The sequence below is a fragment of the Rhodanobacter sp. OR87 genome, from assembly GCF_000473345.1.
Taxonomy (GTDB): domain Bacteria; phylum Pseudomonadota; class Gammaproteobacteria; order Xanthomonadales; family Rhodanobacteraceae; genus Rhodanobacter; species Rhodanobacter denitrificans.
Genome location: NZ_AXBJ01000009.1, coordinates 1 through 56,519 on the forward strand (window position 1 = coordinate 1; position 56,519 = coordinate 56,519).

General features: G+C 68.3%; 47 protein-coding genes and 1 pseudogene (1 of these 48 running past the window's edge). 16 read left to right on the forward strand and 32 right to left on the reverse strand.

From position 1 onward, the window contains the following. Positions 1–449 precede the first annotated feature (449 nt). A complete protein-coding gene (locus tag RHOOR87_RS0109745) occupies positions 450–941 on the reverse strand; it encodes a GNAT family N-acetyltransferase (protein ID WP_007514601.1) in 492 nt (163 codons plus the stop codon). A 314-nt stretch (positions 942–1,255) separates the two neighbouring features. Between RHOOR87_RS0109745 and RHOOR87_RS0109750 the strand changes: the two genes are divergently transcribed. From RHOOR87_RS0109750 to RHOOR87_RS0109760, 3 genes are all read left to right on the forward strand, one after another. Next, positions 1,256–1,804, forward strand: a complete 549-nt coding sequence (locus tag RHOOR87_RS0109750; protein WP_007514603.1) for an isochorismatase family protein — start codon at positions 1,256–1,258, stop codon at positions 1,802–1,804. Further along, positions 1,752–2,753 (forward strand): helix-turn-helix domain-containing protein, encoded by a 1,002-nt coding sequence (locus tag RHOOR87_RS0109755; RefSeq protein WP_027484908.1) that lies wholly within the window; start codon positions 1,752–1,754, stop codon positions 2,751–2,753. Before RHOOR87_RS0109750 ends, RHOOR87_RS0109755 begins: the two co-directional genes overlap by 53 nt. A gap of 164 nt (positions 2,754–2,917) precedes the next feature. Next, positions 2,918–3,865 (forward strand): alpha/beta hydrolase, encoded by a 948-nt coding sequence (locus RHOOR87_RS0109760; RefSeq protein ID WP_043292865.1) that lies wholly within the window; start codon positions 2,918–2,920, stop codon positions 3,863–3,865. Positions 3,866–3,977: 112 nt separating this feature from the next. On the opposite strand, the gene RHOOR87_RS0109765 is transcribed toward RHOOR87_RS0109760, so the two are convergent. Further along, positions 3,978–4,478 (reverse strand): PepSY domain-containing protein, encoded by a 501-nt coding sequence (locus RHOOR87_RS0109765; RefSeq protein WP_027484910.1) that lies wholly within the window; start codon positions 4,476–4,478, stop codon positions 3,978–3,980. 279 nt (positions 4,479–4,757) lie between these two features. On the opposite strand from RHOOR87_RS0109765, the gene RHOOR87_RS0109770 reads away from it, so the two are divergent. Together RHOOR87_RS0109770 and RHOOR87_RS19145 are read left to right on the forward strand one after the other, a co-directional pair. After that, complete coding sequence (locus RHOOR87_RS0109770) at positions 4,758–5,960, forward strand: serine hydrolase domain-containing protein (protein WP_027484911.1); 1,203 nt, start codon at positions 4,758–4,760, stop codon at positions 5,958–5,960. A 228-nt stretch (positions 5,961–6,188) separates the two neighbouring features. After that, positions 6,189–6,695 (forward strand): annotated as a pseudogene (locus tag RHOOR87_RS19145) (zinc-binding dehydrogenase); the annotation flags it as partial. 152 nt (positions 6,696–6,847) lie between these two features. Here RHOOR87_RS19145 and RHOOR87_RS0109780 read toward each other — a convergent pair. The 3 genes from RHOOR87_RS0109780 to RHOOR87_RS0109790 all read right to left on the reverse strand — a co-directional run bounded on the left by RHOOR87_RS0109780 (position 6,848) and on the right by RHOOR87_RS0109790 (position 9,568). Then, entirely contained in the window at positions 6,848–8,620 is a 1,773-nt protein-coding gene (locus tag RHOOR87_RS0109780) for an ABC transporter transmembrane domain-containing protein (protein WP_027484912.1), read from the reverse strand. 130 nt (positions 8,621–8,750) lie between these two features. Further along, the gene (locus RHOOR87_RS0109785) at positions 8,751–9,344 is read right to left on the reverse strand and encodes a YigZ family protein (protein WP_027484913.1); all 594 of its coding nucleotides are present in this window, start codon (positions 9,342–9,344) and stop codon (positions 8,751–8,753) included. Further along, complete coding sequence (locus tag RHOOR87_RS0109790; RefSeq protein WP_027484914.1) at positions 9,341–9,568, reverse strand: hypothetical protein; 228 nt, start codon at positions 9,566–9,568, stop codon at positions 9,341–9,343. Before RHOOR87_RS0109790 ends, RHOOR87_RS0109785 begins: the two co-directional genes overlap by 4 nt. Before the next feature lie 155 nt (positions 9,569–9,723). On the opposite strand from RHOOR87_RS0109790, the gene RHOOR87_RS0109795 reads away from it, so the two are divergent. Beyond that, the gene (locus RHOOR87_RS0109795) at positions 9,724–10,197 is read left to right on the forward strand and encodes a DUF1456 family protein (protein WP_015447973.1); all 474 of its coding nucleotides are present in this window, start codon (positions 9,724–9,726) and stop codon (positions 10,195–10,197) included. 104 nt (positions 10,198–10,301) lie between these two features. On the opposite strand, the gene RHOOR87_RS0109800 is transcribed toward RHOOR87_RS0109795, so the two are convergent. Then, positions 10,302–13,031 (reverse strand): Ig-like domain-containing protein, encoded by a 2,730-nt coding sequence (locus tag RHOOR87_RS0109800; protein WP_027484915.1) that lies wholly within the window; start codon positions 13,029–13,031, stop codon positions 10,302–10,304. 412 nt (positions 13,032–13,443) lie between these two features. On the opposite strand from RHOOR87_RS0109800, the gene RHOOR87_RS0109805 reads away from it, so the two are divergent. Then, on the forward strand, positions 13,444–14,325 hold the full coding sequence (locus RHOOR87_RS0109805) for an EamA family transporter (protein WP_015447971.1): 882 nt from the start codon (positions 13,444–13,446) through the stop codon (positions 14,323–14,325). A gap of 74 nt (positions 14,326–14,399) precedes the next feature. Here the strand turns inward: RHOOR87_RS0109805 and RHOOR87_RS19150 are convergent, their stop codons facing one another. From RHOOR87_RS19150 to RHOOR87_RS0109825, 4 genes are all read right to left on the reverse strand, one after another. Next, a complete protein-coding gene (locus tag RHOOR87_RS19150; RefSeq protein WP_051357952.1) occupies positions 14,400–14,921 on the reverse strand; it encodes a PaeR7I family type II restriction endonuclease in 522 nt (173 codons plus the stop codon). 259 nt (positions 14,922–15,180) lie between these two features. Then, the gene (locus tag RHOOR87_RS0109815; RefSeq protein WP_015447970.1) at positions 15,181–16,929 is read right to left on the reverse strand and encodes an Eco57I restriction-modification methylase domain-containing protein; all 1,749 of its coding nucleotides are present in this window, start codon (positions 16,927–16,929) and stop codon (positions 15,181–15,183) included. 102 nt (positions 16,930–17,031) lie between these two features. Beyond that, a complete protein-coding gene (locus tag RHOOR87_RS0109820) occupies positions 17,032–20,454 on the reverse strand; it encodes a glycosyltransferase (RefSeq protein WP_027484916.1) in 3,423 nt (1,140 codons plus the stop codon). A 159-nt stretch (positions 20,455–20,613) separates the two neighbouring features. Further along, the gene (locus RHOOR87_RS0109825; protein WP_007514633.1) at positions 20,614–22,053 is read right to left on the reverse strand and encodes a hypothetical protein; all 1,440 of its coding nucleotides are present in this window, start codon (positions 22,051–22,053) and stop codon (positions 20,614–20,616) included. 109 nt (positions 22,054–22,162) lie between these two features. Here RHOOR87_RS0109825 and RHOOR87_RS0109830 point away from each other — a divergent pair, with 109 nt between their 5' ends. Continuing rightward, on the forward strand, positions 22,163–22,924 hold the full coding sequence (locus RHOOR87_RS0109830) for a YdcF family protein (RefSeq protein ID WP_007514636.1): 762 nt from the start codon (positions 22,163–22,165) through the stop codon (positions 22,922–22,924). Between the two features lie 106 nt (positions 22,925–23,030). On the opposite strand, the gene RHOOR87_RS0109835 is transcribed toward RHOOR87_RS0109830, so the two are convergent. From RHOOR87_RS0109835 to RHOOR87_RS0109855, 5 genes are all read right to left on the reverse strand, one after another. Then, the gene (locus RHOOR87_RS0109835; protein WP_007514638.1) at positions 23,031–24,461 is read right to left on the reverse strand and encodes an aldehyde dehydrogenase family protein; all 1,431 of its coding nucleotides are present in this window, start codon (positions 24,459–24,461) and stop codon (positions 23,031–23,033) included. A gap of 119 nt (positions 24,462–24,580) precedes the next feature. Beyond that, positions 24,581–24,751, reverse strand: coding sequence for a type II toxin-antitoxin system RelE/ParE family toxin (locus tag RHOOR87_RS20750; RefSeq protein ID WP_007514640.1), 171 nt, complete (start codon positions 24,749–24,751; stop codon positions 24,581–24,583). Positions 24,752–24,875: 124 nt separating this feature from the next. Then, complete coding sequence (locus RHOOR87_RS20755; RefSeq protein ID WP_007514642.1) at positions 24,876–25,013, reverse strand: hypothetical protein; 138 nt, start codon at positions 25,011–25,013, stop codon at positions 24,876–24,878. Positions 25,014–25,317: 304 nt separating this feature from the next. Next, a complete protein-coding gene (gene xseA, locus RHOOR87_RS0109850; RefSeq protein WP_007514644.1) occupies positions 25,318–26,688 on the reverse strand; it encodes an exodeoxyribonuclease VII large subunit in 1,371 nt (456 codons plus the stop codon). Positions 26,689–26,784: 96 nt separating this feature from the next. Continuing rightward, positions 26,785–28,251 carry a phospholipase D-like domain-containing protein gene (locus RHOOR87_RS0109855; RefSeq protein ID WP_007514646.1) on the reverse strand — a complete coding sequence of 489 codons (1,467 nt, stop codon included), beginning with the start codon at positions 28,249–28,251 and terminating at the stop codon, positions 26,785–26,787. 54 nt (positions 28,252–28,305) lie between these two features. Here RHOOR87_RS0109855 and RHOOR87_RS0109860 point away from each other — a divergent pair, with 54 nt between their 5' ends. Beyond that, positions 28,306–30,261 (forward strand): acetyl-CoA hydrolase/transferase C-terminal domain-containing protein, encoded by a 1,956-nt coding sequence (locus RHOOR87_RS0109860; RefSeq protein ID WP_007514648.1) that lies wholly within the window; start codon positions 28,306–28,308, stop codon positions 30,259–30,261. Positions 30,262–30,279: 18 nt separating this feature from the next. Here the strand turns inward: RHOOR87_RS0109860 and ccoS are convergent, their stop codons facing one another. The 7 genes from ccoS to ccoN form a co-directional block, all read right to left on the reverse strand. Further along, positions 30,280–30,474, reverse strand: coding sequence for a cbb3-type cytochrome oxidase assembly protein CcoS (gene ccoS, locus RHOOR87_RS0109865; RefSeq protein WP_015447962.1), 195 nt, complete (start codon positions 30,472–30,474; stop codon positions 30,280–30,282). Continuing rightward, a complete protein-coding gene (locus RHOOR87_RS0109870; protein ID WP_027484918.1) occupies positions 30,471–32,732 on the reverse strand; it encodes a heavy metal translocating P-type ATPase in 2,262 nt (753 codons plus the stop codon). The genes ccoS and RHOOR87_RS0109870 overlap by 4 nt, the downstream gene beginning before the upstream one ends. Continuing rightward, on the reverse strand, positions 32,729–32,968 hold the full coding sequence (locus RHOOR87_RS0109875; RefSeq protein WP_027484919.1) for a hypothetical protein: 240 nt from the start codon (positions 32,966–32,968) through the stop codon (positions 32,729–32,731). The genes RHOOR87_RS0109870 and RHOOR87_RS0109875 overlap by 4 nt, the downstream gene beginning before the upstream one ends. Beyond that, on the reverse strand, positions 32,952–33,860 hold the full coding sequence (gene ccoP, locus RHOOR87_RS0109880) for a cytochrome-c oxidase, cbb3-type subunit III (protein WP_027484920.1): 909 nt from the start codon (positions 33,858–33,860) through the stop codon (positions 32,952–32,954). The genes RHOOR87_RS0109875 and ccoP overlap by 17 nt, the downstream gene beginning before the upstream one ends. Next, positions 33,857–34,039 carry a cbb3-type cytochrome c oxidase subunit 3 gene (locus RHOOR87_RS0109885; protein ID WP_007508068.1) on the reverse strand — a complete coding sequence of 61 codons (183 nt, stop codon included), beginning with the start codon at positions 34,037–34,039 and terminating at the stop codon, positions 33,857–33,859. Before RHOOR87_RS0109885 ends, ccoP begins: the two co-directional genes overlap by 4 nt. Beyond that, the gene (gene ccoO, locus RHOOR87_RS0109890; RefSeq protein WP_007508070.1) at positions 34,036–34,698 is read right to left on the reverse strand and encodes a cytochrome-c oxidase, cbb3-type subunit II; all 663 of its coding nucleotides are present in this window, start codon (positions 34,696–34,698) and stop codon (positions 34,036–34,038) included. Before ccoO ends, RHOOR87_RS0109885 begins: the two co-directional genes overlap by 4 nt. 127 nt (positions 34,699–34,825) lie before the next feature. Continuing rightward, positions 34,826–36,292, reverse strand: a complete 1,467-nt coding sequence (gene ccoN, locus RHOOR87_RS0109895) for a cytochrome-c oxidase, cbb3-type subunit I (protein ID WP_027484921.1) — start codon at positions 36,290–36,292, stop codon at positions 34,826–34,828. Positions 36,293–36,396: 104 nt separating this feature from the next. Between ccoN and RHOOR87_RS0109900 the strand changes: the two genes are divergently transcribed. The 3 genes from RHOOR87_RS0109900 (at position 36,397) to RHOOR87_RS0109910 (ending at position 38,897) form a co-directional block, all read left to right on the forward strand. Further along, entirely contained in the window at positions 36,397–36,585 is a 189-nt protein-coding gene (locus RHOOR87_RS0109900) for a hypothetical protein (RefSeq protein WP_027484922.1), read from the forward strand. Beyond that, positions 36,582–37,841 (forward strand): flavodoxin-dependent (E)-4-hydroxy-3-methylbut-2-enyl-diphosphate synthase, encoded by a 1,260-nt coding sequence (ispG, locus tag RHOOR87_RS0109905; protein WP_007508077.1) that lies wholly within the window; start codon positions 36,582–36,584, stop codon positions 37,839–37,841. Before RHOOR87_RS0109900 ends, ispG begins: the two co-directional genes overlap by 4 nt. A 255-nt stretch (positions 37,842–38,096) precedes the next feature. Further along, positions 38,097–38,897 (forward strand): HD domain-containing phosphohydrolase, encoded by an 801-nt coding sequence (locus RHOOR87_RS0109910; protein ID WP_027484923.1) that lies wholly within the window; start codon positions 38,097–38,099, stop codon positions 38,895–38,897. A 3-nt stretch (positions 38,898–38,900) separates the two neighbouring features. Here the strand turns inward: RHOOR87_RS0109910 and aat are convergent, their stop codons facing one another. The 3 genes from aat to trxB all read right to left on the reverse strand — a co-directional run bounded on the left by aat (position 38,901) and on the right by trxB (position 41,858). Continuing rightward, complete coding sequence (gene aat / locus RHOOR87_RS0109915; RefSeq protein ID WP_027484924.1) at positions 38,901–39,629, reverse strand: leucyl/phenylalanyl-tRNA--protein transferase; 729 nt, start codon at positions 39,627–39,629, stop codon at positions 38,901–38,903. Next, on the reverse strand, positions 39,626–40,768 hold the full coding sequence (locus RHOOR87_RS0109920; protein ID WP_027484925.1) for a peptidogalycan biosysnthesis protein: 1,143 nt from the start codon (positions 40,766–40,768) through the stop codon (positions 39,626–39,628). Before RHOOR87_RS0109920 ends, aat begins: the two co-directional genes overlap by 4 nt. A gap of 124 nt (positions 40,769–40,892) precedes the next feature. Then, complete coding sequence (gene trxB, locus RHOOR87_RS0109925) at positions 40,893–41,858, reverse strand: thioredoxin-disulfide reductase (protein WP_027484926.1); 966 nt, start codon at positions 41,856–41,858, stop codon at positions 40,893–40,895. Between the two features lie 213 nt (positions 41,859–42,071). On the opposite strand from trxB, the gene ald reads away from it, so the two are divergent. From ald to lolA, 3 genes are all read left to right on the forward strand, one after another. Next, positions 42,072–43,136 (forward strand): alanine dehydrogenase, encoded by a 1,065-nt coding sequence (gene ald, locus RHOOR87_RS0109930; protein WP_007508086.1) that lies wholly within the window; start codon positions 42,072–42,074, stop codon positions 43,134–43,136. 26 nt (positions 43,137–43,162) lie between these two features. Beyond that, entirely contained in the window at positions 43,163–45,487 is a 2,325-nt protein-coding gene (locus RHOOR87_RS0109935; RefSeq protein WP_027484927.1) for a DNA translocase FtsK, read from the forward strand. A 138-nt stretch (positions 45,488–45,625) separates the two neighbouring features. After that, positions 45,626–46,285: an outer membrane lipoprotein chaperone LolA gene (gene lolA, locus RHOOR87_RS0109940; RefSeq protein WP_007508089.1), complete on the forward strand. Its 660-nt coding sequence runs from the start codon at positions 45,626–45,628 to the stop codon at positions 46,283–46,285. Between the two features lie 119 nt (positions 46,286–46,404). On the opposite strand, the gene nuoB is transcribed toward lolA, so the two are convergent. From nuoB to hyfB, 6 genes are read right to left on the reverse strand one after another with little or no spacing between them, the layout of a single operon-like run. Beyond that, positions 46,405–46,917, reverse strand: a complete 513-nt coding sequence (nuoB, locus tag RHOOR87_RS0109950) for an NADH-quinone oxidoreductase subunit NuoB (protein WP_027484928.1) — start codon at positions 46,915–46,917, stop codon at positions 46,405–46,407. 6 nt (positions 46,918–46,923) lie between these two features. After that, on the reverse strand, positions 46,924–48,468 hold the full coding sequence (locus RHOOR87_RS0109955; RefSeq protein ID WP_231381760.1) for an NADH-quinone oxidoreductase subunit C: 1,545 nt from the start codon (positions 48,466–48,468) through the stop codon (positions 46,924–46,926). A gap of 5 nt (positions 48,469–48,473) precedes the next feature. Then, positions 48,474–49,925: a hydrogenase 4 subunit F gene (locus RHOOR87_RS0109960; RefSeq protein ID WP_015447952.1), complete on the reverse strand. Its 1,452-nt coding sequence runs from the start codon at positions 49,923–49,925 to the stop codon at positions 48,474–48,476. A gap of 1 nt (position 49,926) precedes the next feature. Next, a complete protein-coding gene (locus RHOOR87_RS0109965) occupies positions 49,927–50,595 on the reverse strand; it encodes a formate hydrogenlyase (protein ID WP_007508097.1) in 669 nt (222 codons plus the stop codon). Further along, complete coding sequence (locus RHOOR87_RS0109970; protein ID WP_027484930.1) at positions 50,596–51,549, reverse strand: NADH-quinone oxidoreductase subunit H; 954 nt, start codon at positions 51,547–51,549, stop codon at positions 50,596–50,598. It lies immediately after the preceding gene. Further along, positions 51,546–53,567: a hydrogenase 4 subunit B gene (gene hyfB, locus RHOOR87_RS0109975; protein WP_015447950.1), complete on the reverse strand. Its 2,022-nt coding sequence runs from the start codon at positions 53,565–53,567 to the stop codon at positions 51,546–51,548. The genes RHOOR87_RS0109970 and hyfB overlap by 4 nt, the downstream gene beginning before the upstream one ends. 118 nt (positions 53,568–53,685) lie before the next feature. Between hyfB and RHOOR87_RS0109980 the strand changes: the two genes are divergently transcribed. Next, the gene (locus RHOOR87_RS0109980; RefSeq protein ID WP_015447949.1) at positions 53,686–53,907 is read left to right on the forward strand and encodes a hypothetical protein; all 222 of its coding nucleotides are present in this window, start codon (positions 53,686–53,688) and stop codon (positions 53,905–53,907) included. A gap of 261 nt (positions 53,908–54,168) precedes the next feature. Here the strand turns inward: RHOOR87_RS0109980 and RHOOR87_RS0109985 are convergent, their stop codons facing one another. Then, a protein-coding gene (locus RHOOR87_RS0109985; protein WP_027484932.1) for a ligand-binding sensor domain-containing diguanylate cyclase crosses the window boundary here: on the reverse strand, positions 54,169–56,519 show its 3' portion. Its footprint extends 688 nt past the window's final position; only the last 2,351 of its 3,039 coding nucleotides appear in the window; the start codon falls outside the window, past its right edge; its stop codon occupies positions 54,169–54,171.

The following is a 56,519-nucleotide window of genomic DNA, read 5'->3' on the forward strand; positions in this document are numbered from 1 at the left end:
GTGCATGGCGACGCCCTCCCCGTGAGGTCGTCCAGGTTGAGGCCTGCATGGTTGAAATCGCTAACACCCCGGAGCTGTCATTTTTTAGCGCATGATCAATCGTTTACTGAGATCGCCGAGCAATTTCCCCGGACAGTACTGGGCTGAGGTGGAAAAAGGTGTCAGTGACAATGTAGTGGCGGCTGCGGTAGCGCTTGGATTGTCCCGGGCATCTTATTTTTATGACCGTCGCGAAGATCTTCCCGTCTGCGTACCGGGGTCGCTGGTCTCGGCGGGCCTGCTGCGCGACAGCCGCCTCCTGCCCGCGCAGCAGGGTTGAAGCGTTTTATGAGCGCAGGCGGGTCGGGTGGCGCGCTGTGCGGGTTTCAAGCCATGCGGCTTTTATCCGCGACAACAGCGCTCTCGACCCCGAGCGGCATGCGGGCCCGTGCTGAACGCCACGAGGTGGCTTACCGCAAGGCTTCCGCGTGGTAGCGCATGGCCACGTCGCACCTTTCATAGCGTGCGCCATAGCGGGCCATGATTTCGGCGTCGTGCCGGAAGCCAAGCTTCTCGTACAGATGAATGGCAGCGGCGCATCGGGTGTTGGTGAGCAGGTACAGCGGATCGGCGCCCAGCGAGTTTGCCCGCTCGATGATCGCGGCGAGCAGGAACTCCCCGGCCTTCATGCCGCGTGCCGACTCGCGCACACCCATCTTGGTGAGCTCGTAGCTGGCGGCCCCCGTCTTCTGCAGGGCGCATGCACCGACGATCCCAAGCCCGCTGGCCTCGACGAAGAGAATGACGCCACCCGCGTCGATGATCCGCGCTCGCGGGTTCTCCAGCACGTCCCGGTCGGTTGCTTCGAGGCGGAACATGGCGTTGATCCATTCCGCGTTGATGTCGCGGAAGTGCACGGCGAGTTCGTCGCTGAACTCGCGGATGGCAAGGGCGTCGCGCATGGTGCTCCCGGCTTTACAGGGTGGAAAGTATCGTAACTGCTGCCGGGGCGAAGGGCTCGGCAGGCAAGGCGCGAAACGAAAGGTCCGTGCCTTCGCGCACGCAGGAAGGTGCCGAAACCTGCCGCCATCGTTCGTCGGACGGGAAGCCGGTGTGACGATCGGTCCGCGGGGCACCGGTTGCGCGCGCCTGCGCAGGCGCGCCCTTGTCCTGCTGGCGGACTGGCCCGATCCGTCCGCTCGTGGTCCGCCATGGTGCTGGTTGACCGTTCGCGCGCTGCCTACAGTGGCGACTCCTTTATCGATGGAGTCGCCCCATGTCCCAGCTGCCTGCCGTGCTGGTCATCGATGTCCAGCAGTCGTTCCTGCACGCGCCGTACTGGCGCGAGGACGATGTCCCCGCTTTCCGCGAAAACCTGGTGAAGCTGCTCGATGCGGCGGCGACGCGTGGCTGGCCGGTCGTGCGGATCCTGCACATCGAAGACGACGGGCATTTCAGCGCGGCGTCCGGTCTGGTGCGGCCGATGGATTGGGTGCCCGGCGCGCATGACGTGGTGTTCCACAAGCATGTCCACAACGCCTTCACCGACACCGGCCTGCAGGCCTGGTTGACGGAGCGCGGCATCAAACGGGTCATCGTCAGCGGCATCCGCTCGGAACAGTGTTGCGAGACCACGGCGCGCGTGGCGTCGGATCTCGGCTTCGCCGTCGACTACGTGACCGAGGCGACGCTGACGTTTCCGATGATCCACGCCGGCAGCGGAACTCGCTACGATGCGCTGGACATCAAGCAGCGCACGGAACTGGTTCTGGATGGCCGTTTTGCCCGCATTCGCACCGTCGATGACGTCCTCGCCGATCACTGAGGTGTGCTTCGTGCTGCCGCCGGCGCTGATCCTGCTGGATCTCGCCGGCGCGGCCGATGCCTTCAGGATCGCCGCGTCGATGGGGCTGCCGGTGCGCCTGCGGATGGTGGCGCCCGTACGGCGCGGCGAGGCCGCCTCGACCGCGCTCGGCGTGGGCTTGGCCGGCGTCGAACCGCTGCCGACCCGGCTGGGCGAGCACACGCTGATCGTGGTTTGCGGCGCCACCGGCAGCGGCGAGGCGGTGTTGTCGTCGCCCGCCAGCCAGGCCCTGGTCGAATGGCTGCGGCAGCATGGCGGCAACGGCCGGTCGCTGGCCTGCGTCTGTTCCGGCGCCTTGCTGGCCGGCGCTGCCGGCTTGCTGGATGGCCGGCGCTGCACCACCCACCACAGCCTGCTCGATGCGCTGCGCCGACTGGTGCCCAGCGCCGAAGTCATGGACAGCCGCGTGTTCGTCGAGGATGGCGAGGTGTGCACCAGCGCCGGCATCACGGCGGGCATCGACCTGGCCTTGCACCTGATCGCCCGGCTCGGCTCGCCGTGGCTGGCCGCCGCCGTCGCGCGCGAGATGGCCGTCTATGTGCGGCGCGCGTCCGGCGATCCGGCGCTGTCGCCATGGCTGGAAGGGCGCAACCACATGAGCATGGCCATCCATCGCGTGCAGGATGCGCTGGCCAAGGCGCCCGACCAGGACTGGCCGCTGGCGCGCTTGGCCGACATCGGGCACATGAGCGTGCGCAGCCTCACCCGCCATTTTCGCGAGGCCAGCGGCATGTCGATCAACCGCTACCACGCCAGCCTGCGACTGGCACTCGCCCGCCAGGCACTGGCCAGCGGCGACAGCGTGGAACGTGCCGCCGAACGCGCCGGGCTGGGTTCGGCACGCCAGCTGCGTCGATTGTGGTCGGCGCACGCCGGCGACAGCCCCGCATCAGCGCGCCGGCGTAGCTGAAAGCCCCTGCGGCATGCCCGGCGCAAGAGCCGCGGACTGCCGCCGGCCTGCCCGAAAAAATCCATGGAAGCGGCCGCAGCAGGCCTGATGCGGCGTGCAGCATGCAGGGCCTGTTTGCTGCGTTGATCGCGCAGCGTTGGCGAGCGCTGGAACGGAGGATCGTCATGAAGCCTTGGGTCATTGCCGTGTGTCTGCTGGCTGCATGTGGTGGCGTGCATGCTGCGACAACAGTCTGGCAACCTGCTGCCGGACATGCACAGATACCGCTGTGGCCAGGCACGCCGCCGAATGCCAAGCCCATGCCGGGGGCCGAGTACACCACGACCAGCAAGAAGTTGATCGGCGGCAAGGCTGTGGTGTCGGTGGTCAATGTGTCGCAGCCAACGATGACGGTCTACGGCCCGATCGGGAAGAACACGGGAACCGCGGTGGTGGTGTTTCCCGGTGGTGGCTTCCAGGGGCTGGCCATGGATCTCGAAGGCACCGAGGTCTGCGACTGGCTGACGTCCAGGGGCATCACCTGCGTACTGCTGAAGTATCGCGTTCCGAGTATCCCTTATGTCTGGCAATGCGATTGCCGTCCGCACAATTTCGCCTTGTCGGTGCCGTCACTGGAGGACGCCCAGCGAACGATGCGGCTGGTGCGTGCCCACGCCGCGCCATGGCACATCGACCCACACAGGGTGGGCGTGCTCGGGTTTTCGGCGGGAGGCTTTCTGGTGGCGGAGATCAGCACGAACTTTGCGCGCCCCCTGTATGCGCCGGTGGACGCTGCCGACAGGGAAAGCGCCCGCCCGGATTTCGCCATGCCAATCTATCCGGGGCACCTGGCGACCGATGACGACACGTTCAATGCCAATGTCCCGGTCTCCCGCGACACGCCGCCGACGTTCCTGGTGCAGGCGGAAGACGACTACGTGGATGGCGTCAACCAGTCGCTGGCTTATTACATCGCGTTGAAGAACGCCAAAGTGCCGGCCGAGATGCACCTGTACGCCCATGGCGGGCATGCGTTCGGGCTGCGACCGACGTCGAACCCGATCACGCACTGGCCGGCCCTGGCCGAGACCTGGCTGCGTACGATCGGGATGCTTCCTGCGGCAGGCCGATAGGCCGGGGTTGGGGGAAAACTGCGGGCCGGGAGGGTTTGCTTTCGACGGCGCAATGATGAGAAGCCTGGTGCGCAACGCACCGGGCTTCCGCAATCATCGCAACCCCAGCGCATCAATCGTGCGACTTGGCCACTACGCTGCCATCGTCCGGATCGACCAGCAGCTCGACGTCAGCGCCGCCCCGGGTCCTGGCCTCGGCGCTCCACAGGCCGTGCTCGTACTCCACGTCATGGACGTTTTCGTAGCCGGCGGCGGCCAGTTTCGCCTTGACCTCGTCCTCGTTGAGTTTGGACGGCGCGCCGCTGACGTAGACCTTGCCGCTCACCGGCCCCACCGCAAGCTCGGCCCACTGCTTGTTGCCGCCGCGGGCCTTGCTGCGCCACACGCCGTCCTTGAACTTCAGGCCCTTGACCTCCTTGTAGCCGGCGTTGGCGATCGCGGCCTTGATGGCCTCCTCGCTCAACGCGCCGGTCGGCGGTTGGGAGGTCCAGGTGGAAATCGTAGTGGTCTGGGTAGTCGTTGTCGTCGACTGTGCAGCGGCAGGCAGATCCTGTGCGAAGGCCACACTGCAAAGCGACAGTCCGAGCAGTAGGGGAAGTACGCGCTTGATCATGGGGGACTCCTTCTGGTTGGACACGGCATGCGTCGCCAGAGCCGGCGTGACCCGGCGGCTGACACCCAACGCCGACTCGTGGGAAACCGATGGGACCACCGTGCCCGGGACGAAGGCGTGAAGGCGCGCGCCCGAACCCGAGACCCTGGCCGGAGCGCACTGAGTGCGCGCCGGCGTGCCCAGTCCCGGCCGCGCGCGAATCGCGCACTTCCTGCAGCGGTCGACGTTGGCACAAGTCGGTAAAATGGCGGTTTCGCTGCCGATTCGGTAAACACCGCCATGTGTCCAACTCTCTGCATCCGCCTGCTTACCACCCTGTGCTTGTTCATCGCGCTGCCATCGATAGCCAGCGAGCAGAGCACACAGACCATCGGCCAGCAACGCGAGGGCGTGCTGTTCTGGCCGCAGGCGCAGCGCGAGGCACAGTTCCGGCGGATGTACGAACGGTTTCCCAGCGACCGCGCCGCGCACGGCACGCAGGTTCACGCGCTGCCGCAGGGCAAGCCGCTGCTGCTGGGCGGGCAGGGTGCGTCGGGGCTGCTGGCCGGCTACATGGACCAGCACCACCTCGCCGGCGTGATGGTGCTGCAGCACGGCCGCGTGCGCCTGCAGCGCTACGCGCTGGGCTTCGGACTGGAGCAGCGCTGGACGTCGTTCTCGGTCGCCAAGTCGGTCACCTCCACCTTGCTCGGGGTCGCCCTGCAGCAGGGCTATATCCGCAGCATGGACGACACGCTGGGCAGCTACATCCCGGAGCTGCGCGGCAGCGCCTATGCGGAGGTCACCGTGCAGCAGTTGCTGACGATGACCTCCGGTGTGCACTGGAACGAGGACTATGCCGACGCGAAGTCGGACGTGGCGCAGATGTACATGCACGCCTGCATCGACGGCCAGGCGCACGTGCTGTCGTACCTGAAGAAACAGCCGCGGCAGTGGCCCGCCGGCACGCACTGGAACTACAACACTGCGGAAACCGACCTGCTCGGCATCCTGGTGCAGCGGGCCACGCACCGCTCGCTGGCCGCCTACCTGTCGCAGACGATCTGGCAGCCGTACGGCATGGCCGCCGATGCGTACTGGATCAAGGACGAATGCGATGGCAGCGACACCGGCGGCAGCGGCCTGTCGGCGACGCTGGGCGACTACGCGCGGCTGGGGCAGTTCATGCTCGACGGCGGCCGCATCGCGGGCACGCCGGTGATCGCCAAGGCGTGGCTCGACGGCGCGCTGCGTCGCCAGGAAAGCGTCGATGATCCGGACCGCGGCTACGGTTATCTGTGGTGGACGGATACCGACGGCAGCTATGCCGCGATCGGCATCTTCGGCCAGATGGTCTACGTCGATCCCGCGCGTCAGCTGGTGATCGCCCAGGTCGGCGCGTGGCCGCACGCGACGTCCGACGAGCTGGTCGCCGCGCGGCGCGCGTTCGTGGCCGCCGTCAAGCGGGCGGTGGATGCGGAGCGGAAGTCATCGACGCACTGAGTCGCGTTGCGCTGCGAACCGATATGTGAGTCAGGGCCAATGCCTGGCGTGCCGACATCAAATATCGGGCCCGTTTCGGCAGCGCCTCCACCAGCAGCGAAAACGCCGGCGACGGTTGCCGCCGGCCCGGGTAGTAGAGGTGGTAGCCGGGGAAGGGCGGGCACCAGTCGGCGGGCCGATCGGCACGGCGATCATGTCCCGGGCCACCTGCTCGCCGAGGCGGATGCCGGCATCGAAGCGCTCGGCCACATGGGCGTGAAGATCGCGCATGCGATGGGCGCGCACGTGGTGGCGTTCACCACCTGGGAAAGCAAGCGCCAGGACGCGCTGGACCTGGCCGCGGACGAGGTGGTGGTCTTGCGCAACGTCGGCGAGATGAAGGCGCACGCCGGCAGCTTCGACCTCATCCGCAACACCGTCGCCGCCAGCCACTCGCTGGATGCGTATACCGCGTTGCTCAAGCGCGACGGCACCTTGGTGCTGGTCGGCGTGCCGGAGCATCCGCACCCGTCGCCGAGCATCGCCAGCCTGATCTTCAAGCGCCGGGCCGTCGCCGGCTCGCTGATCGGCGGCATCGCCGAGACCCAGGAAATGCTGGATTTCTGCGCGGAGAAAGGCATCGTCGCCGACATCGAGACGATCCCGGCGCAGAAGATCGACGAGGCCTACGACCGCATGGTGAAGAGCGACGTGAAGTACCGCTTCGTGATCGACAACGCGACGCTGGCGGGTTGAGCCCACTTGCGGGGACAGAGCGGCTTCTCTCCCTCCCCTGCGCAGTAGGGGAGGGTTGGGGTGGGGTCGCTCTTCGTCAAACCAAGGCTGCCGTCAAAAGCTTCACCCCCTCCCAACCTCCCCCTGCAAGCAGGGGGAGGGGCAAGGCCGCCTCAGGCCACGAACTGCAGCCGCGCCAGCTCCGCATACAGCCCACCCTCGGCCAGCAGGCTCTCGTGCGTGCCCTGGGCCACGATGCGGCCGCCGTCCATTACCACGATGCGGTCGGCGCGCTGCACGGTGGCGAGGCGGTGGGCGATCACCAGGGTGGTGCGGCCCTGTTCCAGCCGCGCCAGCGCCTGCTGGATCGCCGCTTCCGATTGCGCATCGAGTGACGAGGTGGCTTCGTCCAGCAACAGCAGCGGCGCGTCGCGCAGGATCGCGCGGGCGATCGCGATGCGCTGGCGCTGGCCGCCGGACAGGCGCACGCCGCGCTCGCCCAGCTCGGCGTCGTAGCCGTGCTCCAGCGCACTGATGAACTCGTGCGCCTCGGCGGCGCGGGCAGCGTCGCGCACTTCGTCGTCGCCGGCGTCCTGGCGGCCGAAGCGGATGTTGTCGGCGGCGCTGCCGGCGAAGATCACGGTTTCCTGCGGCACCAGCGCGATCGCGCCGCGCAGGCCGGCCAGGGTGGTTTCGCGCAGGTCGATGCCGTCGATGCGGATGCTGCCGCTCTGCGGGTCGTAGAAGCGCAGCAGCAGGGCGAACACCGTGCTCTTGCCGGCGCCGGAGGGGCCGACCAGGGCCACCGTCTCGCCGGGGCGCACGGTCAGGGTGAAGTCGTGCAGCGCCGCCGTGTCGGGACGGGTGGGGTAGTGGAAGGTCACGCCGTCGAAGCGCAGCTCGCCGCGCATCGGTTGCGGCAGCACCTGCGGCTGCGCCGGGTCGACGATGTCGGCGCGTTCGGCCAGCAGTTCGCCGATGCGCTCCATCGCGCCGGCTGCACGCAGCACGTCGCCCCATACCTCGGACAGCCCGGCCACCGAGCCGGCGGCGAACACCGCGTACAGCACGAACTGGCCCAGCACGCCGGCGCCCAGCGTGCCGGCCAGCACGTGGCGTGCGCCGGCCCACAGCACCAGGGTGATCGCGCCGAACACCAGCACGATCACCGCCATGGTCAGCAGCGCGCGCATGCCGATGCGCCGGCGCGCGGTGGCCAGCGCGCGGGTGATCGCGCCGCCGTAGCGGGTGCTCTCGATGTCCTCGCGCGCGTACGCCTTCACCGCGGTGGAGGCGTTGAGCGTCTCGTTGGCGATCGCGGCGGCGTCGGCGAGGCGGTCCTGGCTGGCGCGCGACAGCTTCTGCACGCGGCGGCCGAACAGCAGGATCGGCAGCATCACCGCCGGGATCACCAGCGCGGTGAGACCGGCCAGCGACGGCGCGGTCCACACCATCGCCACCGCTGCGCCCACCAGCATCACCGCGCTGCGCAGCGCCACCGACACGCCGGAGCCGATCAGCGCCTGCACCACTTCGGTGTCGGCGCTGAGGCGCGACAGCAGCTCGCCCACGCGGCTCTTCTCGAAGAAGCCCACGTCGAGCCGGATCACGTGTGCGTACAGCGTCTGCCGCAGCGAAGCCAGCGCGCGCTCGCTCAGCAGGGTGATGCAGAAGTAGCGCGCGGCGGTGGCGAAGGCCAGCACCAGCGCCACGCCGAACAGGGCGATGAAGGTCTGGTTGATGACGGTGTTGCTGGAGTGGCCGAAGCCCTGGTCGATGATGTGGCGGAACGCCAGTGGCAGCACCAGCGAGGCGCCGGAGGACAGCGCCAGGAACAGCAGCCAGCCGAGCGCGAGCGCACGGTGCGGTTTCAGGAACGGCCACAGTTCGCGCAGCGCGCCGATGCGGTGGGCGGGGCGGGACGTGTCGGTAGGGGCGTCGCTCATGGGTTCTCGCCGGCGGATCGAAGATGGACGCGGGCCCGCGCACGGGCGATCCGTTCTAAGGTGGGGCGGGTTGCCGTCGATTCAATCCGCGGCCCTGGTTTTCAAGTACTCAACCGGCCCTGACGCGTTCCTACAGGCGTTTCGCGGTGCTGCGTCCGCGGCTGATGTCGCTGACGCGCAGTTGGGCTTCGTCGACCCGGCTGTCCGGCAGGCACAGTTGCAGTTCCACGCCGTCGGCACCGAACGTTTCGTGCTCGACCTCGGCCTGCAAGTCTTTCAGGCGCGCCTTGAGCAGGGCCAAATCGGCGAAATCGCAGCGCAGCTCCAGCCGCGCCATCGCCACGATCGGCACGCGCCCGGCGCGGCGCAGGCATTCCGCCGCGGTGCCGCCGTAGGCGCGTACCAGCCCGCCGGCGCCGAGCTTGATGCCGCCGTACCAGCGCGTCACCAGCACCACGACGCGATCCATCTGCTGGCCCTCGATCGCCTGCAGGATCGGCCGGCCGGCGGTGCCGCCGGGTTCGCCGTCGTCGTTGAAACGGTAGTCCTGGCCGATGCGGTACGCCCAGCAGTTGTGCGTGGCGGTGGGGTCGCCCGCCTCGCGCACGAACGCCAGCGCCTGCTCGGGCGAATCCACCGGTACGGCCAGCGCAAGGAAGCGGCTCTTCCTGATCTCTTCCTGGTGACGGCACGGCTGGGCCAGCGTGGACAGCGTTCCGCTCATGGCTCGAGCGGTTTCGCGCGCAGCGCCTTGCGGCGTTCCACGGCAGCGCCGGGGCGGGCCTGTTCCAGCGCGGCCCCATCGGGCTGCCGTTCGCCCGGCATGCCGGGCTTCTGTGGCGGCCGCGGGGTGGTCATGCGGCGCGGCAGGAAGAAGTGGTGCCGCCCGCCGCGGTGGTGCGCGTGCGACGCCTCCAACGCGGCGAGGTTGTCGGCTGGTATCGGCATCGTATCGGGAGTGGCCGCGGCATCCATGGGTGGCGAGGTTAAGGCAAATCGCCGGGCAGCGGGTAGGAGGCGTGCGCCGGGCCGCCGGCCGGTTTCACCGGGTACGCCGGGCCGGTGCGGTAGCATGGCGTCCCTTGCAGGACCGACCGAACCCCATGATCAACAACGACGTATTGCGCGCCATCCGCTACATGCTCGACCTCAGCGACGGCAGGGTGGTGGACATCATCCACCTGGCGGATGCGGCCTCGCCGATCGGCAAGGAAGACGTGCAGGCGTTCCTGAAGAAGGATGACGAACCCGGCTACGCCGAGTGCAGCAACAAGGTGCTGGCACTGTTCCTCGACGGCCTGGTCTTCCACCGCCGCGGCAAGGACGAGAGCCGGCCGCCGCGCCCGCCGGAAAAGCGCGTCACCAACAACGTGGTGCTGAAGAAGCTGCGCGTGGCGTTCGAGCTGAAGGACGTGGACATGCACGAGCTCCTTGAGGCCGCCGGTTTCCCGATCTCCAAGCCGGAGCTCAGCGCGCTGTTCCGCCAGAGCGACCACAAGAACTTCAGGCTGTGCGGCGACCAGCTGCTGCGCAATTTCCTGAAGGGGCTGACGATGAAGGTGCGCGGCAACGACTGAGCGGTTGGCGGAGGTGCGCCTGCCGTCACGCCCTTCCACCCGATGGGCGTGCGAGCGGAGCCGGAGGAGGGCGGGAGTTCGCCGCGGAACTCCCGCCTTCCCGCTTACTGCGCCTTCACGCTGACGTCGTCGATCACGAACGAGGTCTGGTTGGAACTGTCTTCCACGCCGTAGAAATTGATCTGGATGGTCTGGCCGATGTAGGCCGACAGATCCACGGCATGCTCGACGTAGCCGCTGGCCGCGTTGAGGTTCGACCAGGTTGCCAGCGTCACGTACTTGCCGGCCGAGGTGATCACCTGCGCGCTGAGCTTATCGTAGGCCGTGCTGGTCGTGGTCTCGGCGGTGTCGATGTGCATGTAGAAGTCCAGCGTGGCCTTGGTCGCCGTCGCCGGGATGGTGATCTGCTGGCGCACGTAGTCCGTGTGCGCGCTGCCATAGCCGTCCAGCCAGGCCTTGTAGCTGCCGGTATGGGCCGCTTCGCCGCTGGCGTTGGTGATGACCCCGCTGGTCTGTGTCCACGGCGTGGTGCCGTTCTCGAAGCTGTTGTTCTTCACCAGCTCGGTGGCGGTGCCGCCGTTGGAAATGCTGAAGCTGACCGTGCTGCTGGTGCCGATGTTGCCGGCGGCGTCATAGGCCTTGGCCACCAGGTTGTGGCTGCCATTGGCCAGCGTGGTGGAATCCAGCGTGGCCTGGTAGGGCGCGGCGGTCGAGGTCGCCTTCAGCGCATTGTCGACATAGAACTCCACCTTGGTCACGCCCACGTTGTCGCTGGCATTGGCCGACAGGGTGATGGTGCCCGAGTTGCCGCTCTCCGACGCAGACACCGTCGGCGGCGCGGTGTCGACACCGGTGCTGTTGGACACGCTGAAGCTGACCGTGCTGCTGGTGCCGACGTTGCCGGCCGCGTCGTAGGCCTTGGCCACCAGGCTGTGCGTGCCGTTGCCCAGCGTGGTGGAATCCAGCGTGGCCGTGTACGGCGTGGCGGTGTCCGTGGCCACCAGCGCGTTGTCGACGTAGAACTCCACCCTGGTCACGCCAACGTTGTCGCTGGCGCTGGCCGACAGCGTGATGGTGCCCGACGTGCCGCTCTCCGACGCGCTCACCGTCGGCGGAGTGGTGTCGCCGCCCCCCGCACCCTGGGTGACCCATACCGGCGCTGACCACAGCTGCTTGCCGTCCTCCTGGGTGACCTTGGCGTAGTAGAAGTGGTCGCCGTTGGCCGGCGTGATGGTGGTGGTGGCGGTGCTCGAGGTGGCGGTCACCGCGCCGTTGCCGCCGGGTACGCCTTCGAAAACCTGCACGCGCTGTGCGGTGTGGCCGGCGCTGCTGGCGTAGTTGACGGCAAGCGTCAGCGGACCGCTGTTGCCGAAGCGCTCGCCCATCACATGGCCGTTCGCCGTCAGCACGATCTGGCCGGTCTTGTCCTCGGTGGCGTATGTGCGGCGCGCGCGTACCGCGTCGAGGAAGCTGGCGAGGCTGAGTGTCGTGCCGCTGGGAATCAGCACGCCGGTGCGGTTGGTGTAGCTGGCGCCCCAGTTGGCGCAGTGGTTGTCCTGGTCGGAGCTCGGCGCCACGTGGAAGCCGCGCGCGAGCAGGATGTTGAACGCCGCCTCGTAGCTGGTACGGCTGGTTTCGGTCTCGGTGACGTTGGTGGAGAACGCCGAGCTGTTGAGCACCTCGGCCAGCGCCATCACGGTGTCGCCGTCGGCGCTGTAGGCGAGATCCGTGCCGCCGATGTTGAACTGGCCGGTGCTGGCGGGATGGTTGAACTGCCCCACCCAGCCGTTCGCCTTCATCAGCGCGTACAGCGAGCCGTAGTCGCTCTTGGCGGTGAACACGTCGCCGATCAGCTGGTTGGAGCTGTTGTATTCCCACTCCAGCAGGCTTGGCGTGTTGAAGATGTTGAGGTGCCCGCCGTTGCTGATGACGCCCCATTCCAGGCCGTAGATCGCCAGGAAATTCGCGTGCGCGGCGTTGAACGTGCTGGCCGCCTGCAGGCCGGACTGGTAGAGGTTGTGCGCCGTGGTCGGGCTGGCCGAGGTGTTGGTGCCGGTCGAGCCGTCGTACATGTGGTTGTGCTCGGACGTCATCAGGATGTCCAGGCCGTCGTTCAGGGCGTACTGGTAGGCGTCCGAGGGGCCATAGGCGCCGCTCTGCGGGTTCTGCGCGCCGACACAAGTGGAGAGCACGCCGCCCCCGTCGCTGTGGTTGGTCTGGCTGTGCAGGTTGCCGAAGTAGATGGTGTACGGCAGGCCGCCGGTGCTCGTCGCCGACATCGGCGACAGGGCCGTGGTGGTGCCGTTGTGCTGGCGCAGGGCCTGGAAGTGCGGCATGACGGGTGCAGCGACGGCGCCCACCAGCACGTCGTAGCGTTGCTCCTCGACCAGCTCCGGTGCCCGCTGTTGCGCCAGCGTCAGCGCCTGGCCGGGCAGGCCGCTGCCGATGCGCGCGACCGTGGCGCCGTCCAGCGCCACGGCGCGCAGCCGCACCGTGACATAGCCGCTGGGTACGGTCTGGCCGTTGCGGCCCAGCCCGTCCCAGAGCACCTTGGCCTGCGTGCTGCCGGTGCCGAGCGCGCTGTGTCCCTGCCACGCACGCAGCTCGCTGCCATCGTGGCCGAGCAGGGCGACCTCCCACGCCACCTGTGTTCCCGGCGTCGCCCCTGGATAGGAGAAGTGCATCGTCACGGGACGCGCGCCGGCGCTGCGGAACGGCACTTGCAGCGTGGCGTCGAATTCCTCGTGGTCGGGCAGACTGCCGGCGAATGCCGGAACGGCAACGACTGCGCAGGCGAGCAGCAAGCCGCCAGCGATCCTGGTTTTCCAGTTCATTGATTAGTGTCCCCGGTTGAGTGGGTCGAGCAAGAGCCCCCCGGCCATCGTCTCGACCCGCCATTTATCCCAGCGCCAGATGACAAGCATGGGACCGCCGGGGCACCAGTTTCTGACCGGGTGCTCAGAATCACCACGAGGTGGTCGAAGATTTTGCGGAGAGGCGTTCGAGCGGGAGGGTGCCCATCCGTTTTCCGGAATGCTCCCTTGCGGATGCGGATGCGGCTGGTTGATGCAACGTGTGGGGGCCTGCCTGGCGGCGGCAATCCCGGCCTCCATGCATCACCCGCGAGCCGTGCCGCGCATTGCTGCCAGACACGATCGGCAACGGCGACGGCGAGACGATCCGCGGGGTGGGTTTCACCGGGGTCTTCGAGCATCATGGACAAGGTCTTTCGCCGGGGCTGCACGCATGTCATCACGTTCCACCGTTGCTCCGCTCGCGCTCGCGGTCGGCATGCTGCTGGTCAGCATGGTCTCGTACCAGTGCGGTGCGTCGCTGGCCAAGCACCTGTTTCCGCTGGTCGGCGCGCAAGGCGCCACCGCCTACCGGCTGGGGCTCAGCGCGCTGCTCCTGCTGCTGTGGCGGCGGCCGTGGCGCCACGCTGGCCGGCGCGACTGGCGCGTGTTGTGGGGCTACGGCCTCGCGATGGGGGCGATGAACCTGGTGTTCTACCTGTCGCTGCGCACGATCCCGCTGGGCATCGCGGTGGCGCTGGAATTCACCGGGCCGCTGGCGCTGGCGCTGTTCGGTTCGCGCCGGTGGCTCGACTTCGTCTGGATCGCGTTGGTGGTGGCCGGGCTGGCGCTGTTGCTGCCGTTGCGCGGGCAGCTGCATGCGCTCGATCCGGCGGGCGTGATGTACGCGCTGGCGGCCGGCGCGGGCTGGGCCTTGTACATCGTGCTGGGGAAGAAGGCGGGCGCCACGCATGGCGCGGACGCAGTGACGCTGGGCACCTCGATCGGTGCCCTGCTGGCGATCCCGTTCGGCATCGCGCATGCAGGCAGCGCGCTGTTGTCGCCGGCGCTGCTGCCGTATGCGCTCGGCGTGGCCGTGCTCAGCTCGGCGCTGCCGTATTCGCTGGAGATGGTGGCGCTGACCCGCCTGCCGGCGCGCACGTTCAGCACCTTGCTGAGCCTGGAGCCGGCCATCGCGGCGGTCGCCGGCGTGGCGCTGCTGGGCGAACGGCTCAGCCTGCTGCAGTGGCTGGCCATCGCGACGATCATCGTGGCGGCGGCAGGTACCGCGCTGAGCGTGCAGCGGCCGGCGTTGGCGGAGCCGCTGGCGAACTGAGTGCCGCTGCAGCCGGCTCCTTTTGGCAAATGCCGGTGTGGTGGCGCGAGAACTGGCCGACTGCCGCAGCAGCGCTACGCACCTTGGACGGCGGCGAGGATGCGCCCCGCAAACTCCGAGAACATGTTGCGCAGGCTGGTCGCCTTTGACAGTGCCCGGTGCGTGTCCTTGCCGGTAGGGGTCAGCTCCAGCGCTGCCGCGCTGTAGAGCTGGCGTTCCACCAGTCGTTCGCAAAGGATTTGATACCTACGGGCGTACGAGGCGTCGCGGAACTCCTCGAATACGGGGAAGTGCGGCTCGTCGCAGCGTACGGACCGCATGGAGGCATCGCATTCTTCAAGCAGCATCAGCCACGCCAGAAATGGCGGGCGCGGATCCGACTGGATCACCGGGTTCAACAGTGCCGACGAGTATTCGCGCACTTCGCTCCGGCTTCTGGGCAGGCCGCCATAGGCGCCATGGTGGTGCGCCACCCAAAGATCGGCTGCCGATCCGATGACCTCTTCACTTCGGTTGTTGAAGTTGTTTCCGAAAGAACCGACCTGCGACTTGAACTCGAATACGCCGAGCAATCTCTTCCCGTGAACCACCAGCACGTCCAGCTCTTGGTGGCGCGAAAGAAGCCGGGAAGTATCACCGCCGACTTGCGCACGTGCACGGCATCGCCAGCCAGACCGCAGTGCGTCACGACCGCACGCACGACTTCGATGAAGCCGTCCATGTTCTTGCCGCCAACGACCGCCGCACGACCGCCCTCATGCTCCGCGTTGAGGGAGCCGCTGTTGCGTGAATGCCAGAAAACGTGAACCGCATGGCGGGTGAGTTCGTCGAACGATGGGGGAAGCAGACTGATGGTCACTGGAGCGATCCTTTTCCCACGCGTGCGGCATCGGCGATCTGGCGCATCCGCAGCGCTTCCGCGCTGCTCAGTCCGTACAGCTCGAATATGGGGGCGTCGACTTCGTCCTGGTCCTTCGTCGCGGCTGCGGCGATCAGGCGGTCGCGCATGCGCTCATCGACGTTGCGCCAACGGGGAAGGCGGATCCTGCGCAGATACTGCGCCTGGAATCGCAGGAAACCCCCGGCCATGCGTGTGCAATAGGTCGCCACCACCATCAACGTCAACGATGAACGGAGTACGGCTTGAAGCGCTCGCAGATCCCACTCGCCTGAAGTGATGAAGTAGAGGTTGTGGTGCGGGTAATAGCGACCTTCATCCATGACGAAGACACCTTCGCCCTTGATGTCCGGCACCAGCAGTTTCGGGGTTTCCAGCAGGCCCGGCTGGATGCGGTCGATCGTCCGGTACCAGCCGCCGGGGTTGCGCTGTGCGACGTGGCGCCCTGCCACGCTGTCGCGATGCGTGTCGAGGTAGTGCTTGAAGCGCGGGAAGGATTCGAGCGGAACCAGTTGCCCCGTTTCGTCGAACGGGTTCAGTACTGCCTTGCCGCCCCAGCGGATACTGCCGTCCACCAGGTCGCGGGCCATGACCAGCGGCAATTTGCGCTCTGCTTCGACCGGCAGGGCGTCCATGGCATCGATGAACACGCGATCGCAGCCGGTCGCCACGCCGATGCCGACCTTGCAGCCGGCCTGCTCGAGCGTCGGGAGTTCGTGCTCCATGCGACGAAGCAGCACGAGCCGGGGAATGTCGTCGAGCAGCAGCGGGGCAGGGCCCATGCTGTCCAGCTTGAATTCCGCGACGTGTTCGGAACCGTGAGCGTCGAGCAGGGCATCGACCAGCACGGGCAGTGACGTGGCAGCGCCGGCGGCAACGGCGCGGGTGGCCTGTCGGCCGGTGGATTCCGGGGCGGCGCGCTGGAAAATGGTGATAGCAGGATAGGCGATGACTTCCGAATGGAAGGCATCGGTGCTTTCCATGTCGATGAAATATTTCAGCCAGTAGCCGTTCGTGACCTTCTCGCGAAGCGGGCCGCCGTAGCGGTTCTTGAGCCAGCGATTGGCGCAGATATAGCCGAGCACGCCCTCGTCGCCAAGCAGGTCGAGAGCGCGTTCGAAAAACGGCACGTACAAGTCGGCGCGGTCGTAGAGCGTGTGGAAACGACGCCGGTATTCGTTCAGCAGTGCGGCGGGAATCCGTTCCTGGCGGACGTAGGGTGGATTGCCGACGACAAAGTCGAATGGTCCGTTCAGTGGCGCCAGCAGGAAGTCGTCGCGGATCAGCCACGACGCGCACAGCGCATCCGCATCGCGTGGGCTGAGGCCTTGTTGCCGGAGCAGGGCGACAAGCCGCTGGGCAGTCAGGTCGAATGTGGCCTGATGCAGTTCCACGGCGATGATCGCATCGCGCAATTCTTCCGGGGCTGTCGCCGGCGTGCCACCGTCGCGTACGAAAGCCGACCACAGGCGATGCACGACACGGAGCAAGAAGTCGCCGGCTCCAAACGAAGGCTCCAGCAACCGCAGCCGATGCAATGGCCGATCCGAACGGTAGCCGGCAAGGTCAAGGATGGCATCGACCACTTCCGGACGGGTGAAAACGGCACCGCGATCCGTTTCATCGTGCCGGGCCATGTGTGAGATGGCAGCCTCTATCTCAGGGGCTCTTGCGGCGTGATCGAAGAGGTCGAGCGAAAGATTCATGGATGCCATGGTGCCGAGGTGGCCAGGAGGTGTCCAGCGTGAATGGCAGCCGATCCACGCCCCTTCAACGAATACCGTTCCAGCCCTTGATTGACAAGGGTTTCAGTGTCCGCTGCCATCCTGCGTATTCACCGTCGCCTTGCGCTCCTGCTTGCCCCAGCCCACCGACGGTCCCTTGATGGCGGTCCAGACTGAGCGCACCACCACGTAGTACATCAGCTGGCGGTAGCCGAAGCGCTGCAGGACCAGCCACCACAGCAGGCTCCATTTCTCCTTCTTCTCCATCGCGAAGGCGAGCGCCGAGGCGCCCAGGTCGACCGCCATGAAGGCGGCGTAGAACGCCAGCATGCGCAGCAGGTTGGTGTCGTCGAACTGGGCGCGGTGCTGCAGGTAGTCCATGCCGGTGCTGACGATCTGCCAGACCAGCACCAGGTCGACCAGCGGCGACACCACCGAGAACAGGATCTGGAACAACCACACCTGCGGCAAGGCCACCATGCCGAGCGCGCCGTAGCGCGGATTGAAGGTGGTGTCGCGGTGCTTCCACAGGCATTGCAAGGTGCCGTAGGCCCAGCGGAAACGCTGGCGGGCGAGGCCGCGGGCGGTATCGGGCGCTTCGGTCCAGGCGATCGCCTCGGCATCGAACAGGGTGTGGTAGCCGGCTTTCTGCACCGCGATGGTCAGGTCCTGGTCTTCGGCCAGGGTGTCGGCGGGGAAACCGCCGAGTCGCTCCAGCGCCTCGCGCCGCCAGGCGCCGACGGCGCCCGGCACCACGGTGATGGCGCCCAGTGCGGCCAGTGCGCGGCGTTCGAGATTCTGCGCGGTGATGTACTCCAGCGCCTGCCACAGCGTGATCAGGTTGATGCGGTTGCCGACCTTGGCGTTGCCGGCCACGGCGCCGACCTTAGGGTCGGCGAACCAGCGCACCAGCCGCGAGATGGTGTGCGGCTCGAACTGGGTGTCGGCGTCCAGCGCCACCACCACCGTGCCGTTCGATTCGCGCAGCGCGGTGTTGACGGCGTGCGCCTTGCCGCCGTTGGGGATGCTGATCAGCCGCACGCGCGGCTCGGCGGCGTAGTGCTCGCGCACCACTGTGGAAGTGCCGTCGGTGGAGCCGTCGTCGACCACGATCACCTCGAGATTGGCGTAGCGGCTCTTGAGGATGCGGCGGATCGAGCTGGCGATCACCTTCGCCTCGTTGTAGGCGGGGATCAGCACCGAGACCAGCGGCGGATCGTCCGGCAGGGTCGGCGGCGCGCGCCGGCGCTCCTGCCAGCGGTTGACCAGCGCCAGCACGCCGAGTAGCAGCAGGCGGGCCACGCCCAGCGCGATCGTGGTGGTCAGCAGCCAGTTGATCAGGTGGCCGAACCAGCCCAGCGCAAGGAACACCGAGCGGTCGGCCCAGCGCGACAGCGAGCCGGGCGGCAGTGGCGGCATGCTCTGCTCGCGGGTGAGCCCGGCCAGCTCAGACACGGTGACGAAGTCGTAGCCCCGCGCGCGCAGGCCGTCGATGATGCGCGGAAGCGCCGCGATGGTCTGCGAGCGCTCGCCGCCGGCGTCGTGCAGCAGCACCACCTGGCCGGTGCGCTCGGAGTTGCTGGCGGCGACCTGGCCCAGCACGTTGTCGACGATCTTGTCGACGCCCGGGCGTTGCCAGTCCTCCGAGTCGACGTGCAGGCCGACCGAGATGTAGCCCATCTTCTGGGCGATCCCGATCGGCACCAGCTCGTCGGCGGTGGTCGGCTCGGCGTCGCCGAAGTAGGGTGCGCGGAACAGCCGCATCGAGCGGCCGGTGAGCGCCTCGAACAGGCGTTGGGTGGCGTTGAGCTCCAGCGACACGATGCCGGGCGGGGTGTCGCCGAGGTTGGGGTGGGTGAAGGTGTGGTTGCCGACGTCGTGGCCTTCGGCCACCTCGCGCTGCACCAGTTTCGGCGACATCTCGGCGCTGGCGCCGATGATGAAGAACGTCGCCGGCACGTGCTTCGCCTTGAGGATGTCGAGGATCTGCGGCGTCCACTGCGCGTCCGGGCCGTCGTCGAAGGTCAGCGCGATCTTGTGCGGCAGCGTGCCGGCGCGGCGGATCACGTAGGAACTGGGCAGCGCGCTGTAGTTTTCGTCGTCGATGCTGCCGTCGTTCTTGTCCACCTCGATGCTGCGCGCGCCGGGCGACGGCTGCGCGGCGATCTCCAGCACTTCGCCCTGGCCCTGGATGTCGATGTCCTCGCCCTGGCCGATCGTGCGCAGCGCGTCGGGTGCGGCGGCGCCGTAGGGGCGGCCCAGTACCGACCACACCGACGGGTCCTCCGAACCCAGCCGCCACAGCGAGTAGCCGTAGGGCCGGTAGTCGTCGGCGGCGTGGATCTGGTTGAAGGCGGTGACGCCGTCGAGGAACCAGACCTGGTGCGTGCTGCCATCGTCCTCGCCGTAGGAGAAAGTCGGGTTCTGCGTGTCCGGGTCGAACGTGATCACCGCCTGCGCGTCGCTGGCGCGGTCCATCGCGTCCTGGAAGGTCAGCGCCTCGGCGTTCTGCCCGTGCGACCAGTCGTAGCCGTAGCTACCGATCGCCACGATCACCTGGTTGGGGTCGAGCACCTTCATGCGCTGGTCGAGCGTGTCCTCGAACCAGTCCTGGGCGGCGACGCTGCCGGGGTCCTTGCCGGCCCAGTGCTGGTCGTAGGCCATCAGCAGTTCGAAATCCACGATGTCGGCGTAGCCGGCGTAGTCCCAGTCGGCGTCGTCGAACGGCACCGACAGCACGATGCCCCAGCCGTGGGGATCGAACGCGTCGTTGAGCTCGCTGAGGAAGGCCTTCAGGTCCTTCTGCGAGGCGGCGGGCACGTCCTCGAAGTCGATGGTCACGCCCTGGAAGTGGTTGGCGTCGAGGAAGGCGACGATCTGCGCGATGCGCGCCTGGCGCACCGCCGGGTCGGCCAGCATGCGCGCCAGGCCGGGGCCGTCCCAGGCCATGTTCACCATGTTCTGCAGCAGCGGCAGGATCGGCGTGGACGGCTTCTGCGCGCGGATCAACTTCAGTGCCTTGGCATCGATGTCGGTGTGCAGCGCCATGTCCGGGCCGGAAACATGCATCCACGAGGGAATGACCCAGTCCAGCGTGGGCAAGGCGCGTTTCAGCGAGGGGTAGCTGCTTTCGTCCCAGTTGACGTAGAAGCCGATCGCCAGCGGCCGGCCGGCCGGCTTGTCCAGCGACGGCGGCGGCACGTGCGCGGATGTCTTGCCGGCGTGGGTGCGCGGCGGATGCAGCAGCTTCTGCCGGGCGCGGACCTCGGCGGCCAGCCGCGCCGCCGGCTTCAGCAGTTCGGGCGCCGCCGCCTTCACGTTGGCCAGCGCGTGCCGGGTACGGTTGTGCTCGCCGATATGCAGGCCGCTCATGCTGGGCCACACGAACAGGCTGGCCGCGCAGGCCACCACGAACAGCGTGCTGATCACCGCGGCGGCCAGCGCCAGCCGCGAGACATGGCTGGCCCGCCGGCCGGTGGGGTCGAAGAAGATCGGTTTCTTTTGCATGCTGGGGTCGGTTCGGCGAACGCTGTGTTGCGCGGCTCTGCGTGGGTCCCGGCGCCGTCTTGGCTGGGCGCGGCGCCGGGATGCGCAGTATCGCCGATGCGGAGCCTGCCACGCGGCGGACCGGCAAGGACGGTCAGCCGGCGTTGCCCATTCGCCGGTTCAGCCGATCACCGGCCCGGCTACCGGTCGGCTGAAGTCCTGCGGCGTCAGCGTCTGCGTCAGCCGGAACACGCCTTCGTGGATCTTGCGCGGCAGCACCACGTCGAGCACGGTGCTCTGGTGCGGGCCGAGCAGGGCGAACAGGTCGTCGCCGGCGGCGCTTCGGGCCAGCGCATGGTGGACCAGGCCGGCAAGGTCCACCGGCTGCACGCTGGCGCCGTAGGGCCGGTGGCTGGCGACGGCGGCACGCAGCGTCTTGCGGTTGTTGCGCGGGTCGGCCACGCGGTCGTCGCCGGCGAGCAGGCTGTGATCGAGGAACAGCGAGATGGTGGTGCGCTGCTTCGAGTTGGCCTGGCGGTCGAGCAGGAAACCGTCCGGCAGCAGGTCGGGGCTGGCCTGGCTGCCTGCGGTGAGCAGGAAACCGGCGCCGCTCAGCGGTTCGCCGGCTTCGTCGGCGAGCCGCACGATCAGCAGGCTGCGCGGGTCGTGGATGTGCACGCGCGGGGCGAACGGTCCGGCCGGCTCCAGTTCCACCTTGTCGGCGTCGCGCGCGGCGTTCTCGCGCTCGAAAACGTCGCACAGGCTCTCGTAGTCGTCGGCGCTTCGTACCCCGAGGCAGCGCAGGATCGCCTGCACGGTGGCTGGTGCGGCGCTGGCCATGATGCCGCGCTCGTCGCCGGAATGGGCTGCGCCGGCGATCAGCTTGAACGCGCAGCGCGGGCCGCGGCTGAGGGTAAGTGCCAGCATGTCGAGGCCGCCGGCGCTGGTGGCCTGCGGCGACAGCACGGCGTGATGGGCGTTGAGGTTGGCGGCGGCGATGCGCACCACGCCGTCAGAACCGTCCTCGCCGGTGTAGCTGTTGAGGTGGTCGTACAACTGGCGGTCGGGGCGGTCGCCGGTCAGCACGAACAGGAATTGCCCGCGCTTCACCGGGTCGTCGCTGTGGATGTAGTCGAGGTTGAGCGACAGCGATGCGGCACTGCCCAGTTCCAGCCAGTCGAGGATGCGCTGCCCCGGCTCCACGCCGCCGAACCAGGCCTTCAACCGGCCAAGCAGGCCCTTGCCCAGTTGCGCCAGCGCCGAGCCGAAGTTCGCCGGCGCCAGCATCACCAGGTGGCTGAGCTTGATCGTGCTGTAGGTGGCCGGCTTGTCGCGCTGCGCGCGCAGCCATTCGCGTACCACCGGGCCGCCAGTGGAATGGGTGATGCAGGCGAAGCTGGCGTCGAGCAGGTGCAGGTCGCGCAGGGCGTGGTCGAACGCGCGCACCAGGTCGGGCATGGTCACCGCGTCGTCGAAGCTCACGTATTCGGACAGCCAGAGGTCGGCCAGGGTCAGCGTGAGGCCGGCGGCGGACGCCTGCTGCTGCAGCTGCCGTGGCAGCTGGCCGTAGGTGGAGGTGTTGGTGACGCTCCAGCCGTGGACGAAGACGAGGGTGGTCATGGCTCAGCTCCGGTGCAGTGGTCCGGTCCGACGAACGCGAGCGGCTCGTGCCCGCGCGGCGCATCGGCATAATGGCACCCGTGCCCCGTCATCTCCACCGGCCTTGCCCATGACCCTGAACGTGTTGCTGATCCTGATCGCGCTGGCCGTGGTGCTGTCGCGCCTGAAGTGGCGCCGCTGCAGCCGCGTGCTGCTGGGATCGGCGCTGATCCTGCTGCTGGCGGTCGGCTGCGGGCCGGTGCCGAGCTGGCTGCTGGCGCGGCTGCAATCGGGCCAGGCGACGACCGCATCGATCGACTGGGGCCAACGCAACGCGATCGTGTTGCTGGGCGCCGGCACCGTGCGCGTGGCCGGCAGCGGCGAGGTCGAGCCCAGCCTGTTCGCCTACGGGCGCATCGGCAAGGCGGCGCAGCTGTACCGCGCATGCCGGCAGGCCGGGCGCGAGTGCAGGATCGAGGTGAGTGGCGGCGACGCGCGCGGACTCGGTCGGCCCGAGGCAATCGTCTATGCCGGCGATCTGCAGCGGCTCGGCGTGGATGCCGCCGACCTGCTGCTGGAGTCGCGCAGCATGAATACCTGGCAGAACGCGCAGTTCAGCGGCCCGCTGCTGCAGGCGTACGGCGCCGACCGCGTGCTGCTGGTGTCGTCCGGCTTCCACCTGCGCCGCGGCATGCTGTACTTCGCCCACTTCGGCATCCATGCCGTGCCGGTGCCGGCCGATCACGTCGACGGTGTGCGTTCCTGGCTGCCGCTGTCGTACAACTTCGCCATGGCCGACCTGGCCCTGCACGAGTACGCCGGCATCGTGCGCTACCACGTGTACGACGCGATGGGTTGGAACGTGCAGGCGACGAAACCTGGCGCGCTGTAGGGCGGGCACTGCCCGCCGGCTCTTTGGGGCGATGGATCGACGGGCATTGCCCGCCTTCGTGGCTGGTACGACGCGGCGGGCGGGGGGATGCAGCACGCTCCCGCAATCAGGACTCGCGCATCACCATCAGGCGGGTCTCGCTCATGTCCTCGATCGCGTAGCGCACGCCCTCGCGGCCCAGGCCGGACAGTTTCACGCCGCCGTACGGCATGTTGTCCACGCGGAAGCTGGGAATGTCGTTGACGATCACGCCGCCCTGTTCCAGTTCGTTCCATGCGCGCATCGCGTGGGCGAGGCTGTCGGTGAAGATGCCGGCCTGCAGGCCGTAGTCGGAATCGTTGACCATCGCGATCGCCTCGTCGAACCGCCGGAACGGGGCGAGCAGGGCGAACGGGCCGAACGCCTCCATGCGATTCGCCTTGGCGTCGGCGGGCACGTCTTCCATCAGGGTGGCGTCGAGCATGTTGCCATGGCGCTTGCCGCCGCAGAGGATCCTGCCGCCGGCCTGCTTCGCCTCCAGGATCCAGCCGTGCAGGCGCTCGGCGGCGGCCTCGTCGATCATCGGGCCGAGGAACACGCTCCTGTCTTTCGGGTCGCCGGCCTTGAGCTTCTTCGTGGCGGCGACCAGCTTGCGCTTCAGCGCATCGTAGATGTCGGCATGCGCGTAGATGCGCTGCACGCCGATGCAGCTTTGGCCGGACTGGTAGAACGCGCCGAACACCAGCCGCTGCACGACGTGGTCGAGCTTGCCGTCCTGGTCGGCGTCGACGATGCACGCCGCGTTGCCGCCCAGCTCCAGCGTCACCTTCTTGTGCCCGGCGCGCGCCTTCAGCGCCCAGCCGACCTGCCCGCCGGTGAACGAGAGCAGCTTGAAGCGCGGATCCTCCACCAGCGGTGCGGCGTGTGCGCCATCCAGGGTGAGGATCGAGAACGCGCCCTTCGGCAGGTCGGTCTCGGCCAGCACCTCGCCGATGATCAGCGCGCCGATCGGGGTCTTCTCCGACGGCTTCAGCACGAACGGACAGCCGGCGGCGATCGCTGGCGCCACCTTGTGCGCTACCAGATTCAGCGGAAAGTTGAATGGCGTGATGAACGACACCGGCCCCAGCGGCACGCGCCTGGTGTAGCCGTGATAGCCGTCCAGACGGCTGGCAAGTTCCAGGTTGATCGTCTCGCCGTTGATCCGAACTGCCTCCTCGGCGGCGATGCGGAACGTCTCGATCAGCCGCGTCACCTCGCCGGCGGCGTCCTTGATCGGCTTGCCCGCCTCGATGCACAACGCCTCGGCCAGCTCGTCGCGGCGCTCGGCGAAACGCGCCGCGCAATACTGCAGCACCGTCTGCCGCGCCCACGGCTTGTACTCGCGCATCGGCTTGGCAGCTTTCACTGCGGCGGCGATGGCCTTCTCCGTGGCCGTCGCGTCCGGTACCGCCACGCGCGTGGCGAGTTTGCCGCTGTACTTGTCGAAGACCTCCAGCATGGTCTTCGCGGTCTGCGGCCGGTTGGCGAGGTAGTAGGGGTAGGTCTTGTTCAACATGGCACTTGCCTGCGGATGCGATCCGGCAAGGATAGGGCGTCGCGGTGTTCAGGAGCCGTGAGTCAGGGATCTTCGCGGATCGGTCCATGCCGCACGGTGTTTCGGGACAAAGCGCGGTGTCAGTGGGTGAACCCGGCTTCGCTCTGCGTGCGCACGGCCAGCACGAACACGATGTCGAGGCTGTCCACGTAGCGGCACAGGGCCACATAGCCATGCGAGCCCTTGCTGATCACCAGCGCACGCTTGCCATTGCCTGCCGGTCGCCCGATCAGCGGGTTGGCTTCCAGCACGTCGATCGGGCGACGATCTCGCGCAAGCGGGCTTCGATGTGGGCAGCCTGGTGCGCAGCAAGGTGGCCGAGGATGCGTTCGAAATCCCCGCCCACCTCGGGCGCCAACTCGATGCGAGGCACGGCTATTTCGCGAGCTTGCGCGGGGCGGCGCGGCGCACGGCGTTGCCGGTGACTTTGCCTTCCAGGTAACCGCGCATGGCCTCCCACGGAATCGCCTTGCCGATGGCGACGATGCCGGCGTAGCGCCGCTCCGCCTCCACGTCGAAGTCGGCGCGGCGCTCGGCAAGCTCCGCCTTCTCGGCGATGGCCTCGAGAATGAAACCGTGCGGCGTGTGGTGCCCATCTGCTTCGCGGCGGCGGCCACGCGGGACTTCAGGGCATCGGGCAGGCGGATGGTTGTACTGGACAGGGCAACTTGGGCGGTGGTCTCTGCACTGAATGTGGCACTGGTGTGCTGCGTTCGGTCACGCTCCCTTGGTCAGGTACCAGGCTGCGCGTCGCCCATCCACTGCGCGATGCCTGCACGGCTCGGGATGATGTTTGGGCCAAGATGGAGGTGCCCGCTTATTTGCGTGAACTTGCATGTGGTTGCTCCAGCACCCGCAACGCCAATTCCCCATCCGCCAACCGTGCGCGCAGCGCGTCGCCGGGTTCGACGCTCTGCACCGAACGCAGCACCTGGCCGTTCGCGTCGAACAGGATCGCGTAGCCGCGTTCGAGCGTGGCCAGCGGGTTGATTGCATGCAGCGCATGGCCGGCGTGGCGCAGCGTCGTCTGCCGGCGTTCGAGGATGTGCGTGATCGCGCGGCGCAGGCGCTGATCCTGCTCGGCCAGCCGGCGTGCCAGCAACGACAGCCGCGCGCGCGGATGCTGCGCCAGCAGGCGCGCGTGCAGGCGTTCCAGTCGCGTGTGGCGCCGCTGGCTCTGTTCGCGCAGCACGGCGGCCAGGCGATGTTGCAGGTGCTGCAGCCGTTCGCGGTCGCGTTGCAACCGTGCCTGTGGCCGCTGCGCCTGCAACCGCGCCAGCAGATGGTCGACGCGTTGCGACTGCACCTGCAGGCGGCGTTGCAGCAAGGTGGCCAGGCGCTGCTGCAGCTGCCGCAGGTGGCGATCGACCGCCACCGCGTCGGGCACCAGCAGCTCGGCGGCGGCCGACGGCGTGGGCGCGCGCAGGTCGGCGACGAAGTCGGCGATGCTGAAGTCGATCTCGTGGCCCACAGCGGAAACCACCGGCACCGCGCTGGCGTGGATCGCGCGCGCCACGGCTTCCTCGTTGAACGCCCACAGGTCTTCCAGCGAGCCGCCGCCGCGGGTCAGCAACAGCACGTCGTAGCGTGCGCTGGCCGATGCCTTGCGCAGCATCGCCACGATCGCCGGCGGCGCCTCGCGACCCTGCACCGGCACCGGCAGCACTTCGACCTCGGCCAGCGGCCAGCGCCGCCCCAGCACGCTCAGTACGTCGCGCACGGCAGCGCCGGTGGCCGAGGTGATCACGCCGATGCGCCGTGCGTAGACGGGCAGGGCACGCTTGCGTGCCGGGTCGAACAGGCCTTCGGCGTCGAGCCTGGCCTTGAGTTGCTCGAACTCGCGCTGCAGCGCGCCTTCGCCGGCCGGTTCCATGTATTCCGCGACCAGCTGGAACTCGCCGCGCGGCTCGTACAGGCCGACCCTGGCACGCAGCAGCACCTGCATGCCGTCGACCGGGCGGAAGCGCAGCGCGGACGCCTTCATCTTGAACATGGCGCAACGCACCTGGGCGCCGCTGTCCTTCAGGGTGAAGTACAGATGACCCGACGCGGGCTTGGCCACGTTCGACAGCTCGCCCTCGATCCACACCAGCGGCAGCGCGTCGCCCAGCAGGTCGCGCACCAGCCGGTTGAGCGAGCTGGGGGTCAGCACATGGCGTGGCGTGGTGTCGTCGAACGGCGCAGACATAAGGGCGCGAGCCTAACATGCGCGTCGTATCAAGTTGTGAGAAAACATCCGCTTGACACGGGAAGCGCAGGGAAAGCCTCAAGAAGCAAGGCGGCCTCAGTCGTCGCCCGCGTCGCGCCGTTCGCGCCAGCGGCGCCTGCGCACACGCCAGCTGCGGATGGCCAGGTTCAGCGCGAACCAGGCGGCGAGGGCGCCGAAGGGCCAGCCGATCCACGCCGGCCACACGAAGGCGACCGCCGCCAGCACGACGAGCACGAGCGTACCGATCGCCAGCGGCGCGCCGCCAGTGTCGTCGAGCACGCGCCGGTTGGCCAGCGCGGCACCGACGCTGTTGGCAATGCGCAGCGCGCCGGCGGCGGCACGGCCGGAGCTGCCGCCGGCATGGCGCACGTGCGGCGGCCGCGCCTCGCGGCGGCGCACCCGCTCACGGCCGCCGCTGCCGCGCCGGTGGCGACGCGAGGCCAGCACGATCTCGGTGGCATTGCCCAGATCCTGTTCGTATTGCGCGGCGAGCTGGCCGGCGAAGCCCGCGTCCTCGACCGCCACGTCCAGTTCGCGGTTGCCGAGCCAGCTGGCGATGTTGAGGTTGGACGAGCCGACCCGCGCCCACTGCCCGTCGGCGACCGCGGTCTTGGCGTGCAGCATCGAGCCGTTCCATTCGAACACGCGAATGCCGGCCTTCAGCAGCGGCCGATAGCCCGAGCGCGACACACCGGCCACGATCGGGATGTCGCTGCTGCCGGGCACCAGCAGGCGCACGTCCACGCCATCGCGCGCGGCGGCGACCAGCGCCTGCACGTACGGCGCGAGGCCCACGAAATAGGCGTCGGTGAGCCACAGCGTCTTGCGTGCCATCGCCGCGATCAGCTGGTCGAGCCGGTACGTCCCGGCGGTGGAGGGCTGGGTGGCGATCAGCCGCAACGACACGTTGCCGGCCGGCACGGCCGGCTCTGCCGCGGCGGCGAGTTGACGCAGTGCCACACCGGTCTCGCCCCAGCTCTGCGCGAACGCGGCTTCCAGCTCGGCCACTGCCGGGCCACGCAGGGCCACACCGGTGTCGCGCCATGGCGGCACGCCGCGTGCCGGGTCGCCCAGCCACTTCGCGCTGATGCACACGCCGGACAGGAAACCGAGCACGCCGTCGACCACCAGCAGCTTGCGATGGTCGCGGCTGACCCAGCCCAGCGGCTCGCCCAGTTGCAGCGGGTTGAACACGCGCACCTCGCCGCCGGCCGCGCGCAGCGGCGCCCAGAACGCACCGCGCGACTGGCCGAGGCAACCGAGCCAGTCGACCACCACGGCGACGAACACGCCAGCCTGGGCACGTTCGACCAGCGCATCGCGGAAGGCGCGTCCGACCTCGTCGTCGCGGATGATGTAGTTCTCCAGCAGCACGCGCTGGCGTGCGCCGCAGATGGCCGCCAGCCAGGCTTCGTAATGGGCGGCGGCATCGATCAGCAGGTCCACCGCGTTGCCATTGAGCAGCGGTGCGCCGGCGGCGCGGCTCAGCGCCTGTTCGGCCAGCAGGCGGCTCGGGGTGGCGGGGATCAGTGGCGTGGGCATGGCCCGAGTGTAGGCGATGGCTTGTCGGCGCGCCGACGTCGTGGGGCTTCTGGCATGATCGCGTGCATGCCAATCGAGCATCGCTACGCCGACACCGATGCCTGCGCGCGCGATCTTGCGGACGGACTCGGTCCGCACCTGCGCATCGCCGCGCCGCTGGGCCTGGGCAAACCGCATGGCTTGCTCAACGCGCTGTATCGACTGGTCGCGGCCGATACCGGGCGCTCGATGCGCCTGTACACCGCACTGTCGCTGACCCGGCCGCAGCCGATGCCGGGGCTGGAGCAGCGTTTCCTCGGGCCTTTCCTTGAGCGCCACTTCGGCGCCGACGCGGTCGATCCGCACTACGCGCTGGACCAAGCGCGCGACGCGCTGCCGGCGAACGTCGAGGTGCACGAGTTCTACCTGCAGTCCGGCGCGCTGCTGCGTTCGGCCAGCGCCCAGCGCAGCTACATCAGCCAGAACTACACCCACGTGGCGCGCGACCTCGCGTTGCAGGACATCAACCTGCTGGTGCAGCTGGTGGCGCGGCGCGAGGGCCCGGACGGCGTGCACTACAGCCTGTCGTGCAATCCGGACCTGACCCTGGATCTGCTGCGCCGGCTGCAGTCGAGCGGACGGCCGCGGCCGCTGTGCGTGGCGGTGGTGCATCCGGAGCTGCCGTACCTGGGCGGCGACGCCGAAGTGGCCGAAGCGTACTTCGACGTGGAGCTGCGCCCGCCCACGTCGCCGCCGCTGTTTGCGCTGCCGCGCTCGCCGGTGGGCCTGGCCGAGTACGCGCTGGGCCTGCACGCCAGCGCGCTGGTCAGGGACGGCGGTTGCCTGCAGATCGGCATCGGCGCGCTGTCCGACGCGCTGGTCAAGGCGCTGCTGTTGCGTCAGCACGACAACACCCGCTGGCGCCAGGCGCTGGCGGCGCTGGATCCGGCCGGCGCCACCCGGGTGCTGGCGGAGAAGCAGGGCGGCCTGGCGCCGTTCGAGGCCGGCTTGTACGGCGCCAGCGAGATGGTGATGGACGGCTTCATGCACCTGCAACGCGGCGGCATCCTGAAGCGGCGCAGCTGGGACAACCTGGCGCTGGAGCGCGCGGCGGCGGCAGGTCGCCTGAACCCGGCTTCGCCGGGCGGGCACTATCTGCGCGGCGCGTTCTTCCTCGGTTCGCGCGAACTGTACGCGTGGCTGGCCGCCACCGAAGCGGCCGATCCGGATGCGATCGACATGTGCGCGGTCTCCAACGTCAACCAGCTGTACGGCGAGCACCAGGCATTGGCGATGCTGCAGCGGCGCGGCGCGCGTTTCTTCAACACCTGCATGATGGCGACCGTGCTCGGCGCGGCGGTCTCCGACACGCTGGAGGACGGCGCCGTGGTCAGCGGCGTCGGCGGCCAGTACAACTTCGTGGCGATGGCGCACGAGCTGCCTGACGCACGCTCGGCGCTGCTGCTGCGCGCCACCCGCGAGAGCCGCGGCGGGATCGAGAGCAACATCCGCTGGAACTACGGCCAGACCACCATTGCGCGCCACCTGCGCGACATCGTCGTCACCGAGTACGGCATCGCCGACCTGCGCGGCAAGAGCGACGGCGAGTGCGTCGAGGCGATGCTGTCGATCGCCGATGCGCGCTTCCTCGACGCGCTGTGCGCGCAGGCGAAGGCGCACGGCAAGCTGGCCGCGGATTTCGTGGTGCCGGAAGCCTGGCGTCGCCATCGCCCGGAGCATCTGCACGAGGCGTTGGCGCCGCTGCGGCACGAGGGCGTGCTGCCGGCGTTTCCGTTCGGCAGCGATTTCACCGAGGTCGAACAGCGCCTGTTGCCGGCACTGGAATGGCTGAAAGCCTGCAGCGGCCACTGGCGCGGTAGGTGGCGCTTGCTGGGTGCCGTGGTTCGCCCGGGCGACGTCGTGGATGGCGAGAGCGAGGCGCTGGCACGGATGGGCCTGGATGCGCCGGCAAGCTGGTCCGGGCGCGCGCAGCGACGCCTGCTGCAGACTGCCCTGCGCCGCCAACGGTAGAGGGCCACCGGCGGGCGCCTACGGCGGTTCGGTGGGGTCGTGCTGCGGGGTTTCCGCAGGCGGCGCCGGCTCGGGCGGATCGTCCATCAACGGCAGCTGTGCGGGGCTGTCCAGGTCGTCGAACTGCTGGTGGTTGACTGCCCAGAAGAACAGCCATACCGCGACGATCACCACCAGCAGGGTGACCGGGATCAGCACCAGCAGGATGTTCATGCGCGCAGCTCGCGCGGGCGGGCTGCCGGGCCGGACGCGCCGGAGCGGCCTGCTGCCGTGTCGCCGCCGACGCGCAACGCGTTGAGTATCACTACCAGCGAACTCAGCGACATGCCGATGCCGGCCAGCCACGGCGGCACCAAGCCGAGCGCGGCGAATGGCACGGCACACAGGTTGTACAGCAGCGACCAGCGCCGGCTCTGCGCCATCAGCTGCCGCGACTGGCGGGCGATCGCGTGGGCGTCGGCGAGGCTGCCCAGGTGGCCGTCCAGCAGCAGCAGGTCGGCATGCGCCTGGGCCAGCTCGGTGCCCGAGGCCAGCGCGGCGGAGACGTCGGCGCCGGCCAGTACCGGGGCGTCGTTGCTGCCGTCGCCCACGGCCAGGGTGGTGTGGCCGTGCTCGCGCGCGGCCTGCAGCCGCTCGAGCTTGGCGGCGGGCGACTGCCGCGCATGCCAGTCGCCGATGTCCAGGCGGGCGGCGAGCGTGGCGACGCGGGGGGCGCTGTCGCCGCTGGCGATCGCGACGGCGATGCCGTCGGCGCGCAGCGCGTCGAGCATGCGGCGGGCGTCGGCGCGCGGTTGTTCGTCGAGATGGAACGTGGCGATGGCACCTTGCGCATCGGCCAGCAGCAGCGTGTCGGTCACCACCGATGGCGCCGTCTGGCCGGCGAGCGCCAGTGCGAAGTCGGCGCGGCCCAGGCGCAGTTCGCGGCCGTCGATGTCGCCGCTGATGCCGGCGCCGGCATGGACCCGTACCGACTGCGCCTGCAGCGACAGCGCCTGCAGGCGCGCCGCGTCGGCGAGTGCGCGCGCCAGCGGGTGCGAGCTTTCGTAGGCCAGCGCGGCGGCCAGCTGCAGGACGCGGTCGGGCGTGTCGCCGCGCAGGGGTTCGACCGCACGGCGGTCGAGCTGCGGCACGCTGAGCGTGCCGGTCTTGTCGAACAGCGCATAGTCGACCGTGGCCAGCGTGTCCAACGCCTTGCCGTCGGTGACCAGCACGCCGCGGCCGGCCAGCACGCCGAGTGCACGGGTCAGCGTGGCCGGGCCGGCCAGCGCGAACGCGCAGGGGCAGGCCACCACCAGCACGGCGACCGCGGCCTCGAACGCGCGGCCGGGATCGAGCAGCAGCCAGCCCAGTGCGGTCAGCGCGGTGAGCACCAGCACGCGGGCGACGAAGCGGCCGACTTCGCGATCGCTGGGGGCGATCAGCGAACGCGCATGCCGCGCGCGGCTCGCCAGGGCGCCGAGTCGCGCCGCCACGGTGGTGGCGCCGCTGTGCTCCACGCGCAGCTCGGCCGGCCCGGACAGCAGCACGCTGCCGGCGACCAGCCGCTCGCCGCGCAGCCGCTGCAGCGGGCGCGACTCGCCCGACAGCAGCGCCTCGTCCACCTGCGCGCCGGCGCTTTCCAGCACGCCGTCCGCCGGCACGGTGCCGCCTTCGGCGACGTGCACGCGGTCGCCGGACAACAGGGCGATCGCGGCCACCGTCTCCAGCTCGCCGTCGGCACGGCGTCGCTGCGCCAGCAGCGGGGTGGCGTCGATCGCGGCATCGCCGAGCGCGCCGCTGCGATGGCGCGAGCGCAGTTCCACGTAGCGCCCGCCGAGCAGCAGGAACACGAACATGGTCACCGAGTCGAAATAGATCTCGCCGCTGCCGCGCAGCGTGTTGAACGTGCTGGCCAGGAACACCAGCGCCACCGCCAGCGCCACCGGCAAGTTGATGCCGAGCCGGCGCTGGCCCAGTTCGCGCACGGCGCCGCGGAAGAACGGCAGCGCCGAATAGAACACCACCGGCAGGCTGGTCAGCAGGCCGAGCCAGCGGAACAGGTTGCGCGTGCTGAAGTCGACGAAATCGACCACGCCGATGTAGATCACGAACGCGTAGGTCATCACCTGCATCGAGCACATGCCGGCGACCAGCAGGCGCTTCAGCGCATCGTGCTGTTCCTGCGCCCGGGCGTCGTCGATGCTGTCTTGCTGCAGCGGCTGCGCCGGGCAGCCGGCGACGGCGAAGTTGTCGAGCAGGCTCGGCAGCGATGTGCGTTGCGCGTCCCACACCACCCGCACGCGCTGTGCCGGCCGGTCGATGGCCACGCGCCGCACGCCGGGCAACGCGCGAATGCGCTGCTCCAGCCACAGCACCTGGCGTGCGTCGTTCAGGGGTTCGACCCGCAAGGCGACCTCGCTGCAGCCGTCGCGGCGCACGCGCAGCACCTGCGCGGCGAGTTGCGGGTGGGCCCAGGCCGCGTAGGCGTTCATCGTGGCCGATCGGTGGGCGGGCGCTGCGGCGGGCTGGCGCTGCTGTGTGCGCTGACCGGCACGCCGAACACGGTATGCGAAGTACTCAGCGGCGTGTCGGCGTGGTTCGCGCCGAGCACGATGATCCACACACAGCCGGCCAGCGACGCCACGAAGACGAACACGCCCAGCCACAGCACCGGCTGGCGATACCAGGCCGATGCGCTGCGGGCAGTGCGGTCAGGGCTTGTCGCCATCGGGCTGGTGCGACAGGTGGTACACGTAGGCCGCGAGCACGTGGATCTGGTCGTCGGACAGGCGCGGGTTCCACGCCGGCATGTGGCCCTGGCGGCCCTCGCCGATGGTCTTCTCGATATCGGCCACGCTGCCGCCGTGCAACCAGATGTGGTCGGTGAGGTTCGGCGCACCGAGCGCCTGGTTGCCCTTGCCGTCGGCGCCGTGGCAGGCCGCGCAGGTGGCGAACAGCGGCTGGCCGGCCGCGGCCCTGGCGGCGTCGTGCGGCGAGCCGGACAGGCTCAGCACGTACTGCGCCAGATTCTTCACGTTGTCCGCGCCCAGGCTGGCCCACGGCGGCATCACGCCGCTGCGGCCATCGTGGATCGAGGTGGTGATGTCGTTGCCGCTGCCGCCGTACAGCCAGTCGTCGTCGCTGAGGTCGGGCGCGCCGAGCGTCATGTTGCCCTTCGCGCTGCGCTGGTGGCAGGCCGCGCAGTTGTCCTCGAACAGTACCTTGCCCATCTGCAGCGCGGCGGGGTCGTTGGCCAGTTGCTCCACCGGATACAGCTTGAAGCGCTCGGTCAGCGAGGCACGCCGGGCGTCGTTGGCGGCCACGGCGTTCGCCAGCTCGCCGTGCGAGGTCCAGCCCAGTACGCCCCTGAAATTGCCGAAGCCGGGGAACAGCGCCAGGTAGATGAAGCCGGCCACGAACATCGCGCCGGAAAGCAGCACCCACCACAGCGGCAGCGGACGCACGCCCTCGCGCAGCACGCCATGGGCCCAGACGTGGCCGCTGGTGCCGTCGGGCAGGGTGGGGATCTTCGCGCGCGGTCCCCACAGGTACAGGAAGAAGGTGGTGCCCATGTTGAGCACTACCAGGAACATCACCCAAAACGACCATCCCGTGCTCATGGGCGATCCTCCCTGTTGTCGAAAGCGGCTTCGTCTTCCATCGGCAGGTGCGCCATGCGGTCGAACGTGGACTTGTGGTATCTGCGCCAGGCCCAGATCCAGATGCCGATGAAGCTGAACATCATCAGCAGGATGAGCACGCCGGCGAGGTGGCCCCAGACCGGGTTCATCGGCGTCATGGCGTGCCTCCCGTGTCCGCCGATGCGGTGGCCGTGGCGCCCGCCGCATCGGGCTCGTTCTTGATGCCCAGGCCCTGCAGGTACGCGATCAGTGCGTCCATCTCGGTCTTGCCTTCCACCGCGGCGGGCGCGCCGGCGATGTCCGCGTCGCTGTACGGATCGCCGAGCTTGCGCAGGGTGCGCATGCGCGCCTGGATGTCGGCGGCATCGAGCTTCTTGCCGGCCAGCCACGGGTAGGCCGGCATGTTCGACTGCGCCACCACACTGCGCGGGTTCATCAGGTGCATGCGCTGCCAGTCGTCGGAGTACTTGCCGCCGACGCGGGCGAGATCCGGGCCGGTGCGCTTGGAACCCCACTGGAACGGGCGGTCGTAGACCGATTCGGCGGCGGTGGAGAAGTGGCCGTAGCGCTCGGTCTCGAAGCGCAGCGCGCGAATCATCTGCGAATGGCACAGGTAGCAGCCCTCGCGCACGTAGACGTCCTTGCCGGCCAGCCGCAGCGGGTCGTACGGATGCACGTTCGGCGGTGCCTTCAGCGCATGCGCCTCGACGAACAGCGGGGTGATTTCGGCCAGCCCGCCCAGCGACACCATGATCGCGATGCCGATGCCGAGCAGGCCGGCGTGTTTCTCGATTGCTTCGAAATGCTTGTAGGCCATGGTGTGAGCTCTACTTGAAGAGTGCGGCCATGGATGGCCGCTGTTGGATTTGCCGGGCCGGCTTGCCGCCACGCAAGAGGGATTTGATTGAAGCGGCGATCATGGACGAGCGCATCAATCGGCTCCCTCAACCGGCGGCAGGCAGCGGTGCCGGCACCTGGTGCGGCACGGGTTCGGGCACCGGCACCGGAATCGGCTTGATCAGCCGCGCGCGCGCATCGGCCGCGGTATGCCACAGGTTCCACGCCATGACCCACATGCCGGACAGGATCAGCACGCCGCCCATCCAGCGGATCACGTACATCGGCTTGATCGCGATCAGGCTGTCCAGGAAGCCGTAGGTGAGCGCGCCGTCGGGCTGGGTGGCGCGCCACATGTGGCCCTCCACGCCGCCGGCGGTCCACATCGCGCCCACGTACAGCAAGGTGCCCAGGATGTGCAGCCAGAAATGCACTTCCATGCCCTTGTGCGAATACATCTCCGGGCGGCCCAGCGCGCGCGGCGCCATCGCATACAGCGAGCCGATGGTGATCATCGCCACCCAGCCCAGCGAACCGGAGTGCACGTGGGCGATGGTCCAGTCGGTGTAGTGGGTGAACTGGTTCACCGTCTTGATCGCCATCATCGAGCCTTCGAAGGTCGAGGCGGCGTAGAACACCAGCGACATCACCATGAACTTGGCGGCCGGGTCGGTCTTCAGCTTGTGCCAGGAGCCGTTGAAGGTGAGCAGGCCGTTCGCCGCCGAGCCCCAGCTCGGCATCAGCAGCACCAGCGAGAACGCCATGCCGACCGATTGCACCCAGTCCGGCAGCGCGGTGTACATCAGGTGGTGCGCGCCGGCCCACATGTAGACCGAGATCAGCGCCCAGAAATTGACGATCGAGAAGCGGTAGCTCCACAGCGGCTGCTGCGCCTGGCGCGGCACGAAGTAGTACATCATGCCGAGGAAGCCGGCGGTCAGGAAGAACGCCACCGCGTTGTGGCCGTACCACCATTGCACCATCGCGTCGACCACGCCCGAATAGATCGGATAGGACTTGAACAGCGACACCGGCAGCGCGAGATTGTTGACGATGTGCAGCAGGCCCACCGCGATGATGAATGCGCCGTAGTACCAGTTCGCCACGTAGATGTGCTTGATGCGCCGGCGCGCCAGCGAGCCGAAGAACACCACGCCGAAGCTGACCCAGACGATCGCGATCAGGATGTCGATGATCCATTCCGGCTCGGCGTACTCCTTGCTCTGGGTCATGCCCAGCGGCATCGAGACCATCGACAGCACGCAGACCAGTTGCCAGCCCCAGAAGGTGAAGGCGGCCAGCTTCCTGAACGCCAGTCGCGCGTGGCCGGTGCGCTGCACCACGTAATAGCAGGTGCCCATCAGCGCCGAGCCGCCGAACGCGAAGATCACGCCGAACGTGTGGTCGGGGCGGATCCGGCTGAAGGTCAGCCAGGGGATCTCGAAATTCAGTGCCGGCCACATCAGTTCGGCGGCGGCATACACGCCGACCGACATGCCGATGATGCCCCATACCGCCGCGGCCAGCAGGAACTGGCGCACGACCTTGTCGTTGTAATACTCGGTGTTCGGCATGGACGCCCCCGTGAAGATAGCTGCGTATTTTGGCGCGAAGCATGTAGCGTCGTCATGACTTCGATCAAGCGCCTGCGGCAATTCGTCCTTCGCCGGCGGCCAGTATGCACCGCGCCGGCCCGGCCGACGCCTGGCAGATGCGTCGGGTCGCCATGCGTGATGCGTGGAGCGTTTTCCTGCTTGCCGGCACCGGCGCGATCGGGCTTCCGGCGGGAAACGGTGGCCGATCGGGTATTCTTGGCGTCGTCGTCGCGGGCCATCGCGACCTTGAGAACATCCGGTTGATTCCATGAGCGAGTTCGTTCCGCAGAAACCGCATCCGGCCGCCCCGGCGCCGCGCCGGCCCAGCGTGGCCGTGCAGATCGGCAAGGTGACGGTGGGCGGCGGCGCGCCGGTAGTGGTGCAGTCGATGACCAACACCGACACCGAGGACCCGGCCAGCACCGCGAAGCAGGTCGCCGAGCTGGCCCGCGCCGGTTCCGAGCTGGTGCGCATCACGGTCAACACGCCGGCCGCCGCCGCCGCGGTGCCGCGGATTGCCGAGCGGCTGGCGATGATGGGGGTGGAGGTGCCGATCGTGGGCGACTTCCACTACAACGGCCACCAGCTGCTGGAACGCGAGCCGGCCTGCGCCGAGGTGCTGGCGAAGTACCGCATCAACCCCGGCAACGTCGGCTTCGGCAAGAAGAAGGACAGCCAATTCGGCGCGATCATCGAGAAGGCGATCCAGTACGGCAAGCCGGTGCGCATCGGCGCCAACTGGGGCTCGCTGGACCAGGGCATGCTCACCGCGCTGATGGACGAGAACGCGCGCCGCGCCGAGCCGTGGGACGCCAGCCACGTGGCGCGCGAGGCGCTGATCCGCTCGGCGCTGGATTCGGCCGCGCTGGCCGAGAAGATCGGCCTGCCGCGCGAGCGCATCATCCTGTCGTGCAAGGTGTCCGGCGTGCAGGAGCTGATCGCGGTGTACCGCGACCTGGCCGCACGCTGCGATTACGCGCTGCACCTGGGTCTGACCGAGGCCGGCATGGGTTCCAAGGGCATCACCGCCTCCAGCGCCGCGCTGGCGGTACTGCTGCAGGAAGGCATCGGCGACACCATCCGCATCTCGCTCACGCCCGAGCCGGGCGCCTCGCGCACCGGCGAGGTGATCGTGGCGCAGGAGCTGCTGCAGACCATGGGCCTGCGCTCGTTCACCCCGCTGGTCACCGCCTGCCCGGGCTGCGGGCGCACCACCAGCGAGTTCTTCCAGGAACTGGCCAAGACCGTGCAGGAACACGTGCGCGAACAGATGCCGGTGTGGCGCATCAAGTACGACGGCGTGGAGAACCTCACCCTCGCGGTGATGGGCTGCATCGTCAATGGCCCGGGCGAGTCCAAGCACGCCAACATCGGCATCTCGCTGCCCGGCAACGGCGAGGCGCCGGCGGCGCCGGTGTTCATCGACGGCGAGAAGGCGATGACCCTGCGCGGCGACCGCATCGCCGAGGAATTCGTCGGCATTCTCGATGATTACGTCGCGCGCCGGTACGCGGCACGAACGGGCTGAGCGCTTGTGGATTTTTCAACCTCGAAGCCTGGCCGCCGATGGCCGGACATGAGGCAGTCACGCCAGTGATTTTTCATGTGAGCGAGCCCGGGTGCGTACCGGACTCGCGACCGAAGAAAACCACGGGAAGTGGCGTTCTTCGCCATCGCTGAGGCCCTGGTCACACCGCCGCGCCTGATCCTGGTTCATGCTTGCGGCGGCCCGCATGATGCGCAGCCCGAGCGTGTGCGGGATGATCCTGCCAAGGGAGCTTTCGTGAGAATCAGCCCGCAGTTCCGCACGGTCCTGCTTTACGTGCTGCTGTCCGCGTTGTGGATATGGTTGTCCGATCGCGCGCTGGATGCGCTGGTGCGCAATCGGGCCGAGCTGAGCTGGTTGCAGAGCGTCAAGGGCTGGCTGTTCGTGGCCTGCACCGGCGCGCTGCTGTACTGGATGGTGGCGCGCGACCTGCGCCGACTGCAGGCCGCCAACCGCAGGCTGCTGGACGGGTACGAGCAGGCCCTGCGCGTGCTGGTGTCGGCGATGGACATCCGCCACCGCGAGACCGGCGACCATTCCGACCGGGTGATGCGCATGGCCGCCGGCCTGGCGCGGCTGGCCGGCGTGCATGGCGAGGCGCTGCGCAACCTGAGCTTCGGCGCGCTGCTGCACGACATCGGCAAGCTGGCCTTGCCGGACGCGGTGCTGATCAAGCCGGGCAAGCTGGACGACGCGGAGATGGCGGTGATGCGCCAGCACCCGCAACTGGGCCACGAGCTGCTGCAGCGGGTGGATTTCCTGCGCGACGCCGGCGAGATTCCCTACAGCCATCACGAGCGCTGGGACGGCAGCGGCTATCCGCAGGGCCTCGCCGGCGAGAACATCCCGCTGGCGGCGCGCATCTTCAGCGTGGTCGATATCTGGGATGCGCTGATCACCGCGCGCGTATACAAGCCGGCGTGGCCCGAGGCGGACGTGCTGGCTTATTTGCGCGCCGCCGCCGGCAGCCAGCTCGATCCCGAGCTGGTGGCGCTGTTCCTGGAGCACTACGACGAGCTCAAGGCGCTGGCGCACTGAGTTTCAGTCGCCGGCGCCGGGCTGGATCAGCCGCGACGTGAAGGCGGCCCAGCTGCCGACCAGGCCGGGCAGCTGGCCGAGCCGGGCGACCTGGCGCAGGAACTCCGCGCGCGGCATCTCGACGGCGCCCAGACCCAGCGTATGCGGGTTGGCGACCTGGGCGTCGAGCAGCGGGAAATCCATCGCGTGCAGCAGCCGCGCCAGCGTGACCAGAGCGAGCTTGGAGCCGCCGCTCTCGGCGCTGAACATCGACTCGCCGCAGAACAGCCGGCCGACCGCCACGCCGTAGATGCCGCCGACCAGCCGCTCGCCATCCCACACCTCGACGCTGTGTGCGTGGCCCAGCCGATGCAGTTGCACGTAGGCGTCGATCATCGCCGGCACCAGCCAGGTGCCGGCGTCGCTGGCGCGCGGCGCGGCGCAGGCGCGGACGACCTGCTCGAACGCGTGGTCCACGGTCAGCCGCCAGGGCTTGTCCCGGAGCTGGCGACGCAGGCTGCGGTTGATCCGCAGGTCGGCGGTATGAAACACGCAGCGCGGGTCGGGCGACCACCACAGGATCGGCTCGTGCTCGCCGAACCACGGGAAGACACCGAGGCTGTATGCGGCCAGCAGCCGGCGCGGCGACAGGTCGCCGCCGAACGCGAGCAGTCCGTTCGGCTCGGCCAGTGCGTGGCACGGGTCGGGAAAGCGGTCCCAGGCTTCGGCATCCAGCAGCGGCAACCGGTTCATCGATCGACCTCGCCGTGATCGGCATAGGGGCTGTGATCCCCCAACTCGGTGGCATAAGCGTCGACCGCTTCGGCCTCGCTGGCAAGCGCCGCGGCCACCGCGGCACGAAAATCCGGGTTTGCCAGGTAGTGGCGCGAGTGCGTGCGCGCCGGCAGGAAGCCGCGCGCCAGCTTGTGCTCGCCCTGCGCGCCGGGTTCGAAGCGGTCGAGTCGGTGCGCGATCGCGTAGTCGATGCCGCGGTAGTAGCACAGCTCGAAATGCAGGCCGGGCACGTCCACCGCAGCGCCCCAGTAGCGGCCGTACAGCACCTTGTCGCCCTGCACGAACAGCGCCATCGCCACGATGGCTGCGCCGTCGCGGGCCAGGGCGAGCTGCGCGGTCGATCCCAGCGTGCCGAGCTGGCGAAAGAACGCGACGGTCAGCGCGGCGTGGTTGCCCTTCATGTCGAAGGTGGCTTCGTACAGTGCATGCACGCGCTGCCATTCGTCGTCATGGAGCGAGTCGCCGCTGCGCCACTCGATGGCCAGTCCGCTCGCCGCCACCTGGCGGCGTTCGCGCAGGATGTTCTTGCGCTTCTTGTGGTTGAGCGCGGCGAGGAAATCCGGGAAGTGCCGGTAACCGCGGTTGTGCCAGTGGAACTGCACGTCCGAGCGCGCCAGCCAGCCGTCACCGAATGCGGCGAGCTCGGCCGGCTGCAGGAAATTCGCGTGCACCGATGACAGGCCCAGCCGCTCGGCTTCGCGGCGCATCGCCTCGACCAGTTCGCGCTGCAGCGATGGCGTGCGTGCGTCGTTGCCGGCCAGCAGGCGCGGACCGGCAACGGGCGAGTAGGGCACGCCGTTGAGCAGCTTCGGGTAGTACTCGCCGCCGGCGCGTTGCCACGCGCTGGCCCAGCTCCAGTCGAACACGAACTCGCCGTGCGAGTTGCCCTTCAGGTACAGCGGCGCGGCGGCGAGCAGGCGGCCGTCTTCGTACAGGCCCAGGTGATGGGCCTGCCAGCCCCAGTCGGGACGGATGCAGCCGCTGCGTTCCAGCGCGTCCAGCAACGCGTGCGACACGAACGGGTTCGCGTCGGCGCGCAGGGCATCCCACGCCGCGGCTGGCAGCCCGGCAATCGCGTCGTGGAAGCGGATGTGCATGGCGTGGCGCTTGCCGTAGGAGCCCGCTGGCGGGCGATGCTCTTGCTTTCGCGAATCCCGAATCCCGAATCCGGAATCCGGCTCCAAGAGCATCGCCCGCCAGCGGGCTCCTACGCGGGACGGGTCAGGCCGCCGGCGTCTGCTGATCCAGCCAGCGTTCCGCGTCCAGCGCCGCCATGCAGCCGAAGCCGGCCGAGGTGACGGCCTGGCGGTAGATGTGGTCGGCCACGTCGCCGGCGGCGAACACGCCCGGCACCGAGGTCATCGTGGCCATGCCGCTCTGGCCGCTGTGGATCCTGATGTAGCCGTCGTGCATGTCGAGCTGGCCCTCGAAGATGCCGGTGTTCGGCGTGTGGCCGATCGCCACGAAGAAGCCGGTGGCGGCGATGTCGCGGGTGGCGCCGGAGTTGACGTCCTTCACGCGCACGCCGGTGACGCCGGTGTCGTCGCCGAGCACCTCGTCGATGCTGTGATTCCAGACCAGCTCGATCTTGCCGGCGGCGGCCTTCTCGAACAGCTTGTCCTGCATGATCTTCTCCGCGCGCAGCTTGTCGCGGCGGTGCACCAGGTAGACCTTGCGGCCGATGTTGGCCAGGTACAGCGCTTCCTCGACCGCGGTGTTGCCGCCGCCGATCACCACCACGTCCTGGTCGCGGAAGAAGAAGCCGTCGCAGGTGGCGCAGGCCGAGACGCCCTTGCCCTTGAACTTCTCCTCGCTTTCGATGCCGAGGTACTTGGCGGTGGCGCCGGTGGCGACGATCAGCGCGTCGGCGGTGTACTCGCCGGAGTCGCCCTTGAGCCGGAACGGGCGCTGCTTCAGGTCCGCCGTGTGGATGTGGTCGAAGATCATCTCGGTGTGGAAGCGCTCGGCGTGCTCGGCCATGCGCTGCATCAGCGCCGGGCCCTGCAGGCCTTCGACGTCGCCCGGCCAGTTGTCCACGTCGGTGGTGGTCATCAGCTGGCCGCCCTGCTGCAGGCCGGTGATCAGGGTCGGCTTGAGGTTGGCGCGGGCCGCGTACACCGCAGCGGTGTAGCCGGCGGGGCCGGAGCCGAGGATCAGCAGGCGGCTGTGTTTGGGGGCGACGCTCATGGTTATAATCCTTGGGTTTTCGGGTGACTTGAGTGGCTATTCGCTCCGACCCCTGCGGCGGTTTCCTTCCGGGCCGCTGCGGGCGATGACGACGGAGCGCACGACCCCGGAAGAATGGGGAATATGCGGCACCGATTCAAGGCATCGGCAGATCGGCGGCACGACCGCGTCGACGGCGCGATGGGTTCAACCTTCCATTAGGACTCCTTCTCCATGCGCATCGGCATTCCCTGCGAAACCAAGACGATGGAAGGGCGCGTCGCGCTCATTCCCGCTGCTGCCGCCGACCTGGCGCGCCGCGGCCACGAGGTGTTCATCCAGTCCGGTGCCGGACTGCAAAGCGGCTTTGCCGACGCGGCCTACACCCGGGAAGGCGTCACGGTGGTGGCGGACGCCGCCGCGCTGTACGCGGCCGGCGAGCTGATCGTGAAGGTGAAGGAGCCGATCGCCGGCGACCTGGCCCTGCTGGAAAAGCGCCATCTGCTGTTCTGCTACCTGCACCTGGCCGCCGAGCCCGAGCTGACCCGCCGCCTGCTCGACATCGGCCTCACCGCCGTGGCGTTCGAGTCGGTGACGGAGAATGGCGTGCTGCCGCTGCTGCTGCCGATGTCGGTGATCGCCGGCCGTATCGCCACCCAGCTCGGCACCACGCTGCTGCATCGCCCCCAGGGCGGCAAGGGCAAGCTGCTTGGCGGCATGGCGTCCACCCCGCGCGGCAAGGTGGTGGTGCTCGGCGCCGGTGCCGCTGGCGGCAATGCCGCGGCGCTGGCCGCGGCCGCCGGCGCCAACGTGGTGGTGTTCGACAAGCGCCAGGACCGCCTGGCCGAGATGATGGCGCTGGGCCCGAACGTCACCGCGCTGTATGCCTACGAGTCGTCGGTGGCCGAGGAAGTGCGCGACGCCGACATCGTGGTCGGCGCGGTGCTGATCCCCAGCGCGCGGGCGCCGCACGTGGTCAGCGAGGCGATGGTCAGGACGATGGAGCCGGGCAGCGTACTGGTGGACATCGCGATCGACCAGGGCGGCTGCTTCGAGACCTCGAAGCCGACCACCTGGGAGAAGCCCACCTACGACGTGCATGGCATCACCCATTTCTGCGTGACCAACATGCCGGGTGCGGTGCCGCAGACCTCGTCGCTGGCGATTTCCGCCGCGATCCTGCCCTACGTGCAGCGCCTGGCGGCGGGCAACGCGTGGCGCCAGTTCGCCCCGCTGAATAGCGGCATCAATGTCGACGGCGGCAAGCTGGTGCATCCCGCGCTGCAAGGTATGCTCTGAGCTTGGGCAGGAAAGGGATACCAAGAGTGGCGCGCAGCACGAACGTCAGGCAACCACAGAAGGAGGGACTCAGCGAAGAGCTGAAGCGACGGCTGCGCGAAGCCGGCGCCTTGCTGCTGCTGCCGCTGGCGCTGTACCTGCTGGTGTGCCTGTTCAGCTACAACCCGCACGACCCGAGCTGGACCAATGCCGGCCAGCTGGAACATGCACGCAATTTCGGCGGCACCGTGGGCGCCTACATCGCCGACTTGCTGCGCTGGATCTTCGGCCTGGTCGCCTACTGTTTCCCGCTGTTGCTGCTGCTGCTGGGCGTGCAGGTGCTGCGCCAGCGCGGCGAGCAGGCGGTGCATCCGTGGGAGCCGGCATTGCGCCTGATCGGCTTCGTGTTCTTCTTCATCACCGGCCCGGCGCTGCTGTACCTCAATTTCCACGACGAGCCGGTACTGCCGCAGGGCGTGGGCGGCATCATCGGGGTGTGGGTGGGCGACGCCCTGCTCAGCGCGTTCGGCGACAAGGGCGCGCCGCTGCTGCTGCTGGCGCTGTTCCTGATCGCGGTGACGCTGGCCACCGGGCTGTCCTGGTTCAAGGTGATGGACTGGACCGGGCATGGCGTGCTGAGGCTGGTCGACTGGCTCAAGGGCAAGCTGCGCGAGGCGCCGCAGGCACTGGCCGCAAGGCAGGCGCGCACCGAGCGCGAGGTGGTCAAGAAGGCCGACGCGGTGCGCCAGGCCAGGCGCGAGCCGGTACGCATCGAGGCGCCGCCCGCGCCGGTGACCAAGAGCGAGCGGGCCCGGCTGGAAACGCAGATCCCGCTGTTCGTCGGCGCCGCCGCGCCGGGCGAGCTGCCGCCGCTGTCGCTGCTGGACGAGGCGCCGCCGCAGGGGCCGGGCTATTCCGAGGAAACCCTGGAGGTGCTCTCGCGCCAGGTCGAGTTCAAGCTGAAGGACTTCAAGATCGACGTGAAGGTGGTCGGCGCCTACCCGGGCCCGGTGATCACCCGTTTCGAGATGGAGCCGGCGCCGGGCATCCGCGGTTCGCAGGTGTCCAGCCTGGACAAGGACATCGCGCGCGGCCTGTCGGTGGTCAGCGTGCGCGTGGTCGACGTGATCCCCGGCAAGAACGTGATCGGGCTGGAGATCCCCAACGCGCACAAGCAGATCGTCTACCTCTCCGAGATCCTGCGTTCGGACAAGTACGACCAGACCAAGTCGCCGCTGTCGCTGGCGCTGGGCAAGGACATCGGCGGCAAGCCGGTGGTGGTCGACCTGGGCAAGATGCCGCACTTGCTGGTGGCCGGCACCACCGGCTCGGGCAAGTCGGTGGCGGTCAACGCGATGGTGCTGAGCCTGTTGTACAAGGCCAGTCCGAAAGACGTGCGGATGATCATGATCGACCCGAAGATGCTGGAGCTCTCGGTGTACGAGGGCATCCCGCACCTGCTGGCGCCGGTGGTCACCGACATGAAGGAAGCGGCCAACGCGCTGCGCTGGTGCGTGGCCGAGATGGAGCGCCGCTACAAGTTGATGGCCGCCGTTGGCGTGCGCAACCTGGCCGGCTTCAACAAGAAGGTGAAGGACGCCGAGAACGCCGGCCAGCCGCTGCTGGACCCGCTGTTCCGGCCGAACCCGGAGATGCCGAACCTCGCCGCCGAACCGCTGGAGCCGCTGCCGTACATCGTGGTGTTCATCGACGAATTCGCCGACATGATGATGATCGTCGGCAAGAAGGTGGAGGAGCTGATCGCCCGCCTGGCGCAGAAGGCGCGCGCCGCCGGCGTGCACCTGATCCTGGCCACCCAGCGCCCGTCGGTGGACGTGATCACCGGCCTGATCAAGGCGAACATTCCCACCCGCATCGCGTTCCAGGTTTCCAGCAAGATCGACTCGCGCACGATTCTCGACCAGAGTGGCGCCGAGACCCTGCTTGGCCACGGCGACATGCTGTACCTGCCGCCGGGCACTGCCACGCCGGAACGCGTGCACGGCGCCTTCGTCGACGACCATGAGGTGCACCACGTGGTCGCCTGGCTGAAATCGCAGGGCGCGCCGAACTACATTGAGGGCGTGCTGGAAGAGGCGCAACCGACCAGCGACGGCAAGTTCATCAACGACTCGGGCCTGCCGCAGGAAGGCGAAGAGGGCGGCGACGCCGACACCCAGCTGTACGACAAGGCCGTGGCGATCGTCACGCAGACCCGGCGCGCCTCGATTTCCGGCGTGCAGCGGCACCTGCGCATCGGCTACAACCGCGCCGCGCGGCTGGTCGAACAGATGGAGCAGGACGGCGTGGTCAGCGCCCCGCAGCACAACGGCAACCGCGAAGTGCTGGCGCCGCCACCGCCGAAGAATTGAAATGAGACCCGCAGGAGCCTGCTGGCAGGCGATGCCTTTCGATGTACCGAAGGGCAGCGCGCACGGAGTGCGCTCCTACGGTTCGGTTAAGCCAGTGCTGTCCACAATTGCGGCATGTCACCACCTTCCGGGAATCCGATGAAACGCCTCACCATCGTCGCCGCCGCGTTCCTGCTGTCGCTGGCCAGCGCGGCCCAGGCCGCCACCGGCCCCGCCCGCGCGCGGCTGGATGCGTTTGCCAGCGGCCTGCATTCGCTGACCGGCCACTTCAGCCAGACCCTGACCGACATCAACGGCCACGCCAGCAAGGCCAGCTCCGGCACGCTGGCGCTGCAGGCGCCGCGCCAGTTCCGCTGGGACACCACCGCACCGTACAAGCAAACCATCGTGGCCGACGGCAGCCGAGTGTGGATGTACGACCCGGAGCTGGAGCAAGTCACCGTGCGCATCCAGTCGAGCGAGGAGGCGCACAGCCCGCTCACCGTGCTGACCGACCTCGCGCAGATGGACAGGGACTTCAAGGTGGTCGAGCGAGGCCAGCACGACGGCCTGGCCTGGCTGCGGCTCAGTTCCACCGCGAAGGACCCGCAGTTCGACTACGCCGACCTCGGCTTCGACACGAACGGCCTGGCCCGCATGACGTTCCGCGACCAGCTCGGTTCCACCACCGAGATCCGCTTCTCCGGCTGGCAGCGCAACGTGCCGATTCCGCCGGCCACCTTCAACTTCGTGCCGCCGAAGGGCGCCGACGTGATCGGCGACGCGCCGGTGATCGACGTACAGCCGCTGAAGGACTGATGCAGCAGCCGGATGATCTGCGGACCAGCGGAGCCAGCTGGCCGTTTCCGGTGCACGAGCAGGGTATCGTCGCGCTCACCGATTACGCATGAGGCCGCTGACCGGGCAGCGCGGAGATGTCATGCCGGCCGCTTGCTGGTTATCTGCAGCAGGCCGCGCATGATCGCCAGTGGCTCGGGCGGGCAGCCGGTGACCACGGCATCCACCGGGATGATGGCACTGACCGGCCCCCGGGTCGCATAGTTGGCGCCGAACAGGCCGCCGCAGGCCGCGCAGTCCCCCACGGCGAGCACCCACTTGGGATCGGGCATCGCTTCGTAGGTTTGCCTGAGTGCGTCTTCCATATTGACCGAGACCGGTCCGGTGACCAGCAGCAGATCGGCATGGCGCGGACTGGCCACAAACCGTATGCCGGCGCCTTGCAGGTTGTAGTACGCGTTGCTCAGCGCGTGGATTTCGAGCTCGCAACCATTGCAGGAGCCGGCGTCGACATGGCGAATGCACAAGGCGCGCCCGAACACGGCGTGCAGCTCGCGCTGGATCGCGGTTGACGCCGTCTCGCCGGTATCCGGCACCGGATACGGTTCGCTCAGGCGGCCGGTTCGACGAATGCGTGACAGGATATCGAACATGCGCGCTTACCCGTCGTGTCCGCTGTAGGAAAGGTTGAAGGATTTGTTGATCAGCGGGAAGTCCGCCACGATGTTGCCCAAGATGGCGACTTCGAGCAGCGGCCAGTTCTGCCACGAGGGATCATGCGCGCGGCAGCGCCGGATGCCACCGGCGGGGCCGGTTTCCAGCGCCAGCATGACCGGACCGCGCCAGCCTTCGATCAGGCCGATGCCGAGCTGACCGGCGGGCGCCACCGGCACGTCGCAGACCCGCTCACCGGCTGGCAGCGCCTGCAGCCATTGCCGGCACAGCCGCAGTGATTCGAGCGTCTCGTCGAAGCGCACCTGCACGCGCGCCGCCACATCGCCTTCGGTGCTCGTGGCCAACGTCGGCGACGAGTGATCGTACGGCGACCATGGCTGGTCCACGCGCAGGTCGCGGGCGACGCCGGAAGCACGCCCGGCCAGGCCGATCGCACCCAATGCGGCAGCCTGGGCGGGGGTCAATCGGCCGGCACCGAGGAAACGATCCTGCAGGCCCGCGTGTCGAGCGTAGATTCCACGCAGGTCGCCTACCGCGTGTTCCAGTGCCGCGATCTCGTCGAGCATGCCCGGCAGCGCGCGTGCCGGCAGGTCGCGGGCGACGCCGCCGGGTACCACAAAGTCAAACAGGTAGCGCTGGCCAAACAGCGCCGCGTTGTGCCGCAAAAGCTGCTCTTTCAGGCTGGAAAACTGGGTCTGGCCGAAGGCAAAGCCGGCATCGTTGGCCAGTCCGCCGAGATCGCCCAGATGATTGGCGATGCGCTCGCGTTCGAGCGCCAGTGCACGCAGGACGAGGGCGCGCGGCGAAGGTGTGCTGGCGGTGATCGATTCCAGCGCGGCGCAATACGCCCAGCTGAAAGCCACCGTCGAATCGCCGCAGATATGGGCGGCCAGGCGGTGGGCGTCGCGCTGGGCCAGCGCCTCGAAGCGCTTGGCGATGCCCTTGTGCGTGTAACCGAGGCGAACCTCCAGGCGCAGCACCTTTTCGCCTACCACGGCCAGCTGGAAACGCCCCGGCTCGATGGTGCCGGCATGCACCGGACCGGCGGTCATCTCGTGCACGCCGTCACCGCTGACCGGAACGAAGGGATACGGGCTGCTGGTCACTGGCCAGGTCTGGGTCGCCGCGACGTCGCGGCGCAGCGGGAACACATCCTCCGGCCAGCCGCCGTGGCGCAGCCACGGCCGCGTATCGCCAGCGTCGGCGCGGATGCCGAGCAGGTCGTAGGTTGCGCGCTGCAGCCGCCCGGCCACCGGAAAGCGTGTGGCCAGCGAGGGGTAGATTGCCTGGCTGGCGGGCATCGCGTGCTCCACCACGACCACCCGATCGCGCAGCAGGTAGGCCGCGTGCACGCGCAGGCACCGGTCGCGGTCACGATCATCGCTGCCCCACAGCGACAGCAGGTCCGCACCGGCTTCGCGCATCGCGTCCGCGGCCTCGCACCAGCGAGTGGCATCGACCTGTACGCGGCAGGCCGCCACGTTGGAGGGCAAGGCCGCACATTCGGTGTCGAGAAAGTCAGGCCACATGGGATTCATCCGATCAGGCTCGCGGCGAGCCGATACCATTGGGCCAGGGCGGGCGGTATGTACAGGCCGAGCATCAGCACGATCGACAGGTGCACAAACACCGGCACCAGTGCCGGCGGGTGCGGCAGGCGCTGTGCATCCGTTTCGCCGAACACCATCGGCTGCACCTTGAAGAAGATCGCGGCGAATGCCACGGCCAGCGCGACGAGCAGGAACGGTGTCGCCCACGGGTGGTCGCGCATGGCCGTGATCAAGACCATGTATTCACTGGTGAATACGCCGAACGGCGGCGTGCCGAGGATCGCCAGCGAGCCCAGCATCAATCCCCAGCCGACGGTGGGACTCACCGCCAGCAGGCCGCGGATGCCATCAATGCGCTGGGTGCCCGCGATCTGCGAGGCATGGCCGGCGGCGAAGAAGATCGCCGACTTGGTCAACGAGTGCACCGTCATGTGCAGCAGTGCGGCGAAATTTGCCAGCGGCCCGCCCATGCCGAACGCAAACGTGATGATGCCCATGTGCTCGATCGAGGAGTAGCCAAACAGACGCTTGATGTCGCGTTGACGCCACAGCAGGAACGCCGCCAGCACCGTCGAGAGCAAACCGAACGCCATCAGCATGCGTCCGGGCAGCGCCGAGTGCATCGCGCCGGCCGCAAGGATCTTGCAACGGACCACAGCGTACATCGCCACGTTGAGCAGCAGCCCCGACAACACCGCCGAGACCGGCGTGGGGCCCTCCGCATGGGCATCGGGCAGCCAGTTGTGCAGGGGGGCGAGACCGACCTTGGTGCCGTAGCCGACCAGCAGAAAGACGAACGCGAGCCCGATCACCGTCGGATCGAGCTGCCCTTTCACCGCGTTGAGGTGGGTCCACAACAGCGCTTTCATGCCCTCGCCACCGAGCAGCCGCTCTGCCGCGAAGTACAACAGGATCGTGCCAAACAGCGCCAGCGCGATACCGACGCCGCACAGGATGAAATATTTCCAGGCCGCCTCGATGCTGGCGCGGGTGCGGTACAACGACACCAGCAGCACGGTCGACAGCGTCGCCGCCTCCATCGCGACCCACAGCAGCCCCATGTTGTTGGTCGACAGTGCCACCAGCATGGCGGCCATGAACAGCTGGTACATGCTGTGATAGAGCCGCAGGCGGTGCGTGTTGAGTCGACCGTGATCCTGTTCGATACGCATGTAGGGGCGCGAAAACACCGCCGTGGTGAAGCCGATCAGCGCGGTCAGCGCGATCAGGAACACGTTGAACGGATCGACGAAGAACTGCTCGTGGGCCACGGTCATCGAGCCGTGGCCGATGATCCTGAGTACCAGCGCCGCGGCGGCGATCAACGTCGCCAGGCTGATCACGACGTTGAGTTCGGCGGCGGAGCGCCGCGCACCGAGCACGGCCAGCACGATCGCACCGAACAATGGAGTACCCAGCACCCACGCAAGCTCCACGTCAGTCCTCCTTGAGTGCTTCGAGCTGATGCAGGTCGAGGCTGTCGAACTGCTCGCGAATCTGGAAGAAGAAGATGCCGAAAATGAACACGCCGACCAGCAGATCGAGCGCAATCCCCAGCTCGATCACCATCGGCATGCCGTAGGTCGTGCTGGTGGCGGCGAAGAACAAGCCGTTCTCCATCGCCAGGAAACCGATCACCTGGGTCACCGCCTTGTGTCGGGCAATCATCATCAGGAAGGCCAGCAGGATCACCGCCATCGCAATGCCAAGCGTCTGTCGGGTGACGGTGGTGGCCAGCGAACTGATCGGCTGGGCCAGCCCGAACGCGAAGATCACCAGACCCAGCCCAACCAGCATCAGGGTGGGAATGTTCACCAGCGGATCGCTGTCGCCCTCGATGCCCAGGCGACGCATCAGCCGCAGCAGGATCCACGGCATCAGCCAGACCTTTTCGATCAGGGTCAGCGCGGCGGAGTAATACAGATGCTGCAAGTGCGCTGTGACAGCGACCAGCAGCGTGGAGGCGGTCAGCACCACACCCTGCCAGGCCAGCAGCACGATCAGCCGCCGTGTCCGCCGCTGTGCGAGCATGGCGAACGAGATCATCAGCAGGCCGGCGGCGAGCACATGCAGCAGCTGGGTGGCGAGGTTGAGTGGAGGCATCATTCAGGATTGCAGCAGTAGATGAACGAGCAGGCCCAGCACGGCGAGCAGGAACGCCATGCTCAGGAACTCCGGCGCCCGGAAGATGCGCAGCTTGGCCGAGACCGTTTCAATCACCGCCAACACCGCGCCGGCGACGGCCAGCTTGGCCAGCAACCACACGATGGCAAGCAACAAACCCCATGGGCCGGCCGTGTGCGGCGCGATGCCCCAGGGCACGAACAGCGTGAAACCGATGCACGCATAGTTGAACAGCTTCAACCAGGACGCCCATTCGATGAGGGCCAGATGGCGCGCGGAATATTCCAGCACCATGGACTCATGGATCATGGTCACTTCAAGGTGCGTGCCGGGGTTGTCGATCGGAATGCGGGCGTTCTCGGCCAGCAACACCATCACGAAAGCGACGCCGGCGAAGGCCAGACTCGGATGCAACGTCAACCCATCGGCGTCCAGGGTGCCTTTCACGATGGTCGGCAACGCCGTGCTGCCAAACATCAGAAACGCGTTGAACAACACCATCAGCAACGCCGGCTCAGCGAGAAATCCGATCATCATTTCGCGTCGCGCGCCCATGCTGCCGAAGACCGTGCCGATATCCATCGCCGCCAGGGCGATGAACACGCGTGCCGTTGCGAACAGGCCGACCAAGGCGATGGCATCGGCCACCCTGGCGAGGGGCAGGTCGGTGGTTACCGAGGGAATGATCGCCGCCGCCGTGGCCATGGCGCCGAACACGGCGTAGGGCGCGGCGCGGAACAAGGGCGAGGCCTGCGTGGCCAGCGCCGCATCCTTGCGGAACAGCTTGCGCAAGGTGCGGTAGGGGAGCAGCAGGGGAGGGGCCGAACGATTCTGCAGCCAGGCTCGGCATTGTGCGACCCATCCGGCCAACAGCGGCGCCAGTGCCACGGCCAGTACCACACCGCCGAGCTGGCTGACGAGCGCGAGTGCGTTCACAGGACGAACACCAGCAATACGATCAAAGTCAGGAAGCTGTACAGCAGATAGATGGCCAGACGTCCGCGCTGCAGCACGGACAGCGCATCGGCCAGCCAGCCGACGATGCGGGCCAGCGGAAGATACAGCCCATGCCAGAGGTGGTCATCGATCTGGATGCGGTAACGCGGGAGCTGATCATCCGGCGAAGGCACTTCGCGCTCGATGCGAAAAAACGGCCCGAACATGTGCCGGATCGGCTGACCAAATCCTTCGGCGGTGTCCTGCATGCGCGGGGTCAGCTCGGGGTAACCGCAATTCCATGGTGACACCCGGCGCACACGACCGTGGTACATCCGCCGTACCAGCACGAACATCACCGCGATCACGCCGGCCATGCCCAACAGCAGCCACAGGCCACTGTAAGAAGCCTGTGCCTGCGCCACCGGAGCGATCCACCATGGCGCCGGGCCGCGCTGGATCACGGTGCCGAGCAGGGTCTGGGTCACGCCAGCGATGGCATCCAGCGCGGCTTGCGGAAACACGCCAATGAGGATGCAGCCCAACGCCAACCAGGCCAGCCCCACCCGTTCGAGCCAGCCCGCATCGTGGGCCTGCATCAGTGAGGGTTCACGTGGCTGGCCGAGAAATATGACACCGTAGAATTTGACCATCACGTAGCCGGCCAGCGCGGCGGTGAGTGCCACCACGGCCGCGCCCAGTGGCACGATCATGTTGATGAACGCATGCGGGATGGACGGCGTGGACAAGAATGCCTGCAGCAGCAGCCATTCGGAAACGAAACCGTTGAGCGGTGGCAACCCGGCGAGGGACAGGGTGCCGACGAGGGCCAGCGTGGCGACCCATGGCATCCGCCGGATCAGCCCGCCGAGTTTGCCCAGGCTGCGCTCGTGGGTGGCGTGCAGAACCGAGCCGGTGGCGAGAAACAGCAGGCTCTTGAATAGGGCGTGATTGAGTGCGTGCAGCAACGCGGCGGTGAGTGCCAACGCCGCCAGCAGGCGCATGTCGAACGCGTAGCACAGCAGCGCCAGGCCAAGCGCGGCGAAGATCAGGCCGATGTTCTCGATGGAGGAATAGGCCAGCAACCGCTTCATGTCGGTCTGTACGGCAGCGAACACCGCACCGAACAGCGCCGTGGCCAGTCCCACCGCCAGCGTCAGCATGCCCCACCACCATGGGCCGGCGTGGAGCAGATCGAAACTGATCCGCAACATGCCGTAGACCGCCACCTTGAGCATCAAGCCACTCATCATCGCGGACACCGGTGAGGGCGCGGCCGGGTGGGCTTCCGGCAACCACACATGCAAGGGCACCAGGCCCGCCTTGGCACCGAAACCGAACAAGGCCAGCAGGAAGGCTGCCGCGGCCCAGGCAGGCGACAGGGTGGCCGCACGCATCGAATCAAACGTCATCAGCCAGCTGCCGCCGTGCAGCACACCGAAGCAAAGCAACAATGCCAGTGCCCCCACGTGCGCCATCAGCAGGTACAGGAAGCCGGCGCGCTGGATCTCCGGAATACGGTGTTGGGTGGTCACCAGGAAGTACGAACTGAGCGCCATGGTTTCCCACGCCACCATGAACAGATAGGCGTCATCGGCCAGCACGACCAGCGCCATGCTGGCCAGAAATACGTGGTACTGCAGGCAGAGCAGCCCCGGCGCCGTGCCTTCGCCTTGCCGGAAGTAACCGGCGGCGAAGATGGAGATGCCAGCCCCCGCACTTCCAAGCAGCAGCAAGAAGAAGCCTGACAGCGCATCCAGACGCACATGAAACGGCATGTCTGGCAGCCCGAAGGCAAGCACGCTGGTCTGCGCGGCAAAGCCCGTGGCCAGGGACATGGCGCCCATGCCGGCCATGCCCAGCGCGACCAGCGCGCCCAGTGGGAATAGCGTGCGTGCGACCCAACCGATGCGATTGGACTGGACCAGGCCGAGTGCACCAATCAGCAACCACGAAGCAACCAGAACCAGCAACGCCGTCAGTGCCGTGGTTGTCGTCAGTGCACTCACCCCATGCATACGGTGGACCCGAGCAGGTCGCTGGTTGAGCGGCCGTTGAGCGGCGCCGTCTGGACGTTTGTCATGATAATTTTATTATCATAGTATGATGATCTAGTGTATAGCCGATGATACTCGCATGCCAACAGAAAGCCGTACGGCCCGCCTGACTGTCCTGATCGATCCACGCAAGAAGGCGGTGTTCGAGCGCTTGTGTGCGGGGGACGACACCACGCCGTCGCAGGTGGTGCGCCAGCTGATCCGGGACTATATCGAGCAGAAGTCCGGGCACTCCTGGCAAAGCGAGTACAACCTTGCTGAAAAGACCGCGACTGCAGCCAAGAGGCCGCGGACGCGCTAGCGGCTGCCAGCGTCACGTGTCGGTGCCATAGCTGCAGGGATGGGGCGGGAAAGGACGACGGGAAACAGCGTGGCGGCGGGCCGATCGCCGCCCGGACAAACACGGGCTTCGTTGAGCGCCCGAGGTGAGCTGCATCGAACTGGACAACGCAGCCCTCATGCGGGCACGCGTACCATGTCAGGAATCAGCCGCCCGGATGGACCTGTCGCGGTGGGGACACGCTGATACGGGGCATCGACGCCGACGCGGCTTGAGCACCGCTCAGCTGGCGACGGCGCAACGGTTGCGACCGGCGCGCTTGGCCTCGTACAGCGCCTTGTCGGCGCGCGACAGCCATTGCTCGATCGACTCGCCCGGCCGCAGCGCGGCGATGCCGATGCTGGCGGTCACCGGGATCGGGCGCCCGTCGTGGTTCACCGTGGTGGCGGCCAGCGCCGCGCAGATGCGCTCGGCGATCTCCCGCGCCAGCGACAATGGCGTGTCGGGCAGGCACAGCACGAATTCCTCGCCGCCGTAGCGGCCGACCAGGTCGCCCTGGCGGCAGTGTTGCCGGATCACCTCGATCGCGCCGCGGATCACGGCGTCGCCGGCCAGGTGGCCGTGGGTGTCGTTGATCAGCTTGAAGCGGTCCAGGTCGAACAGCGCGATGCAGCTCGGGCCGGCCTGGGCGCGTTCGCGCTCGAGCCGGGCCAGCTCCAGGAAGCGGCGGCGGTTGTAGACGCCGGTCAGGCCGTCGGTGCTGGCCAGTTCGTCCAGGCGCCGGTTCGCCACGAGCAGGTCGCGCGTGCGCTCGTCGACCTGCCGCTGCAACTGTGCCGCCTGCCGCCCCAGGTACAGGGTGCGCAAATGCACCAGCGTGGCGATCAGCACCGCCAGCAACAGGGCGGCGACCACCCGGCTGAGGGTGGTTTCGTACCAGCGCGGCTTGACCGTGAGCGCCAGGTCGGTCTCGACCGTGCGTGGCTGCAGGCCGCGGGTGGCGGCGCGCAGGCGCAGCCGGTACTGGCCGTGTGGCAGGCTGGTGTAGATCGCACTGGGCAGGCTGCCCTTGGGGATGTTCGTCCAGTCCTCGTCGAGGCCGTCCATGCGGTAGCTGTAGGCGGTTTCCATCGGTGCCTGGTAGTCGAGCAGGGCGAAGTCCAGGCGCAGGTTGCGATTGCCGCGATCCAGCGTGACCTTCGCGCCGCTGGCCGGCAGTTTGCCGAACGGCATGGCCACGCCGTTGACGACGGCGTTGGTGATCGCCAGCGGCGTGGTGGCGACCGCAGACGGTTGCCAGTGCGGGCGGATCACGGTCAAGCCGCCCAGCCCGCCGAACAGCAGCTCGCCGCCGGGTGCACGTGCCGCGGCGACATTGACGTAGCTGGCGATGTGCAGGCCGTCGCGGGTGCCGAGACTGATGGCCTCGTGTGTATCGCCGTCGATCCTGGCCACGCCGTTGGACAGGCTGGCCCAGAACCGGCCGTGGTCGTCGGCCAGCACCGCGGTGACCTTGTTGCTGGACAGGCCCTGCGCCGGGCCGACCGTGCGGAAGCGCCACGATTCGCTGTCGACGGGAGGGTCGACGATGCCCAGGCCGTCGAAGGTGCTGACCCAGACCTGGCCGTGCGGGCCGCGGCTGATCGAGCCGATCAGGTCCTGCGGCAGGCTGGCGGAGTCGTCGGCGCGATGGCGCAGGTTGATGAAGCGGCGCGGCAGGCTGTCGCCGCGGGCGATGCTGAGGCCGCGGCTGGTGCCGTACCACCAGTCGTCGCCCACCTGCGCGATGTAGCGCACGGTATCGCTGGCGAGGCTGGCCGGATCGCTCGGCACGTGGCTGGCGTGTTCCAACGTGCCGCTGCGGGTGTCGTAGCGGTAAAGGCCGTCGTAGGTGCCGATCAGCAGGTGCGTACCGTCGCGCCTGAGGCTCAGCACCGGCTTGTCGTGTAATGCCGGCAGCACCGAATCCGCGATCGCCAGCGTGTCCGGATCGATCCGCGCCAGGCCCTGGGTGCCGACCCAGATCGAACCGTCGACTTCGGCGAGGCTGCGCACGTCGCGCTGGGTCTGGCTGCCGTCCAGGTGAAGGTGGCGCATGCGGCCGGCCTTCAGGTCGATCACGTCGATGTGGCCGGCGCCGAGGCCCAGCCAGATCCGCCCGCGCGAGTCGACGAAGATGCTGTGCACGTTGGTGTCGGACAGCGCGTTGCCCTCCAGCGGCGACGGCAGCAGCGAGAACGCGATGCGCGCCTGCGGGTTGTGGTGCGCGACGCCCAGGTCGGTGGCCGCCCAGATGTTCCCGGAGCGATCGCGCAGCAGCGCGCGCACCGAGTCGCCGGGCAGCGACGAAGGCACGGCCGGGTCGTGATCGATCCGCCGCACGCCGGTGTCGCCGGGCGTGTATTCGAGCACGCCGCCACCGTCGGTGGCGATCCATACCGCGCCGCCGGCGGTCTGCAGCAAGTCGCGCACGGTCGAGTGGCGTGCGCCGTCGGGGTAGCCGCTGAAGCCCGGCACGCCGTGCCAGCGGCCGTCGGTATCGCGATACGCCGCGCCGGCCTGCACGCTGCCCGCCCACAGGCGGCCTTCGCGATCCTGCATGACGGACCAGATCTGGTTGCCGAGCACCGCAG

What these genes read in the sequence shown, in the direction of transcription:
- RHOOR87_RS0109965 (WP_007508097.1), bottom strand. Translation starts at nt 50,595, where the DNA reads ATGATGCCTCCACTCAACCTCGCCACCCAGCTGCTGCATGTGCTCGCC.
- RHOOR87_RS0109795 (WP_015447973.1), top strand. Translation starts at nt 9,724, where the DNA reads ATGATCAACAACGACGTATTGCGCGCCATCCGCTACATGCTCGACCTC.
- RHOOR87_RS0109755 (WP_027484908.1), top strand. Translation starts at nt 1,752, where the DNA reads ATGGCCGTTTTGCCCGCATTCGCACCGTCGATGACGTCCTCGCCGATC.
- ccoP (WP_027484920.1), bottom strand. Translation starts at nt 33,860, where the DNA reads ATGAGCACGGGATGGTCGTTTTGGGTGATGTTCCTGGTAGTGCTCAAC.
- RHOOR87_RS0109805 (WP_015447971.1), top strand. Translation starts at nt 13,444, where the DNA reads ATGTCATCACGTTCCACCGTTGCTCCGCTCGCGCTCGCGGTCGGCATG.
- RHOOR87_RS0109760 (WP_043292865.1), top strand. Translation starts at nt 2,918, where the DNA reads ATGAAGCCTTGGGTCATTGCCGTGTGTCTGCTGGCTGCATGTGGTGGC.
- aat (WP_027484924.1), bottom strand. Translation starts at nt 39,629, where the DNA reads ATGAACCGGTTGCCGCTGCTGGATGCCGAAGCCTGGGACCGCTTTCCC.
- RHOOR87_RS0109980 (WP_015447949.1), top strand. Translation starts at nt 53,686, where the DNA reads ATGCCAACAGAAAGCCGTACGGCCCGCCTGACTGTCCTGATCGATCCA.
- ald (WP_007508086.1), top strand. Translation starts at nt 42,072, where the DNA reads ATGCGCATCGGCATTCCCTGCGAAACCAAGACGATGGAAGGGCGCGTC.
- RHOOR87_RS0109780 (WP_027484912.1), bottom strand. Translation starts at nt 8,620, where the DNA reads ATGAGCGACGCCCCTACCGACACGTCCCGCCCCGCCCACCGCATCGGC.
- RHOOR87_RS0109750 (WP_007514603.1), top strand. Translation starts at nt 1,256, where the DNA reads ATGTCCCAGCTGCCTGCCGTGCTGGTCATCGATGTCCAGCAGTCGTTC.
- RHOOR87_RS0109765 (WP_027484910.1), bottom strand. Translation starts at nt 4,478, where the DNA reads ATGATCAAGCGCGTACTTCCCCTACTGCTCGGACTGTCGCTTTGCAGT.
- ccoS (WP_015447962.1), bottom strand. Translation starts at nt 30,474, where the DNA reads ATGAACATCCTGCTGGTGCTGATCCCGGTCACCCTGCTGGTGGTGATC.
- RHOOR87_RS0109955 (WP_231381760.1), bottom strand. Translation starts at nt 48,468, where the DNA reads ATGTGGCCTGACTTTCTCGACACCGAATGTGCGGCCTTGCCCTCCAAC.
- RHOOR87_RS0109745 (WP_007514601.1), bottom strand. Translation starts at nt 941, where the DNA reads ATGCGCGACGCCCTTGCCATCCGCGAGTTCAGCGACGAACTCGCCGTG.
- RHOOR87_RS0109825 (WP_007514633.1), bottom strand. Translation starts at nt 22,053, where the DNA reads ATGACCACCCTCGTCTTCGTCCACGGCTGGAGCGTCACCAACACCTCC.
- ccoN (WP_027484921.1), bottom strand. Translation starts at nt 36,292, where the DNA reads ATGCCGAACACCGAGTATTACAACGACAAGGTCGTGCGCCAGTTCCTG.
- RHOOR87_RS0109870 (WP_027484918.1), bottom strand. Translation starts at nt 32,732, where the DNA reads ATGAACGCCTACGCGGCCTGGGCCCACCCGCAACTCGCCGCGCAGGTG.
- RHOOR87_RS0109900 (WP_027484922.1), top strand. Translation starts at nt 36,397, where the DNA reads ATGCACCGCGCCGGCCCGGCCGACGCCTGGCAGATGCGTCGGGTCGCC.
- hyfB (WP_015447950.1), bottom strand. Translation starts at nt 53,567, where the DNA reads ATGCATGGGGTGAGTGCACTGACGACAACCACGGCACTGACGGCGTTG.
- RHOOR87_RS0109790 (WP_027484914.1), bottom strand. Translation starts at nt 9,568, where the DNA reads ATGCCGATACCAGCCGACAACCTCGCCGCGTTGGAGGCGTCGCACGCG.
- RHOOR87_RS0109875 (WP_027484919.1), bottom strand. Translation starts at nt 32,968, where the DNA reads ATGGCGACAAGCCCTGACCGCACTGCCCGCAGCGCATCGGCCTGGTAT.
- RHOOR87_RS0109835 (WP_007514638.1), bottom strand. Translation starts at nt 24,461, where the DNA reads ATGTTGAACAAGACCTACCCCTACTACCTCGCCAACCGGCCGCAGACC.
- ispG (WP_007508077.1), top strand. Translation starts at nt 36,582, where the DNA reads ATGAGCGAGTTCGTTCCGCAGAAACCGCATCCGGCCGCCCCGGCGCCG.
- RHOOR87_RS0109885 (WP_007508068.1), bottom strand. Translation starts at nt 34,039, where the DNA reads ATGACGCCGATGAACCCGGTCTGGGGCCACCTCGCCGGCGTGCTCATC.
- ccoO (WP_007508070.1), bottom strand. Translation starts at nt 34,698, where the DNA reads ATGGCCTACAAGCATTTCGAAGCAATCGAGAAACACGCCGGCCTGCTC.
- RHOOR87_RS0109820 (WP_027484916.1), bottom strand. Translation starts at nt 20,454, where the DNA reads ATGCAAAAGAAACCGATCTTCTTCGACCCCACCGGCCGGCGGGCCAGC.
- lolA (WP_007508089.1), top strand. Translation starts at nt 45,626, where the DNA reads ATGAAACGCCTCACCATCGTCGCCGCCGCGTTCCTGCTGTCGCTGGCC.
- RHOOR87_RS0109830 (WP_007514636.1), top strand. Translation starts at nt 22,163, where the DNA reads ATGACCCTGAACGTGTTGCTGATCCTGATCGCGCTGGCCGTGGTGCTG.
- RHOOR87_RS0109800 (WP_027484915.1), bottom strand. Translation starts at nt 13,031, where the DNA reads ATGAACTGGAAAACCAGGATCGCTGGCGGCTTGCTGCTCGCCTGCGCA.
- RHOOR87_RS0109785 (WP_027484913.1), bottom strand. Translation starts at nt 9,344, where the DNA reads ATGAGCGGAACGCTGTCCACGCTGGCCCAGCCGTGCCGTCACCAGGAA.
- trxB (WP_027484926.1), bottom strand. Translation starts at nt 41,858, where the DNA reads ATGAGCGTCGCCCCCAAACACAGCCGCCTGCTGATCCTCGGCTCCGGC.
- nuoB (WP_027484928.1), bottom strand. Translation starts at nt 46,917, where the DNA reads ATGTTCGATATCCTGTCACGCATTCGTCGAACCGGCCGCCTGAGCGAA.
- xseA (WP_007514644.1), bottom strand. Translation starts at nt 26,688, where the DNA reads ATGTCTGCGCCGTTCGACGACACCACGCCACGCCATGTGCTGACCCCC.
- RHOOR87_RS0109920 (WP_027484925.1), bottom strand. Translation starts at nt 40,768, where the DNA reads ATGCACATCCGCTTCCACGACGCGATTGCCGGGCTGCCAGCCGCGGCG.
- RHOOR87_RS0109855 (WP_007514646.1), bottom strand. Translation starts at nt 28,251, where the DNA reads ATGCCCACGCCACTGATCCCCGCCACCCCGAGCCGCCTGCTGGCCGAA.
- RHOOR87_RS0109815 (WP_015447970.1), bottom strand. Translation starts at nt 16,929, where the DNA reads ATGAATCTTTCGCTCGACCTCTTCGATCACGCCGCAAGAGCCCCTGAG.
- RHOOR87_RS0109860 (WP_007514648.1), top strand. Translation starts at nt 28,306, where the DNA reads ATGATCGCGTGCATGCCAATCGAGCATCGCTACGCCGACACCGATGCC.
- RHOOR87_RS0109770 (WP_027484911.1), top strand. Translation starts at nt 4,758, where the DNA reads ATGTGTCCAACTCTCTGCATCCGCCTGCTTACCACCCTGTGCTTGTTC.